52 protein-coding genes and 1 pseudogene (1 of these 53 only partly in view) are annotated in these 57426 nt (G+C 71.4%); 34 read left to right on the top strand and 19 right to left on the bottom strand.

Annotated features, from left to right (window positions below; translation table 11 throughout):
• Positions 1 to 344: the end of a class II fructose-bisphosphate aldolase gene (fbaA, locus tag AB0M46_RS28485; protein ID WP_363340777.1), read on the top strand. 682 nt of this gene lie to the left of the window's left edge; 344 of the gene's 1026 nt are visible here — the last part of the coding sequence; the start codon falls outside the window, past its left edge; it ends in the stop codon at positions 342 to 344.
• A gap of 53 nt (positions 345 to 397) precedes the next feature.
• Here fbaA and AB0M46_RS28480 read toward each other — a convergent pair whose 3' ends face one another.
• Positions 398 to 1618 carry a hypothetical protein gene (locus AB0M46_RS28480; protein WP_363340775.1) on the bottom strand — a complete coding sequence of 407 codons (1221 nt, stop codon included), beginning with the start codon at positions 1616 to 1618 and terminating at the stop codon, positions 398 to 400.
• A 184-nt stretch (positions 1619 to 1802) separates the two neighbouring features.
• Between AB0M46_RS28480 and AB0M46_RS28475 the strand changes: the two genes are divergently transcribed.
• Complete coding sequence (locus AB0M46_RS28475; protein WP_363340773.1) at positions 1803 to 2216, top strand: DUF3151 domain-containing protein; 414 nt, start codon at positions 1803 to 1805, stop codon at positions 2214 to 2216.
• On the opposite strand, the gene AB0M46_RS28470 is transcribed toward AB0M46_RS28475, so the two are convergent.
• Complete coding sequence (locus AB0M46_RS28470) at positions 2213 to 4168, bottom strand: chromosome partitioning protein (protein ID WP_363340805.1); 1956 nt, start codon at positions 4166 to 4168, stop codon at positions 2213 to 2215. The two genes, AB0M46_RS28475 and AB0M46_RS28470, sit on opposite strands and share 4 nt — an antisense overlap.
• A gap of 381 nt (positions 4169 to 4549) precedes the next feature.
• The gene (locus AB0M46_RS28465; protein ID WP_363340771.1) at positions 4550 to 5425 is read right to left on the bottom strand and encodes a diacylglycerol kinase family protein; all 876 of its coding nucleotides are present in this window, start codon (positions 5423 to 5425) and stop codon (positions 4550 to 4552) included.
• An 81-nt stretch (positions 5426 to 5506) separates the two neighbouring features.
• Between AB0M46_RS28465 and AB0M46_RS28460 the strand changes: the two genes are divergently transcribed.
• The 4 genes from AB0M46_RS28460 to AB0M46_RS28445 all read left to right on the top strand — a co-directional run bounded on the left by AB0M46_RS28460 (position 5507) and on the right by AB0M46_RS28445 (position 9504).
• Positions 5507 to 6793, top strand: coding sequence for an adenylosuccinate synthase (locus AB0M46_RS28460; protein ID WP_363340769.1), 1287 nt, complete (start codon positions 5507 to 5509; stop codon positions 6791 to 6793).
• A gap of 120 nt (positions 6794 to 6913) precedes the next feature.
• Positions 6914 to 8161: a phosphoribosylamine--glycine ligase gene (gene purD, locus AB0M46_RS28455; protein WP_363340767.1), complete on the top strand. Its 1248-nt coding sequence runs from the start codon at positions 6914 to 6916 to the stop codon at positions 8159 to 8161.
• A 57-nt stretch (positions 8162 to 8218) separates the two neighbouring features.
• Complete coding sequence (locus tag AB0M46_RS28450; RefSeq protein ID WP_363340765.1) at positions 8219 to 8713, top strand: SigE family RNA polymerase sigma factor; 495 nt, start codon at positions 8219 to 8221, stop codon at positions 8711 to 8713.
• Complete coding sequence (locus AB0M46_RS28445) at positions 8704 to 9504, top strand: hypothetical protein (protein ID WP_363340763.1); 801 nt, start codon at positions 8704 to 8706, stop codon at positions 9502 to 9504. Before AB0M46_RS28450 ends, AB0M46_RS28445 begins: the two co-directional genes overlap by 10 nt.
• Here the strand turns inward: AB0M46_RS28445 and AB0M46_RS28440 are convergent.
• The 3 genes from AB0M46_RS28440 to AB0M46_RS28430 all read right to left on the bottom strand — a co-directional run bounded on the left by AB0M46_RS28440 (position 9407) and on the right by AB0M46_RS28430 (position 12869).
• Positions 9407 to 11113 carry an AMP-binding protein gene (locus tag AB0M46_RS28440; RefSeq protein WP_363340761.1) on the bottom strand — a complete coding sequence of 569 codons (1707 nt, stop codon included), beginning with the start codon at positions 11111 to 11113 and terminating at the stop codon, positions 9407 to 9409. The two genes, AB0M46_RS28445 and AB0M46_RS28440, sit on opposite strands and share 98 nt — an antisense overlap.
• Before the next feature lie 82 nt (positions 11114 to 11195).
• The gene (locus tag AB0M46_RS28435; RefSeq protein ID WP_363340759.1) at positions 11196 to 12410 is read right to left on the bottom strand and encodes an acyl-CoA dehydrogenase family protein; all 1215 of its coding nucleotides are present in this window, start codon (positions 12408 to 12410) and stop codon (positions 11196 to 11198) included.
• 3 nt (positions 12411 to 12413) lie between these two features.
• Positions 12414 to 12869 carry an SCP2 sterol-binding domain-containing protein gene (locus AB0M46_RS28430; protein ID WP_363340757.1) on the bottom strand — a complete coding sequence of 152 codons (456 nt, stop codon included), beginning with the start codon at positions 12867 to 12869 and terminating at the stop codon, positions 12414 to 12416.
• Positions 12870 to 12938: 69 nt separating this feature from the next.
• Between AB0M46_RS28430 and AB0M46_RS28425 the strand changes: the two genes are divergently transcribed.
• Positions 12939 to 13568 carry a TetR/AcrR family transcriptional regulator gene (locus AB0M46_RS28425; protein ID WP_363340755.1) on the top strand — a complete coding sequence of 210 codons (630 nt, stop codon included), beginning with the start codon at positions 12939 to 12941 and terminating at the stop codon, positions 13566 to 13568.
• Here the strand turns inward: AB0M46_RS28425 and AB0M46_RS28420 are convergent.
• Together AB0M46_RS28420 and AB0M46_RS28415 are read right to left on the bottom strand one after the other, a co-directional pair.
• Positions 13556 to 14491, bottom strand: coding sequence for a rhomboid family intramembrane serine protease (locus AB0M46_RS28420; protein WP_363340753.1), 936 nt, complete (start codon positions 14489 to 14491; stop codon positions 13556 to 13558). The genes AB0M46_RS28425 and AB0M46_RS28420 overlap by 13 nt on opposite strands.
• A gap of 55 nt (positions 14492 to 14546) precedes the next feature.
• Positions 14547 to 15086, bottom strand: a complete 540-nt coding sequence (locus AB0M46_RS28415) for a peptidylprolyl isomerase (protein WP_363340751.1) — start codon at positions 15084 to 15086, stop codon at positions 14547 to 14549.
• Between the two features lie 186 nt (positions 15087 to 15272).
• Between AB0M46_RS28415 and AB0M46_RS28410 the strand changes: the two genes are divergently transcribed.
• Positions 15273 to 15905: a hypothetical protein gene (locus AB0M46_RS28410; protein ID WP_363340749.1), complete on the top strand. Its 633-nt coding sequence runs from the start codon at positions 15273 to 15275 to the stop codon at positions 15903 to 15905.
• Positions 15906 to 15964: 59 nt separating this feature from the next.
• Here the strand turns inward: AB0M46_RS28410 and AB0M46_RS28405 are convergent, their stop codons facing one another.
• From AB0M46_RS28405 to AB0M46_RS28395, 3 genes are all read right to left on the bottom strand, one after another.
• On the bottom strand, positions 15965 to 17101 hold the full coding sequence (locus AB0M46_RS28405) for a magnesium and cobalt transport protein CorA (protein WP_363340747.1): 1137 nt from the start codon (positions 17099 to 17101) through the stop codon (positions 15965 to 15967).
• A 226-nt stretch (positions 17102 to 17327) separates the two neighbouring features.
• Entirely contained in the window at positions 17328 to 18425 is a 1098-nt protein-coding gene (locus AB0M46_RS28400; protein WP_363340745.1) for a PLP-dependent aminotransferase family protein, read from the bottom strand.
• Between the two features lie 136 nt (positions 18426 to 18561).
• Positions 18562 to 18948: a CBS domain-containing protein gene (locus AB0M46_RS28395; RefSeq protein ID WP_363340743.1), complete on the bottom strand. Its 387-nt coding sequence runs from the start codon at positions 18946 to 18948 to the stop codon at positions 18562 to 18564.
• Between the two features lie 115 nt (positions 18949 to 19063).
• On the opposite strand from AB0M46_RS28395, the gene AB0M46_RS28390 reads away from it, so the two are divergent.
• On the top strand, positions 19064 to 20500 hold the full coding sequence (locus tag AB0M46_RS28390; protein WP_363340741.1) for a GuaB1 family IMP dehydrogenase-related protein: 1437 nt from the start codon (positions 19064 to 19066) through the stop codon (positions 20498 to 20500).
• 83 nt (positions 20501 to 20583) lie between these two features.
• Entirely contained in the window at positions 20584 to 21945 is a 1362-nt protein-coding gene (locus tag AB0M46_RS28385) for a hypothetical protein (RefSeq protein WP_363340739.1), read from the top strand.
• A 45-nt stretch (positions 21946 to 21990) separates the two neighbouring features.
• On the opposite strand, the gene AB0M46_RS28380 is transcribed toward AB0M46_RS28385, so the two are convergent.
• Positions 21991 to 23151 carry a glycosyltransferase family 4 protein gene (locus AB0M46_RS28380; protein ID WP_363340737.1) on the bottom strand — a complete coding sequence of 387 codons (1161 nt, stop codon included), beginning with the start codon at positions 23149 to 23151 and terminating at the stop codon, positions 21991 to 21993.
• Positions 23152 to 23195: 44 nt separating this feature from the next.
• On the opposite strand from AB0M46_RS28380, the gene AB0M46_RS28375 reads away from it, so the two are divergent.
• The 14 genes and pseudogenes from AB0M46_RS28375 (at position 23196) to AB0M46_RS28310 (ending at position 39226) form a co-directional block, all read left to right on the top strand.
• A complete protein-coding gene (locus tag AB0M46_RS28375) occupies positions 23196 to 24056 on the top strand; it encodes a DNA-formamidopyrimidine glycosylase family protein (RefSeq protein WP_363340735.1) in 861 nt (286 codons plus the stop codon).
• 5 nt (positions 24057 to 24061) lie between these two features.
• Positions 24062 to 25510, top strand: a complete 1449-nt coding sequence (locus AB0M46_RS28370) for a DUF2142 domain-containing protein (protein ID WP_363340733.1) — start codon at positions 24062 to 24064, stop codon at positions 25508 to 25510.
• Positions 25511 to 25744: 234 nt separating this feature from the next.
• Entirely contained in the window at positions 25745 to 27214 is a 1470-nt protein-coding gene (locus AB0M46_RS28365) for a sugar transferase (protein ID WP_363340803.1), read from the top strand.
• A gap of 54 nt (positions 27215 to 27268) precedes the next feature.
• Complete coding sequence (locus tag AB0M46_RS28360; RefSeq protein WP_363340731.1) at positions 27269 to 28456, top strand: histidine kinase; 1188 nt, start codon at positions 27269 to 27271, stop codon at positions 28454 to 28456.
• An 84-nt stretch (positions 28457 to 28540) separates the two neighbouring features.
• Positions 28541 to 29302, top strand: coding sequence for a LytTR family DNA-binding domain-containing protein (locus AB0M46_RS28355; RefSeq protein ID WP_363340729.1), 762 nt, complete (start codon positions 28541 to 28543; stop codon positions 29300 to 29302).
• Positions 29303 to 29393: 91 nt separating this feature from the next.
• Positions 29394 to 30092, top strand: a complete 699-nt coding sequence (locus tag AB0M46_RS28350; RefSeq protein WP_363340727.1) for a response regulator transcription factor — start codon at positions 29394 to 29396, stop codon at positions 30090 to 30092.
• Positions 30089 to 31120 carry a HAMP domain-containing sensor histidine kinase gene (locus tag AB0M46_RS28345; protein ID WP_363340725.1) on the top strand — a complete coding sequence of 344 codons (1032 nt, stop codon included), beginning with the start codon at positions 30089 to 30091 and terminating at the stop codon, positions 31118 to 31120. Before AB0M46_RS28350 ends, AB0M46_RS28345 begins: the two co-directional genes overlap by 4 nt.
• Positions 31121 to 31211: 91 nt before the next feature.
• The gene (locus AB0M46_RS28340; RefSeq protein ID WP_363340723.1) at positions 31212 to 32930 is read left to right on the top strand and encodes a DUF4173 domain-containing protein; all 1719 of its coding nucleotides are present in this window, start codon (positions 31212 to 31214) and stop codon (positions 32928 to 32930) included.
• A gap of 159 nt (positions 32931 to 33089) precedes the next feature.
• Entirely contained in the window at positions 33090 to 33479 is a 390-nt protein-coding gene (locus AB0M46_RS28335) for a hypothetical protein (protein ID WP_363340721.1), read from the top strand.
• On the top strand, positions 33476 to 35173 hold the full coding sequence (locus AB0M46_RS28330; RefSeq protein WP_363340719.1) for a cation acetate symporter: 1698 nt from the start codon (positions 33476 to 33478) through the stop codon (positions 35171 to 35173). The genes AB0M46_RS28335 and AB0M46_RS28330 overlap by 4 nt, the downstream gene beginning before the upstream one ends.
• 56 nt (positions 35174 to 35229) lie before the next feature.
• A pseudogene (locus AB0M46_RS28325) lies at positions 35230 to 36013 on the top strand (ABC transporter ATP-binding protein).
• Positions 36004 to 37809, top strand: a complete 1806-nt coding sequence (locus AB0M46_RS28320) for an ABC transporter permease (protein WP_363340717.1) — start codon at positions 36004 to 36006, stop codon at positions 37807 to 37809. The pseudogene AB0M46_RS28325 and the gene AB0M46_RS28320 overlap by 10 nt, the downstream one beginning before the upstream one ends.
• Before the next feature lie 58 nt (positions 37810 to 37867).
• Entirely contained in the window at positions 37868 to 38380 is a 513-nt protein-coding gene (locus AB0M46_RS28315; protein ID WP_363340715.1) for a flavin reductase family protein, read from the top strand.
• 42 nt (positions 38381 to 38422) lie between these two features.
• Positions 38423 to 39226, top strand: coding sequence for a prepilin peptidase (locus AB0M46_RS28310; protein ID WP_363340712.1), 804 nt, complete (start codon positions 38423 to 38425; stop codon positions 39224 to 39226).
• Here AB0M46_RS28310 and AB0M46_RS28305 read toward each other — a convergent pair.
• From AB0M46_RS28305 to AB0M46_RS28275, 7 genes are all read right to left on the bottom strand, one after another.
• Entirely contained in the window at positions 39213 to 40739 is a 1527-nt protein-coding gene (locus tag AB0M46_RS28305; RefSeq protein WP_363340710.1) for a hypothetical protein, read from the bottom strand. The genes AB0M46_RS28310 and AB0M46_RS28305 overlap by 14 nt on opposite strands.
• Positions 40736 to 41386 (bottom strand): prepilin-type N-terminal cleavage/methylation domain-containing protein, encoded by a 651-nt coding sequence (locus AB0M46_RS28300; protein ID WP_363340708.1) that lies wholly within the window; start codon positions 41384 to 41386, stop codon positions 40736 to 40738. Before AB0M46_RS28300 ends, AB0M46_RS28305 begins: the two co-directional genes overlap by 4 nt.
• Positions 41341 to 41826, bottom strand: coding sequence for a prepilin-type N-terminal cleavage/methylation domain-containing protein (locus tag AB0M46_RS28295; RefSeq protein ID WP_363340706.1), 486 nt, complete (start codon positions 41824 to 41826; stop codon positions 41341 to 41343). Before AB0M46_RS28295 ends, AB0M46_RS28300 begins: the two co-directional genes overlap by 46 nt.
• Positions 41827 to 43023 (bottom strand): type II secretion system F family protein, encoded by a 1197-nt coding sequence (locus AB0M46_RS28290; protein WP_363340704.1) that lies wholly within the window; start codon positions 43021 to 43023, stop codon positions 41827 to 41829.
• 106 nt (positions 43024 to 43129) lie between these two features.
• A complete protein-coding gene (locus AB0M46_RS28285; RefSeq protein WP_363340702.1) occupies positions 43130 to 44917 on the bottom strand; it encodes an ATPase, T2SS/T4P/T4SS family in 1788 nt (595 codons plus the stop codon).
• The gene (locus AB0M46_RS28280; RefSeq protein WP_363340700.1) at positions 44914 to 45999 is read right to left on the bottom strand and encodes a PilT/PilU family type 4a pilus ATPase; all 1086 of its coding nucleotides are present in this window, start codon (positions 45997 to 45999) and stop codon (positions 44914 to 44916) included. The genes AB0M46_RS28285 and AB0M46_RS28280 overlap by 4 nt, the downstream gene beginning before the upstream one ends.
• 82 nt (positions 46000 to 46081) lie before the next feature.
• Complete coding sequence (locus AB0M46_RS28275) at positions 46082 to 46432, bottom strand: prepilin-type N-terminal cleavage/methylation domain-containing protein (RefSeq protein WP_363340698.1); 351 nt, start codon at positions 46430 to 46432, stop codon at positions 46082 to 46084.
• 753 nt (positions 46433 to 47185) lie between these two features.
• On the opposite strand from AB0M46_RS28275, the gene AB0M46_RS28270 reads away from it, so the two are divergent.
• The 10 genes from AB0M46_RS28270 to AB0M46_RS28225 all read left to right on the top strand — a co-directional run bounded on the left by AB0M46_RS28270 (position 47186) and on the right by AB0M46_RS28225 (position 57284).
• Positions 47186 to 47539 carry a DUF485 domain-containing protein gene (locus AB0M46_RS28270; protein ID WP_363340696.1) on the top strand — a complete coding sequence of 118 codons (354 nt, stop codon included), beginning with the start codon at positions 47186 to 47188 and terminating at the stop codon, positions 47537 to 47539.
• Complete coding sequence (locus tag AB0M46_RS28265) at positions 47532 to 49301, top strand: cation acetate symporter (protein ID WP_363340695.1); 1770 nt, start codon at positions 47532 to 47534, stop codon at positions 49299 to 49301. The genes AB0M46_RS28270 and AB0M46_RS28265 overlap by 8 nt, the downstream gene beginning before the upstream one ends.
• Positions 49302 to 49370: 69 nt before the next feature.
• The gene (locus tag AB0M46_RS28260) at positions 49371 to 50339 is read left to right on the top strand and encodes an NAD-dependent epimerase/dehydratase family protein (protein ID WP_363340693.1); all 969 of its coding nucleotides are present in this window, start codon (positions 49371 to 49373) and stop codon (positions 50337 to 50339) included.
• Between the two features lie 70 nt (positions 50340 to 50409).
• Entirely contained in the window at positions 50410 to 51651 is a 1242-nt protein-coding gene (locus AB0M46_RS28255; RefSeq protein ID WP_363340691.1) for an LCP family protein, read from the top strand.
• A 286-nt stretch (positions 51652 to 51937) separates the two neighbouring features.
• The gene (locus AB0M46_RS28250; protein WP_363340689.1) at positions 51938 to 53050 is read left to right on the top strand and encodes an LCP family protein; all 1113 of its coding nucleotides are present in this window, start codon (positions 51938 to 51940) and stop codon (positions 53048 to 53050) included.
• A 9-nt stretch (positions 53051 to 53059) separates the two neighbouring features.
• Positions 53060 to 53398 (top strand): rhodanese-like domain-containing protein, encoded by a 339-nt coding sequence (locus AB0M46_RS28245; RefSeq protein ID WP_363340687.1) that lies wholly within the window; start codon positions 53060 to 53062, stop codon positions 53396 to 53398.
• Complete coding sequence (locus AB0M46_RS28240; protein ID WP_363340685.1) at positions 53379 to 54224, top strand: glycerophosphodiester phosphodiesterase family protein; 846 nt, start codon at positions 53379 to 53381, stop codon at positions 54222 to 54224. The genes AB0M46_RS28245 and AB0M46_RS28240 overlap by 20 nt, the downstream gene beginning before the upstream one ends.
• A gap of 141 nt (positions 54225 to 54365) precedes the next feature.
• Positions 54366 to 55841, top strand: coding sequence for an ATP-binding protein (locus AB0M46_RS28235; protein WP_363340683.1), 1476 nt, complete (start codon positions 54366 to 54368; stop codon positions 55839 to 55841).
• Between the two features lie 4 nt (positions 55842 to 55845).
• Positions 55846 to 56247 carry an ATP-binding protein gene (locus AB0M46_RS28230; protein WP_363340680.1) on the top strand — a complete coding sequence of 134 codons (402 nt, stop codon included), beginning with the start codon at positions 55846 to 55848 and terminating at the stop codon, positions 56245 to 56247.
• A 152-nt stretch (positions 56248 to 56399) separates the two neighbouring features.
• Positions 56400 to 57284 (top strand): DUF5926 family protein, encoded by an 885-nt coding sequence (locus AB0M46_RS28225; RefSeq protein WP_363340678.1) that lies wholly within the window; start codon positions 56400 to 56402, stop codon positions 57282 to 57284.
• Positions 57285 to 57426 lie beyond the last annotated feature (142 nt).

Genomic DNA, 57426 nt, shown 5'->3' with positions numbered 1-57426 from the left:
AGACGATCCAGGACGCGGTCGGCGCCAAGTACGGCAAGGAGAAGCCGCTGTCGCTGGTCTTCCACGGCGGCTCCGGCTCGCTGCTGTCCGAGATCCGCGAGGCGCTCGACTACGGCGTGGTGAAGATGAACATCGACACCGACACGCAGTACGCGTTCACCCGCCCGGTCGCCGCGCACATGTTCAGCAACTACGACGGCGTGCTGAAGGTCGACGGCGAGGTCGGCAACAAGAAGGCCTACGACCCGCGCGCCTGGGGCAAGGCGGGCGAGGCCGGCCTGGCCGCCCGCGTCGTCGAGGCCTGCGAGCACCTGCGCTCGACCGGCACCACGCTCAGCAAGTAGTCACCGCAAACGCGAACGGCCCGGCTGAGCAGCCGGGCCGTTTTTGCTTGCGGTTAGCCGGCCAGGATCTCGGCGGCCTCGGCGACGTCGTCGGTGAGGTGGATGAGGGAGCGCAGGTCGCCTACCGGGGAGCCGGCCAGCAGCGGCTCGAGCAGCGCGCGGACCGGCAGGCGCTCGGTCCAGTGCTTGACGTCGAGGAAGACGAACGGGCCGCTGGCGCCGTCGGTGGCGTAGAAGGTCTTGGTCGCGGCCTGGAAGACCTCCTGGACCGTGCCGGCCATGCCCGGGGCGAAGACGATGCCGCCGCGGGACAGCCGCAGGATCGTGTCCTCGCGGATGGCGTTGGAGAAGTACTTCGCGATCTTGGCCGCGAACAGGTTGGCCGGCTCGTGGCCGTAGAGCCACGTCGGGATGGCCAGGCCGCCGTGCCTGGCCCAGGCGACCGGATCGACGGCGGCCTGGTCGGCGGGCTCGGCGGAGTCCGGCGTGGGCGGGACCGGGCGGGCGAAGCTCTGCCGTACCTCCAGCGCCACCGCCGTGTAGGGATCGTGGTCGTGGAAGTCGGGCACGCCGGCGAGGGTGTCGATCGCCGCGCGCACGGTGTCGAGCGGGTGCTCGGCCAGGAAGGCGCCGAGGTTGGCCGCCTCCATCACGCCGGGGCCGCCGCCGGTCACCACGAGCCGGTCGGCCCGGGCCAGGTGCCAGGCCAGCTCGGCGGCGTTGCGGTACTCGGCCGCGCCGCGCGGCGCGGCGTGCCCGCCCATGATGCCGATCGCGGCGGCCGGCCCGCGCGCGCCGATCCAGCCGGCGGTCACGTTGGCCAGCGCGTTGTCGATGCCGGAGTCGTGCATGCGCTGGGCGACCGCCTCGCGGATCTCCGGGGTGGCGCCCCCGGTGGCGCGGAAGTGGCGGTAGACGACGGTGTCGAACATGCCCTCGAAGCCGCCGGAGGCGAAGCCGGCCGCGAGGTCCTCCGGGTTGTACAGCTGGGAGGGGTGCGTCGGGTAGGGGATCCCGGCGAACTCGGGCACCACGACCGCGCGCCGCAGCAGCAGGTCGACGACGTGCTCGAGGGTGGCGAAGTGACACCCGATGAACAGCGAGTCGGCGACGTCCACTGTGGACAGGTCGACGGCGCTCAGGTCGAGCCCCTGCACGATCTTGCCGGCGAGGGTGGCCTGGCTCAGGTGGAAGCGCAGCTCCTCGGCCGACTCGATCTCGTCGGGCGAGTGGTCGTGGAGGGCTACTACGTCTGGCGGTGGCGGGGTGGGCACTTGGCTATCCTCGCAAACCGCCACAAAGGGCAATGGCCCGATCCGGAGATCGAGCCATTGCTGACCGGGTCCTGGGGAGGCTCCGGACTTTCATTTGTAGTACGCCTCCGTGGGAGCGCACACCATCCGCGCGCGGGACGCGGGCTCAACCGTTCAGTCAGGTCTTCTCTGATGTAATTGCCGCATGCAGAACCTGCTACCGGGGCCCGAGCCCACGCTGCTGCCCGCCGACCCGCCCGCCGCCGACCAGCTGGCCAAGGCCGACACCGAGGAGGCGGTCAAGGCCGTCGCCGCGGCGTATCCGGCCTCCAGCGCCGCCTGGGCCCGCCTCGCCGAGCTGGCGCTGGCCGCCGACGAGCCGGTGACCGCGTACGCCTACGCCCGCACCGGCTACCACCGGGGCCTCGACCAGCTGCGCCGCAACGGCTGGCGCGGCGCCGGGCCGATCCCGTGGGCGCACGAGCCCAACCAGGGCTTCCTGCGGGCGCTGCACGCGCTCAGCACGGCCGCCGGCGCGATCGGCGAGGCCGAGGAGGCCGAGCGCTGCGCCACCTTCCTCAACGACAGCGACCCGTCCGCCACGGCGGCTCTCGCCTAAAGTCCTTCCGATACGGCCGCCGCGACCTTGAGCCAGGCGTCGCGGCTGGCCGCGGACAGGCCCGGGTACTGGATCGGCTCCCCCGAGTCGATGAACCGCTCGTAGGGCACGATCAGCACGGTCCGGGTGCGGGCCGCGAAGTGCCGGGTGATCGCCGGGACGTCGACGTAGCGGCGGCTCGGCGGCATCGACACGACCGTCACCGCCTGGCGCACGAGCCGCTGCCGGCCGTGCTGCTCCAGGTGGTCGAGCATCCGCGAGGCGGTCTCGGCCGAGTCGTTGCGGGCCGACATCGTGACCACGAGCTGGTCGGTCGCGTCGATCGCGGCCTGCCAGTTCTCGGCCCGCACGTTGTTGCCGGTGTCGACCACGATGAGCTTGTAGAAGCGGCTCACCACGTCGCGGATCTCGCCGAACGCGTCGGCGGTCAGCATCTCGCCGGCCGTGGCCGACTCGTCGGAGGCGAGCACGTCGAACATGCCCTCGCCCTGCGCCCGCACGTACTGCGACAGGTCCCCGATGCGCCCCTGGGCGCCCTGGAAGTTCTGCAGGTCGTGGAGCAGGTCGCGCACGGTCCGGGTGTGGAAGTCCTGCTGGGCGCGCATGCCGAGGGTGCCCTGGGTCTCGTTGTTGTCCCAGGCCAGCACGTACCCGCCGCGCTTCTGCCCGAAGGTCATCGCGAGCAGCAGCACGGCCACGGTCTTGCCGGCGCCGCCCTTGGGGTTGACGACGGTCACCTGGCGCAGGCCGCCGAAGTTGCGCCGGACCATCTCGACTTCCTGGCGGTACTCCATCTCCCGCCGCCCCGGCGACAGCGCGACGAGCCCCATCGTCCCCTTGGACAGCGCGCCCCGCATGCCCCGCGAGGCGATCGGGTCGACCGGCTTGGCCTGCCGCCGCCGCGCGAACTCCTCCGCCGTCGGCGTGCTGCCGTCGTGCCAGCTGTCCTGCGGCATGGGCGGCAGCGGCGGCACCAGGGTCGCCGGCCCGTTCGCACCGGCCGGCCCCGGGAACGGCGGCTGACCGGGCGGCGGCTGATATCCGGGTGGCGGTCCCTGATATCCCGGCGGTGGCCCCGCGAACGGCGGCTGCCCGCCCTGTGGCGGCCCGTAGGGCACCGGGCCCGGTGGCGGGGGCGGCGGGCCCGGCATCCCGGCCGGGGGCTGCTGCGGCGGTACGCCAGGAGCCCCGAACGGCGGCCCACCGGCCGGACCGCCCGGAAGCGGCGCGGCGGGCGGTGCCTGCGGGGGAAGCTGCCCGGGCGGCACCGCCGGGGTCCGCGCCCCATCGTCTCCGGGCGGCCCGGAAACAGGCCCCGACACGGGTGGTCCGGAAACCGGCCCGGGAGCAGGCGACGGCCCGAACATGGTCGCGTTCGGCGGCCCGGCATCGGGTCCGGGAGGCATGGGAGGCCCGGCCACGGGGGGCGGCGGCGCCCCGAAGATCGGCCCGGGCGGTGGGCCGGCATTCGGCCCAGGTCCAGGAGGCCCGGGCACCGGCCCGGGAGCAGGCGACGGCTCGGCGGGTGGCGCCCCAAAGATCGGCCCGGCAGTCTGCCCAGGCCCGGGAGGTCCAGGCACCTCGGCGGGTGGCGACCCGAAGATCGGCCCGGGAGAAGGCGGCGGCGGCCCGGCATCGGGTCCGGGAGGCATGGGAGGTCCGGGCGCGAGGGGCGGCGGCGCCCCGAAGATCGGCCCGGCGTTCGGCCCGGGTCCGGGCGGCCCGGGCACCGGCCCGGGAGCAGGTGACGGCCCGGCGGGTGGCGCCCCGAAGATCGGCCCGGGAAGGGGTCCCGGATCAGCGGGAGGCCCGGGCGGTCCGGACACAACGGTTGGGGGCCCGGCAAACGGGTTCGGCGGCCCGGAGATCGGCCCGGGCGCCGCGGCGAACGGGTTGGGCGGCCCGGAAACCGGCCCAGGCGGACCGGAGACCGGCGCGCGCTGCCCGGGCACCTCGTGCGGCGCCCCGAACGGCCCGCCGATCGGAATCCCACCGGAGACCGGAATGCCGCCGCCCCCGGAGATCGGGATCGCGTTCGACCCCGGCGCCGCGGCATCGCCCGCGCCCTGGCCGTGCGGCACCGGCCGCCCGTGCTGCAGGCCGTCCTCGACGGGGTCCTCGCGCACCGGCCAGGCCAGCGGATCCACGCTCCCGGGCGGCTGCGACCACGGCGACCCGGCATGCTCGCCGCCCGCTCCCGGCCGCTCCCGCCGCCCGTCGATGTTCTCGTCCGGCGGCCAGACCATGTCGTTCACGTCTCGCTTCCCTCCCCGCGGTGCGCTACCACGGTATGCGACGAGGTCGCGCTCCGACATACGTGCGAACGTCGGGCCCTATGGCACGTACACGGCCCAGGCGGCGCGTTCCATCCACCACGACCGCTTGCGGCTGAGGGTGCCCTCGACCCCGTCGTCGATGAACGGGACGTCGGCGCGGGGGGAGATCGCCACCGCGCGGCCGTGGGCCCGGCGCACCTGGATCTCCATCCGGGGGCGGCGGAAGAGGCCCCGGGACGCGACCGGCACGGCCACCGCCACGTCGATCACGCCGTCGTCCATCGCCGGGGCGGTGACCAGCGGCAGGCCGTCGACGGTGGCGTACCGGGCGGCGTTGGCCACCACCGACACGAGCACCGGCTCGGTCCCGTCGGCGAGCACCGCGTCGTCGACCTCGATGCGGGCCAGGTAGGTGCCGGTCGTCCCGCTCGCGTCCACCCCGCCCAGCAGGGCGCCGTCGAGCGTGACCGAGCCGCCGTCGTTGCGCAGCAGGTCGAGGCGGCGCACCTTGCCGCCCAGGACCGCGGCGGCCACCTCGGCGGGGTCGCGCGGCAGGCCGAGCCGGGTGGCCAGGTCGGTCGCGTCCGGGCCGAGCGGCAGGATGCCGATCGGCGGCAGGTCGGGAATCGTGCGGTCGGCGGGGAGGTCCTCCTGCCGTTTGCTGGGCGCCGGGGCGTACATCCGCACCAGCCGGCGCATCACGGCCCGCAGCTGGCCGTCGGCGGCCGAGGCGACGACCAGCCGCGCCTCCGGCATCGGCCGCAGGGCCGCGTCGATCTCCTTGTCGTCGTGCGCGACGACCGTGCTCACCTCGGCATCTGCCGCACGCAACGCGTCGCGGCAGGCGAGAATGGGGGTTCGGGTGCCGCAAGCGCCGTTGTCGCAGCCGCACTGCGACTCTTCGCCGAGCGCCAGCAGCACGATGTCGACCACCGTTGTCAGCCTGCCTTTCCGAAGGTTGTTAGCCTGGCATCCGGGCGAACGCGGGTCGCCCACCTTGGAGGGCGAGCAGACATGCCAGCGATCGTGCTCATCGGCGCACAGTGGGGCGACGAGGGCAAGGGCAAGGTTACCGACATGATTGGCGGTAGCGTCGACTACGTCGTGCGCTACTCGGGCGGCAATAACGCGGGTCACACCGTGGTGACGCCAGACGGGCAGAAGTTTGCCCTGCACCTCATGCCGTCGGGCGCGTTGTGGCCCAACGCGGCAATCGTGATCGGCAACGGGGTGGTGATCGACCCCAAGGTGCTGCTGATCGAGATCGACGGGCTGGCCGAGCGCGGCGTCGACGTGTCCCGCCTGATGATCTCGGGTGACGCACATCTCATCATGCCGCACCACCGGGCCCTGGACCGCGTGGTGGAGCGCTACCTCGGCTCGTCGCGCATCGGCACCACCGGCCGCGGCATCGGGCCGGCCTACGGCGACAAGGTCTCCCGGATGGGCATCCGGGTGCAGGACCTGCTCGACCCGGGCATCCTGCGCAAGAAGCTCGAGATCGTGCTGCGCGAGCGCAACCAGGTGCTGTTCAAGGTGTACAACCGCAAGGAGATCGACGTCGACGCGGTGGTGGAGGAGTACCTCACCTACGCGGAGCGGATGCGGCCGTACATCACCGACACCCGCCAGGTGCTGTGGCGGGGCCTGGAGGAGGGCCGCACGGTCCTGCTCGAGGGCGCCCAGGCCACGATGCTCGACATGGACCACGGGACGTATCCCTTCGTGACGTCCTCCAACCCGACCGTGGGCGGCGCCTGCGTCGGCTCGGGCATCCCGCCGACCGCGATCACCCAGGTCATCGGCGTGACCAAGGCCTACACCACGCGCGTGGGCTCCGGCCCGTTCCCGACTGAGCTCTTCGACGACAACGGCGTGCACCTGCGCAAGGTCGGCCGGGAGTACGGCACGACCACCGGCCGCGAGCGGCGCACCGGGTGGTACGACGCGGTCGTGGCCAAGTACGCCACCCGCCTCAACGGCATCACCGACCTGGTGGTGACCAAGCTCGACGTGCTCTCCGGCCTGGAGAAGGTGCCGATCTGCGTGGCCTACGAGGTCGACGGCAAGCGCACCGACGACATGCCGATGACGCAGACCGAGTTCCACCACGCCACGCCGGTCTACGAGGAGCTGCCGGGCTGGTGGGAGGACATCTCCCAGGCCCGCACCTTCGAGGAGCTGCCGGCCAACGCCCGCCGCTACATCGAGCGGATCGAGGAGCTCGCCGGCACCCGCGTGTCCATCGTGGGGGTGGGCCCGGGCCGGGACGAGAACGTGGTCCGGCACGCCCTGATCTAACAGCTGCCGCACCACCCCGGGCGGGCCGGATTCCTGGCCCGCCCGGGGTGGCTGCGCAGCGAAAATCCGGACTCCGCCTCGCTGTGACCCCGGCGATGGGGCAGCCGCTAGGCTTGCGCGGTGCGCGTACTTCTCATCGGAACCGGCGCCCGCGAGCACGCGATCGCCGCCGCCCTGGCCGCCGACCCGGCCGTGACCGCCCTGCTCTGCGCGCCCGGTAACCCGGGCATGGCCGCGCTGGGCGAGCTCGCGCAGGTCGACCCGCTCGACCCCGGCGCCGTCGCGGCGCTGGCCGTCGAGTGGTCCGCCGACCTGGTGGTCGTGGGGCCCGAGGCCCCGCTGGTGGCCGGGGTGGCCGACGCGGTGCGCGCGAAGGGCATCGCCTGCTTCGGCCCGTCGCAGGCGGCGGCCCAGCTGGAGGGCTCGAAGGCGTTCGCCAAGGACGTCATGCGGGCCGCCGGGGTGCCGACCGCGCGCGCGTTCGTGTGCACCACGCCGGACGAGCTGGCCGCGGCGCTGGACGAGTTCGGGCCGCCCTACGTGGTCAAGGACGACGGGCTGGCCGCCGGCAAGGGCGTGGTGGTCACCGGCGACGTGGCCGTGGCGCTGGCCCACGGGGCGGCCTGCGGGCGGGTCGTGGTCGAGGAGTACCTGGCCGGCCCCGAGGTGTCGCTGTTCGTGGTGACCGACGGGACGGCCGCGGTACCCCTCCAGCCGGCCCAGGACTTCAAGCGCATCGGCGACGACGACGAGGGCCCCAACACCGGCGGCATGGGCGCCTACTCGCCGCTGCCCTGGGCCCCGCCGGACCTGGTCGAGCAGGTCATGGCGAGCGTGGTCCAGCCGACCCTGGCCGAGATGCGCAAGCGGGACACGCCGTTCAGCGGCGTGCTGTTCGTCGGCCTCGCCCTCACCACCGAGGGCCCGAAGGTCATCGAGTTCAACTGCCGCTTCGGCGACCCGGAGACCGAGGCCGTGCTGGCCCGGCTGGACACCCCGCTGGCCGGCCTGCTGCACGCCGCCGCGGTCGGCCGGCTGGCCGAGGACCCGCCGCTGGCCTGGCGCTCCGGCGCGGCCGTGTGCGTGGTCATGGCCAGCGCCGGTTACCCGGAGTCGGCCCGCAAGGGCGACGTGATCACCGGCGCCGACGGGGTCCCGGGCGTGCTGCACGCCGGCACCGCCCGGCGCGAGGACGGCGCGCTGGTCACCGCGGGCGGGCGGGTCCTCGCCTGCACCGCGCTCGGCGACACGCTGGTGGAGGCGCGCGAGGCCGCCTACGCGATCGTGCGCGGCGTCGGCTTCGACGGGGCTCAGTACCGTACCGACATCGCCCTCAAGGCGGCCGAAGGAAAAATCTCGGTCCCGTAGGCAACCCTGCCCGGCGCGGCCTCCGTTTCCTCCACGTAGTCACAGGGAGGGGCACGGATGACGCCCGAGCAGCACTATCGCGAGTACGTCGCGGGCAACCTCGAACGCCTGCGCCGCACCGCGTTCCTGTTGTGCGGCGACTGGCACACGGCCGACGATCTCACGTCGACGGTGCTGGTCAAGCTGTTGCGGCACTGGCGGCGGGCGGCGCGCTTCGACAACCTCGACGCGTACGTCCGCCGCATGCTGATGCGCGCCTGGCTCGACGAGCGCCGCCGGCCCTGGCGGCGGGAGACGGCCACCGCCGCGCTTCCCGAGGTGGTCGCCGTCCCGGACGGCGACCCGGTTCGGCGCGTCGCCGTGCTCTCCCTGCTGGCCGCGCTGCCCCCGCGCCGCCGGGCCGTGCTGGTCCTGCGGTACTTCTGCGACCTCTCCGTCGAGGAGACGGCCGAGGCGCTGGGCTGCAGCGAGGGGACCGTGAAGAGCCAGGCGGCCCGGGCGCTGGAGTCGCTGCGGGCCCACGTCAGCGAGGGAGACGCGCTGTGGACCTGAGAGACGAGCTGTACGAGGCGAGCGCCGCCCCGCCGCCCACCACGATCGACGTCGACCGGCTCATCGCCGGCGAACACCGCCGGGCCCGCGGCCTGCGACTGCTCGGCGGCGTCGCCGCGGTGGCGGTCCTGGCGGCCGGCGCCATGACGCTGCCGCGGTACTTCGGCGAGAGCCAGGCCCCGCCGCCCGTGCTCGCCGCGAGCTCGGGCGTGACGACCACGTCACGGGCGCCGCTGCCCTGCCCGACCCCGGTGGCGACCGGCCCGGTCGTGTTGGGCGGCGGGCAGCCGTGGCACCCGGTGACCGAGGACTGCGGCGCGGCGATCGAGCGGCTCACCAACGCCGTCGACGCGCTGATCGCCCGCGAGCTGCCGGGCCTCAAGGGGCACAACGCGGGCGTCGACAAGAGCGCGCCGCCGCGCTTCATCCGCGACCCGCACATGGTGACCGCCTACAACTACGGGGTCGAGTTCGAGCCCGTGAACGGCCGCCGCTCCTTCGTCTCCGTGATCATCCAGGCCGGCGCGGACAGGCCGGGGGTGGCCGCGTCCGCGCTGCCCTGCCGCCAGGGCGAGAAGGGCTGCAGCCGGCAGGTCATCGACGGCGCGATCGTGCAGGTCCACGGGCAGTCCATGAACGGCGCCCGCGGCTACCAGATCAACGTCTACCGGCAGGACGGCACCCAGATCGTCGTCATCGGGCGATGCCCGGATCCCGGGTACGACCCGCCGTACACCGCGGATCAGCTGGTCCGCATCGCGGCGGCGCCGGAGCTGACGCTCTACCCCTGACAGATCGTGACTGCGCTGGGACCGCCACCGGGGCGGCGGTCCCAGCGCGCTGGCTGGCGCTTTCAGAAAGGTGCCGCCGGACGACCTTTCCCGTCGCGTTGCGGGGAAGCGCCGCCACGAAGTACACATCCCTCGGGACCGAGAATCTGGCCAGCCTGTGGCGGACGTACTCGCGGATCGCGTCCGCGTCGACGCGCTCGCCGGGGTGCAGGGCGATCCAGGCCGCCAGGCGCTGGCCGAACTCCTCGTCCGGCACGCCGGCCACCGCCACCTCGCGCACCTGGGGCAGCTCGGCGATGACGTCCTCGACCGCGGCCGGGTAGACGTTCTCACCGCCGGAGATGACCATGTCGTCCTCGCGGCCGTCGACGAAGAGCAGGCCGTTGCGGTCGAGGTGGCCGAGGTCGCCGGTGGCGATGAGGTCGCCGTGGAACTCCCGGCCGGTGCCGTTGGTGTAGCCCTCGAAGAGCATGTCGTTGCCGACGAAGATCCGCCCGACCGTGTCCGGCGGCAGCGCCCGCCCGTCGTCGCCGAGGATCGCCACGCGGGTGCCGTGCGGGGGCCGGCCGGCCGTGCCCTGGGCCGAGCGCAGCTCCTTCGGCACGGCGATCGAGGCCCACGACGCCTCCGTGGAGCCGTACAGGTTGTAGAGCACGTCGCCGTACACGTCCATGAAGCGCGTGGCCAGCGGCCCGGTCAGCGCGGAGCCCGAGACCGCGACCACCCGCAGCGTCGGCGCGGCGACGGCGCCGGGCGCCTCCAGCAGGCGTTGCAGCATCACCGGTACCGCGAACAGCGACGTGCACCCGTGCTCGTGCACGGCGCCGAGGGTGGTGGCCGGGGCGAACCTGCGGGTGAGGACGATCGTGCCGCGCAGCGCCAGGCACAGCTGCAGCGCGGCCAGCCCCCAGGTGTGAAACAGCGGCGCGGCGACGAACATGCGCTCGCCGGCGTTGAGCGGGATGCGCGACACGACCGAGGCGAGCGGCCCGAGGCCGGCCGGGTTGCGCCGCCGGGCCCCCTTCGGCGCCCCCGTCGTGCCGCTGGTGAGGACCACGATCGTGCCCGGCTCGGCCGGCGGCTCGAGGTCGGCCGACGGGGCGCGCAGGATCAGCCCCTCGATCCGGTCGGTGGACAGCCGGGGCAGGTGCGGCGGTACGGCGGCCAGCATGCCCAGAAAGGCCTCGTCGTGCAGCAGCAGCGACAGGCCCTGGTCGTGGGCGACCGTCTCGATCTGGGCGTTGCCGAGGCCGGTGTTGATCAGCACCGCCTGGGCGCCGACGGCCACGACCGCCAGCAGCGACTCGATCATCGCGGCGGAGTTCTCGCAGAGCAGCCCGACCCGGGCGCCGGGGACGACGCCGTGGCCGGCCCTGAGCGCGTTGGCCAGCCGGCGCACCCGGTGGTCGAGGTCGCCGTAGGTGACGGTGCGCCGCTCGTCGATGACGGCGATGCGGCCCGGGTCGCGGGCGGCGGCCGAGCGCATCTCGCCGAAGAGGCCGAAGCCCCACCGGCGCAGGGCGTTGAGCTGGCGGACGACCCGGGCGGGGCCGGCGGGGTTGAGGACCTTGCGGCGGGCGAGGGTGCGCAGTACGAAAACGGCGTCCATGGCGGGGACTCCTTCTCGGCTCTTGGCAACGCGAAGGCCGGCGCCGTTTTCCTGTGGAACAGCGCCGGCCTCGAAAAAATCCTCAGCGGATATAGGTGCCGGAGATCGCACGGGAGATCACCAGGCGCTGGATCTCGCTGGTGCCCTCGAAAATCGTGTAGATCTTGGCGTCGCGGAACCATCGCTCGACGGGGTGTTCGCGCAGGAAGCCCGCGCCGCCGAGGATCTGCACCGCCTTCTCGGTGACCGCCACGGCCACCTCGCCGGCCTTGAGCTTGCTCATCGAGCCCTCGCCGGCCTCGAACGGGCGGTTGTTGCGCCCCATCCAGGCGGCCCGCCAGACCAGCAGGCGGGCGGCGTCGATCTCCATGCGCATGTCGGCCAGGGCGAACGCGATCGCCTGGTTCTCGATGATGGGCCGGCCGAACTGCACACGGCCCTTGGCGTACTCCAGCGCGTACTCGTACGCCGCCCGCGCCACGCCGAGCGCCTGCGCGCCGACGGCCGGGCGGGACAGCTCGAACGTTCGCATCGCCGCCTGACCCTGGGCCTTGCGCCCCTCCCGGGCCCGGGCGAGCCGCTTGTCGAGCGCCTCCTTGCCGCCGAGCAGGCACGCGCCGGGCACCCGCACGTCGTCGAGGAACACGTCGGCGGTGTGCGAGGCGCGCAGGCCCAGCTTCTTGAGCTTCTTGGCCCCGTTGAGCCCGGGGGTGCCGGGCGGCACGATGAACGCGGCCTGGCCGCGGGAGCCGAGCTCCGGCTCGATGCTGGCCGTCACGACGTGCACATTGGCGATCCCGCCGTTGGTGGCGTAGGCCTTCTGCCCGCTGAGCACCCACTCGTCGGCGGCCTCGTCGTAGCGGGCCCGGGTGCGCATCGAGGCCACGTCGGAGCCGGCCTCGGGCTCGGTGGTGCAGAAGGCGGCCACCTTGGGGTCGGCGGCGTCGCCGAAGCACTGCGGGACCCACTCGACCATCTGGTCGGGGGTGCCGCTGCCGTAGATGGCGGCGACGGCCAGGCTGGTGCCGAAGATGGCCATGCCGATGCCGGCGTCGCCCCAGAACAGTTCCTCGTTGGCGAGGCACAGCGCGAGCCCGGTCGGGTCGGCCCAGGCGTTGGCGAGGAACTCGAAGCCGTACAGCCCGATCTTCGCCGCCTCCTGGATGACCGGCCAGGGCGTCTCCTCGCGGTCGTCCCACTCCGCGGCGGCCGGGCGCACGACCTCGGCGGCGAAGCCGTGCACCCAGTCGCGGAGGTCCCGCTGTTCCTCGTTCAGGTCGAGCGAGAACTCGGGCATGGGTCAGGCCTTGGGGATGTCGAAGAGGTTCGCGATGCTGGCGGCCAGGCCCAGGTCGCCCTTGGCCTTGAGCTTGCCGGTCATGAACATCATCATGGGGTTGCCGACGCCGGAGACGACCTTGAGGAAGTCGACCGGGCCGACGGTGATCGAGAGCTTCGGGTCCTGGTCGGGGCTCGGCGACAGCACGCAGGTGCCGTTGGCGATGACCAGTTCGTACGAGTCGACGCCGCCGTCCGGCGCGCCGTTGATGTTCCAGTGGATGACCGCGTTGGTCGCGCCGGCGCGGTCCGGCCGGAACAGCTCGGGGAACCGGGTGAAGATCGTGTCGAGGATCGTCTTGCGCTGCGGGCTGTTCATGATCTCGGCCAGCCGCGAGTCCGGCGCGCTCTTCACGAGCCCCGCGAACTGCTTCGGGTCGATGTTGTTGAAGTCGCCCAGGGCGTCGATGTCGGACATGGCTGTGCCCTCCGTTGGATTCTAAGCTACTCGTGCGTAACCTTACGCACGAGTAGGTAGGGTGGCAAGATGCTGAAACGGCTTCCGCGCGTGGTGCGCGAGCGGCAAATGCTCGACGCCGCGGTGCAGGTCTTCTCCAGGCGCGGCTTCCACGCGGCCTCGATGGACGAGATCGCGGAGGTGGCCGGGATCTCCAAGCCGATGGTGTACGCCTACCTCGGCACGAAGGAGGAGCTCTTCCTGGCCTGCTTGCGGCGGGAGGCGACCCGGCTGATGGAGGCGGTGGCGGCCGGGGTGCGCCCGACCGCCCGCCCGGACGAGCAGCTGTGGAACGGGCTGCGGGCGTTCTTCGCCTTCGTCGGCGCGCACCGCGACGGCTGGCGGGTGCTCTACCGGCAGGCCCGCAGCGAGCCGCACTTCGCCGGGGAGCTCGCCGGCATGCGCGCCCGGATCGTCGAGGTCGTCGCCGCCCTGCTCGAGGGCGCCTGTGCGCAGGCCGAGGCGGCCATGCCGGCGCGCCCGGACGACTTCCTGGCGATGGCCTACGCCTACGTCGGCGCGGCCGAGTCGCTCGCCGACTGGCTGGCCGACCACGAGGAGGAGGACCCCGAGCACACCGCCACCCGGATGATGAACTTCGTGTGGGTCGGCGCCGACGCCCTCCTGCAGGGGCGGGTCTGGCGGGCTCAGGCGGAGTAGCCGACCGCCGGGATCGAGGACAGCCCGGCGACGATCGCGATGCCGAAGAGCACCAGCGTGGCGACGACGGTGGCGATCTGTATGGCGTTGCGCCGCTCGCGCGGTGCGTAGGCGAAGCCGAAGGCCACGATCCCGCCGGTGATCAGCCCGCCGATGTGCCCCTGCCAGGACACGCCGCTGATGCTGAACGAGAAGATCAGGTTGAGGACGAGCACGGGCAGGATGCCGGCGATGCTGGCCTTCATCCGGCGCAGCACCACGATCAGCGCGGCGAAGAGCCCGAAGACGGCCCCGGACGCGCCGGCGGTGGCGCCGTTGGGCGCGCCGAGCAGCAGGACCGCGATGCCCCCGCCGATCCCGGACAGCAGGTAGAGCGCGAGGAACCGCAGCCGGCCCAGGGCGGTCTCGAGGGGCCGGCCGAGCACCCACAGCGCCCACATGTTCAGGCCCAGGTGCAGCAGGCCGTAGTGCAGGAACATCGACGTGAACAGCTGGTACCAGTCGCCGTCGGCGAACGTGTTGCCGGCCACCCGGACGTGGGTGCGGGTGGCCAGGTAGGGCGTCAGGGCGCCCCACTCGGTGAGCGGGTTGGAGCCGCCGAGCAGGCCGCCCAGCCCGCCGCCGGCGACGCTCTCGGCCGCGTGCCGGCCGGCGCTGACGAGCGAGAAGAGGAAGACCATGACGTTGATGACGATCAGCGTGATCGTCACCGTGCCCCGGGTGCCGGATTGGCCGCCGCCGAACGCGGTCCGGGCCTGCCGCTGCGTGCGGGACCCCTCGCGGACGCACTCCGGGCACTGGAAGCCGACCGACGCCTCGTTCATGCAGCTCGGGCAGATCGGTCGGTTACAGCGGGTGCACCGGACATACGTCTCACGGTCGGGGTGCCTGTAACAGACGGGGACCGCGGGCGGCTGAGTCATGCTGACAAGGTTAGCCAGCACTCACCCAGGCGCCGCGGCCCCCACGCGCGCGGTGTTACGCGGTCCGCTCGATGTCGACGCGCTCGATCACGACGTCCTTGGCCGGCCGGTCCATGGCGCCGGTCCGGGTGGTGGCGATCTGGTCGACGACCTGCCTCGAGTCGGCGTCGGCCACCTCGCCGAAGATCGTGTGCTTGCCGTTGAGGTGCGGGGTCGGGCCCACCGTGATGAAGAACTGCGACCCGTTGGTGCCCTGGCCGAAACGGATGCCGGCGTTGGCCATGGCCAGCAGGTACGGCCGGTTGAAGGACAGCTCCGGGTGGATCTCGTCGTTGAAGTTGTAGCCCGGGCCGCCCGTGCCGGTGCCGGTCGGGTCGCCGCCCTGGATCATGAAGCCCGAGATCACGCGGTGGAAGATGACGCCGTCGTAGTACGGGCCCTTGCCCGCCTCGCCGGTGCGCGGGTCGGTGTAGTCCCTGGTGCCCTCGGCGAGCTCCACGAAGTTGCGCACCGTCTTGGGCGCGTGGTTCGGGAACAGCTCGAGCCGGATCGGCCCGAAGTTGGTGTGCAGCGTCGCGAACAGTTGCTCGGCCACCAGTTCTCCCTTTCCTTGGTGACATTCCGTCATCACGGTATCGGACGCGGATTCTGCCGGATCCGGGTGTACGGGCCGCGGGATCAGTGCACGATGACCGAAGCGGACCTGCTCCTGAGGTTCTCCCTGGTCGGATCGGGGTAATCGGGGGATGGACGAGTTTACGCGCCTCGGGAGGTGGAGCAAGTGTTTGGACGTCGTCAGGTGCAGTCGCACGGCCGGCTCATGCGGGACGAGCTCGGAGAGAGCTTCGGTCACCTGCGGATGGCCGCGGCGCACGCCGCCGATGGCGCCTCGGGCGTGCTGGCGCCGCGGGTCGACGCCGCGCGCAGGGCAATGAAGCCCCGGGTGGAGAACGGGATGATCCGCGCCAAGGGCGGCATGGACACGGTGATGATCATCGCCCAGGAGCGCACGCGCCGGGGCGGCCACAAGGCCGAGAAGATGGGACGCAAGGCCAAGGCCAAGGCGATGCGCAAGGAGTCACGCTCGTCGCGGCGCCTGCCCATGGCGCTCGGCGGGCTGCTGGTGGCCGGGGCCGCGGTCGGCATCGCCGGCTCGATGCTGCGCCGCCGCCGCGACCAGCAGGCGTGGGACGAGTACGACTCGACCCACACCACGTCGGACACCGGCTCGAAGCTGGGTGCGGCGAAGTCCACGATGGACTCCAGTATCGACAAGGCCCGGACGATGGGGGAGGCGGCCAAGGATCGTGCCTCCGACCTGATCGGCCACAAGAGCACGAACGACGGCCCGGGCGGCGGGGAGTTCGACAAGAGCCAGATGCCGCACACCGCGTCGAAGAACGGCCGCTCTTAGCGCGGATCGACGTAGGCGGGCCGTCCCCGGCCACGGGGGACGGCCCACCTATGTCCGGGTCAGAGCCAGCCGCTCTTGCGGAAACCCCAGAAGAGTGCGGCCGAGCCGCCCACCATCAGCGTCATCACGCCGGGATAGCCGAAGACCCATTTGGTCTCCGGCATGTACTCGAAGTTCATGCCGTAGATCCCCGCGATCGAGGTCACGAGGGCGGCGATGGCGGCCCACGCGGCGATCTTGCGCATGTCGTTGTTCTGGTCGACGCTCACCTGGGCCAGCCGCGCGGCGAGCACCGAGTTGATGACGTCGTCGAGGTACAGCACCTGCTCCACCGCGCGCGCGAGGTTGTCGCCGATGTCGCGGAAGTACCGCCGGATCTCCTCCGGAACCTCGGCCAGCTGCCCGCTGACCAGCCCCGCCATCGGCCGCTGCAGCGGCAGCACGGCCCGCTTGAACTCCATCAGCTCCCGCTTGAGCTGGTAGATGCGCTGGATCCGGTCGGCGCTGCGCCGCGTGCCGCGCTGCGGCGCGAAGACCTGGTCCTCGACCGCGGCGACGTCCTCCTCGATCCCGGTGGCCACGTCGAGCAGCGCGTCGACCACGCTGTCGGCGACCGCGTAGGCCACCGCCCACGGGCCGCGCGCCAGCACCTCGGGCCGGCGCTCCAGCCCGGAGCGGACCGGGGCCAGCCGGCTCGCGTCGCCGTGGCGGACGGTGATGATGAAGTGCTCGCCGATGAACATCAGCACGTCGCCGGTCTCGACCACCTCGCTGGTGTCGGTCAGCTCGTCGTGCTCGACGTACCGCGCCGTGCGCATGGTCAGGAACGTCATCTCGCCGTAGCGCTCGACCTTGGGCCGCTGCCGGGACTGCACCGCGTCCTCGACCGCCAGCTCGTGCAGCTGGAACGTCTCCGCGATGGCCGACATCTCCGTCGCCCGGGGCTCCTTCAGCCCGATCCACACGAAACCGTTGCGCCGGCGGGCGGCGTGCAGGGCCTCGGCGTAGTGGCGCGGGCCGGGTTGGCGCACCCCGTCGATGTAGAGCGCGCAGTCCACGATCGCGCTCGACTCGTCCGGCTGGATGGTCGACTTGGCCAGCGGCGCGTTGTTGTTGAGCATCCGGGACATGGCCCGGACGGGTCGGGACAGCGCGCGTTGCAGTGGACGGGCATAGGGCTGCTGTTCGTCGGCCATCTCGACCTCCCTGGGGTCCCCGTGACAGGCGCAAAAATTGGCACCGGGTGGACCGACCGCAGATGGGGGGGTGGGGGCGCGGTCGGCCCACCCGGTGCCGTTGGGGGGCGGGGGGTGATGCCTGCGGCGCGATTCGCAAAGCGCGCCGGGCAGGATTTTGATCCATCCGGTACCGCCTGCGGAACCACCCCCACCATCACGGTTTGGTGTCAGCTTGCTCGGAAGGCTAGTGGGACGCCTTCCGGACCGCCTCGATCGCGGTGGCCAGGCGCTGGATGCCCTCGTCCACCTGGTCCGTGAGCACCGCCGAGAAGGCCAGTCGCACCGAGTGCCGGCCGCCGTCGAGCAGGAAGTCGCTGCCCTTGACCACGGCCACGCCGAAGTCCCGGGCGGCCACCTTCTCCAGCTCGGTGGTGTCGACGTCGTCGGGCAGCTCGACCCACAGGAAGTAGCCGCCGTCGGGCTCGACGAACGTGGCGTCCGGGATGTGCTTGCGCAGCCCCTCGGCCAGCAGGCGGGCCCGCTCGCCCAGCGTCGCCGACACCTTCGCGATCGAGCGGCCGATGTCGCCGCTGGCGCAGAACTGGTGGGTGATCGCCTCGGCCACCATGCTCGGGGAGATGTAGAGGTTGGTGGCCCGCTTGGCGATGGCGGCGATCGTCGGCTGCGGGCCGACCAGGTAGCCCACCCGCAGGCCGGGCGCGATGGTCTTGGTGAACGAGCTCGCGTGCACCACGACGCCGGCGGTGTCCTGGGACAGCATCGTGGGCAGCTTCTCGCCCCGCCAGCGGATGTCCGCGTACGGGTCGTCCTCGAAGATCGTGAACCCGTACTCGGTGGCGAGGGCCACCAGGGCCTGGCGCTTCGCGGCGGAGAGCGTGACGCCGGCCGGGTTCTGGAAGTTCGGGATGATGTGCGCGAGCTTCGGCCGCACGCCACTTTCGAGCAGGGCGCGCAGCTCGTCGACGTCGAGCCCGTCGGCCTGCAGCGTGACCGGGTGCACCTCGGCGCCCAGGTTGCGCAGGTTGAGCAGGGTCCGGTCGTAGGTCGGCTTCTCCACCACGACGGCGTCGCCCGGCTTGACCAGGTGCTCGAAGAGCAGCGCGTCGGCCTGCAGCGAGCCGTTGGTGACGATGACCTGCTCGGCGTCCACCCCGTGCTTCGCGGCGATCCACGCGCGCAGCGGGAGGTAACCCACGGACGTGCCGTAGGCGGTGATGCCGGCCGGGTCGGCGTCGAAGGCGCGGGCCGCGGCGGCCTTGAGCCCCTCGACGTCGATGATGTCGAGACTGGGCGCGCCACGGGCAAAAGAAATCAGCTGCATGGTGGCAGCCTACGCAGGCGCCCGGCCGCCGTTGCGCCGAGTTCCCCGCCCTCCACCTGGGGGGATGGGCGCAGTTCCGGGCGTTTTTGCGGCCGGCGCGGCGTTGCGTTGGCGAATTCCCGCCGGGGGCCGGGAATCACGCCAGGATTGTCGTGGAAACCCAGACTCGAATGATATCGCGCACAGAGATGACCCCGAGCACGTCGTCGCCGTCGAGGACGACCAGGTGGCGGAACCCGCCGCGGACCATGGCCGCCGCGGCCTCCTCGATCGTCCACGTCGGGCTGGCGTAGACGACCTCCCACGTGATGTGGTCGGCGGTCCGCTCGTTGTCGGGATCGAGATCGGTGCCGATCGCGTTGAGGATGTCCCGCTCGGTGATGATCCCGACGCCGGCGCCGTCGGGATCGACGACGATCGCCGAGCCGACCTTTCGCCGCGCCATGAGCGCGGCCGCCTGGCGGAGGGTGTGGTCGGGGCCTAACTGAACCACGGCCGTTGACATGGCCTCGTGAACCTGCATGGCACATCAACTCCTTGCTTCCTTGCAAGGCACGGTACGGACAATGATCCCCGCCCGGGGCGGAACTCTCAAGACTTGCTCACCCGCGGGTGCGAGCGAGATACAGTTGCCCAACGTGCGGTTTCTCAACGACCAGGCCCCGGGGCACGAGCTCACCTACGACGATGTCTTCATGGTGCCGAGCCGCTCGGCCGTGGAGTCGCGGATGCAGGTGGACCTGACCACGCGCGACGGCAGCGGCACCACGATCCCGATCGTCGTGTCCAACATGACCGCCGTCGCCGGTCGCCGGATGGCCGAGACCGTGGCCCGGCGCGGCGGCCTCGCGATCATCCCGCAGGACATCCCGATGGATGTGGTGGCCGAGGCGGTCAGCTGGGTCAAGCGGCGGCACCTGGTCTTCGACACCCCGATCACGCTCGGCCCGACCGAGACCGTCTCCCTGACGCTGGACCTGCTGCCGAAGCGGGCGCACGGCGCGGTGATCGTGGTCGAGGACGGCCGCCCGGTCGGCGTGGTGACCGAGGGTGACTGCGTGGACGTGGACCGCTTCAGCCAGCTCGGCAGCGTCATGTCGCGCAACCTGCTCACGCTGCCCGACAACGCCACCCCCGAGGAGGCCTTCGATCGCCTGGCCGCCGGCCACCACCGCCTGGCGCCGGTGATCGACGAGTCCGGGCGGCTGGTCGGCATCCTGACCCGCAACGCCGCCCTGCGGGCCACGCTCTACCAGCCCGCGGTCGACGCCGAGCGCCGCCTGCGGGTCGGCGCCGCGATCGGCATCACCGGCGACGCCGCCGGCCGGGCCGACAAGCTCATCGCGGCCGGCGTCGACGTGCTGGTGGTCGACACCGCGCACGGGCACCAGGAGCGCATGATCGGCACGCTGCGGACGATCCGCGCGCTGGCCCCGTCCATCCCCGTGGTCGCCGGCAACGTGGTCACCCGCGAGGGCACCGCGGACCTGCTGGCCGCCGGGGCCGACATCGTCAAGGTCGGCGTCGGGCCGGGCGCGATGTGCACCACCCGGATGATGACCGGCGTCGGCCGCCCCCAGTTCTCCGCCGTCCTCGAGTGCGCCGCCGAGGCCCGCCGCCACGGCGGGCACGTCTGGGCCGACGGCGGGGTCCGCCACCCGCGCGACGTCGCCCTGGCCCTGGCCGCCGGCGCGTCCAACGTGATGATCGGCTCCTGGCTGGCCGGCACCCACGAGTCGCCCGGCGACCCGCGCCGCGACCCCGACGGCCGGCTCTACAAGGAGAACTTCGGCATGGCCTCGGCCCGCGCGGTGAGCCGCCGCACGGCCGACGACAGCGTCTACGAGCGGGCCCGCAAGGCGCTGTTCGAGGAGGGGATCTCCTCGTCCCGGATGTACCTCGACCCGCGCCGCCCCGGCGTGGAGGACATCCTCGACGCGATCGTGGCCGGCGTGCGCAGCGCCTGCACCTACGCGGGCGCCGCCGACCTCACCGAGTTCGCGCAACGGGCCGTCGTGGGGGTGCAGAGCGCCGCCGGATACGCCGAGGGAAAACCACTCGACGTGAGCTGGTGATTGCCTCGAAGGTCGGATGGTCTCGTCACACGAATGTCACGTAAGGTGCGTGTCGTGAACCTCGCTCGCGACCCTTCCGGCACGTGACCACACGGCCGCTTGCGCGCCGCCTGCAGGGGTTGCGCGGCGCCACCCGGTTCGTCGGCGCCGGCCTGCTCGACCAGGTGGTCATCGCCGCCGCCAACTCGGCCAACACCCTCTTGGGCGGCATCCTGCTGCCCAAGGAGAAGTTCGGCGCACTCGCCCTGGCCCTGGCCGTCGGGTACTTCGCCATGTACCTCAACCGGGCCGTCGTCGGCGACGTGCTGCTCGCGCTGGCCTCGCGCTACGACGGCGAGCCCAGGGTCCGGCTGGCCCGCAACGGCCTGGCCACGGCGCTGTGCTCGGGCGTGATCGCCACCATCGTGTTCGTGGCGCTGTGGGCCCTGTGGCCCAGCCGCGGCGAGATCGACCTGCGTGAGCTGATCTGGGTGGCGCCGTTCATGATCCCGATCATGCTGCACGACACCGCGCGCTGCGACTACCTGGCCGACCGGCGCCCCGACAAGGCGCTCGGCATCGACCTGGTCTGGGCCGGCACGCAGGCGGTCATGGTCGCGGTCATGATCCTCACGCACACCTCCAGCGCCGGCGGGCTGCTCGCGGTCTGGGGGGTGGGGGCGACCGCGGGCATCACAACGTATCTCGCGCGCGAGCGCCGCCTGCCGTGGCAGGGCAATCCGGCCGCCTGGCTGACCGAGACCCGGCACCTGTCCAGCTGGTTCACCATCACCGCGGTGGTGGCCCAGATCCAGGTGCTGGCGATCAGCTTCGTGGTCGCCGGCCGGCTGTCCAAGGTCGACCTGGGCAACCTGCGCTTCGTGCAGACCGTCCAGCTCCAGCCGGTGCAGAACCTGATCACCGCGATCACCAGCCTGCTCGTCCCGCGGGCCTCGCGCAACGCGGCCGAGGCGGCCAAGCCCGGCCCGGAGGGCGAGCAGGCGGCCCTGGCCCTGCGCCGCCAGACCCGGCAGCTGGCCATCGCGTTCGCCGTGCTGGGCGCGCTCATGGTGCTGATCGTCTGGCCGGTCGTCTCCTTCGCCCTCGTGCACACCCACAAGTTCGCCGAGGCCGCCCCGCTGGCCCTGCCGATCGCCCTGCAGGGCGCGGTCTACCTGTTGCAGGTGCCGTTCACGGCGGCGATGCGGGGCATGCACCGGGCGCGGATGCTCTTCGTGCAGTACGTCATCTTCGCCTTCGTATCGCTCAGCGGCCTGACCCTGGGCGCGGACTGGGGCGGCCTGCACGGCGCGGCCTGGGGCCTGCTGACCGGCTCGACCGCCGGCCTGATCTGCATGGTGGTGCTCTACGTCTACGCGGTGCGCTGGGTCGGCCCGCCGCCCTCGCCGGTCCTCGCCGAGGAGGTCAGCCCGAGCCCTTCAGCACCGCTCGGTACACCCCGGTGAGGCGCTAGGTCGGCCCGCCGCCCTCGCCGGTCCTCGCCGAGGAGGTCAGCCCGAGCCCTTCAGCACCGCTCGGTATACCCCGATGAGGCGCTGGGTGAGCACGTCCGGGGCGAACTCGGTCTCGTAGCGGCCCCGGGCCACCGGGGCCAGGGCGGCCGCGCCCGCGTGCGCCTCGCGCAGCCCCTCGGCCAGCGCGGCGGCCTCGGGCTCGACCACCCAGCCGGCCTTGCCGGCGAGGTAGGGCATCCCGCCGCGGTCGGTGACCAGCACCGGCCGGCCGCCCGACAGCGCCTCCAGGATGATCGTCGGCAGCACGTCGTGCCAGGTCGAGGCGGCGATCACGCAGGCGGCGCCGGCGATCTCGGCGCGCACCGCGGCGTTGTCCAGGGGCCCGAGGTAGGTCACGTCGTCGCGCTCGGCCGCGGCCCGCTCGGCGGCGGGGCGCAGCGGGCCATCGCCGATGATGCGCAGCGGGCCGAGCTCGCCGTCCGGGTGCCGCGACCAGGCGTCCAGCACCAGCTCGAGGCCCTTTTCCGGGCTCAGCCGGCCGGCGTAGAGGAAGCCGGTGCCCGGGCCCGGCGCCGCGCCCGCGTCGGGGATGCCGTTGGGCTTCACCGTGATGCGCCCGGCCGGGATGCCGAAGTCGGCCAGGTGCTCGGCGATCCGGTCGGTCAGCGCGATGTAGTGGTCGACCTGCTTCCAGGTGCCGCGGTGGTACGCCAGCGTGGCCGCCATCACCGCCGACTGCGCCTTGGAGCCGCGGTAGCACGCGTGGGTGACGGCCGGCAGCGGGAACGCCCTGCCCCGGCACTCCGTGCAGATGTGGCCGTCGCGGAAGTACAGGCCCGGCGCGCAGACCTGGCGGTAGTTGTGCACGGTGTGCACGACCGGCAGGCCGTGGGCGTGGGCGGTCTTCACGATCGCGGGCGAAATGAGTGGATATGGGTTGTGCAGATGTACCAAATCCGGCTTTTCGGTCCGGATCAGCGCGGTCAGGGCGCGCTGGGACTCGCCGTTGCGGATCGGCGAGAGGGGCAGCAGCACCTTGCGCGCCGCCGAGAATGTGCCGATCTCGTCCGAGCTGCGCAGGAACGGCAGGACATCGACCCCGGCCGCGCCGAGCTGGGCGATCTCGGCATCGACGATCACGTTCTCGCCCGAGGGCTGCCCGGAGGCGTAGCGGTTGTGCGCGACGACGACCTTCATGATGCGCAAAGCCTACGGACCGCTCGTTGGGGCAGACTGTACGGGTGCCCGAGCTTCCCGAGGTCGAGGCGCTCGCCGCGTTCCTGCGAGAGCGCGCCGCCGGCCACACCATCGACCGCATCGAGGTCTCCGCGATCAGCGCGCTGAAGACCTTCGACCCCCCGATCACGGCCGCCGCCGGCCAGGCCCTCACCGGCGCCTCCCGGCACGGCAAGTTTCTCGACATCCACGTCGGCGCCGACCTGCACCTCGTCGTGCACCTGGCCCGGGCGGGCTGGCTGCACTACCGCGACGAGTTCAACGCCAAGACCCCGCTCAAGCCCGGCTCCGGCCCGATCGCGCTGCGGGTGCGCCTCGACGACGAGTCGGGCTTCGACCTGACCGAGGCCGGCACCAAGAAGAGCCTCGCCGCCTACTTCGTCACCGACCCGCGCCTGGTGCCCGGCGTGTCCCGGCTCGGCCCGGACGCGCTGGCGGTGAGCGAGGAGGACTTCGCCGCCGCCATGCGCTCGCGGCGGGGCCAGATCAAGGGCGTGCTCACCGAGCAGACGATCCTGGCCGGGGTCGGCAACGCGTACTCCGACGAGATCCTGCACGCCGCCAAGATGTCCCCGTTCGCGCTGACCAACAAGATCACCGGCGAGGCCATGGCCCGCCTGTACGCGGCCATGCGCACGGTGCTCACCGACGCCGTCGCGCGCTCGGTCGGGCAGAAAGCCGCCACGCTGAAGTCCGAGAAGCGCTCGGGCCTGGCCGTGCACGCCCGCACCGGCCTGCCCTGCCCGGTCTGCGGCGACACCGTGCGCGAGGTCTCGTTCGCGGACACCTCGCTGCAGTACTGCCCGACCTGCCAGACGAACGGCAAACCCTTGGCGGACCGCCGCCTCTCCAAGCTCGTACGCTGAGGCCCGTGCGCCGTGCGTTCCTAGTGGCCTTTGTCGCGTTTTTCCTCCTCGGTACCGCCTGGGCGCTGGCCCTGCCCGCGAATGGCACCTACGACGAGAAGCAACACCTCGTGCGCGCCTACGCGGTGTGGACCGGCCAGTGGCTGCCGCACGCGCGGGCGAAGGACGCCAGTGGCATCGAGACCAACGCGTTCACCGGCCCGCGCAGCCTGTTGCCGGAGAACGCCGACTGCACCTGGATCGACAAGCCCGCCTACCACCCGGCCTCCTGCCTCGAGACCACCGGCGACCGGACCGAGGTGCTGGTGCCCAGCGCCGCCGCCCGCTACAGCCCCGTCTACTACGCGCTGGTCGGCCTGCCGCTGCGGATCAGCCCCGACGGCACTGGCCTGATCTGGGCCCGGCTGCTGTCCGCCGCCCTGTCCGCCGCGCTGCTGGCCTGGGCCGCCGCGCTCGCCCTGGGCTCCGGCCGCCGGCTCTTCGGCGCCGCGATGGTGCTCGTCGCCACCCCGATGCTGGCCGACCTGGCCGGGTCGATCAACCCCAACGGCCTGGAGATCAGCGCGGCGGTACTGCTGTTCGTCGCCGCCCTGCGCCGGCGGTGGCTCGCCGCCGGGGTCGGCGCGCTGCTGCTGTTCACCATCCGTGACCTCGGCCCGTTCTTCGTGCTGGCCGACCTCGCGCTGGCGCTGTTCGTGACCAGAGCTCACCCGCGCGAGCTGCTGCGCCGCCCGTTCCTGGTGCCCGCCGCGCTCGGCGCCGCCTTCGCCGTGCTCTGGGCCGCCGTCGCCTCGCGCGGCAGCGACATCGACCAGGCCCCGCCCGCGCCGGCGACCGGCGCCGGGGCGATCCTGTCCGACATCGCGCACAACCGCGCCGAGTTCTGGGCCCGCCAGATCGTCGGCCAGTTCAACTACGGCGAGACGACGATCTCGATCGCCGTCGTCGGGCTGTGGTACCTCCTCGTCGCCGCCCTGGTCCTGCCCGCCCTGTGGTTCGGCGACCGCCGGCTGCGGCTCGCGCTCGGCGCCGCCTTCGCCGGCAGCGCGGCCCTGCTGGTGGCCCTGGAGCTGTACTTCGCGCCGAAGGTCGGCCACTTCGCCCACGGTCGCTACGTGATGCCGCTCGGCGTCGGTGTGGTGCTGCTTACCCCCTTCGCGGACCGTTACGCAGGGTGGCTGTCGGATCGCGGGTGGCTCGGCCGGCTGGTGCTGCTGTGCGCCGGGCTGGCCGCACCGATGCAGCTCTATGCCCTGGCGAGGGTCATGACGCGGTTCCAGCGCGGCATCGCCGCGGGTCTCAACCCGTTCGGCGGGGCGTGGACGCCGCCACTCGGCGCCATCGTCCCGCTCGCCTGCGCGCTTGTAGGGGCCGGGCTACTCGGGGTGATTGTCACACGGAGTTCTGTCCGCCCTACGCCAGTGCTCTCGACAGCGAACACGTTGAGCAACTAGTGTCGGCCGGTCGTCATCGGTGGCATCGGCCGTCATGGGACACTCTGGAAGTGCTTCCCGGTGTCCGTGTATTCCTGAAAGGGTCGGCCGAGCAGAGCTGTGCCGCGATGCGCGCATCGGGGTACGAGAGGACGCACTCAGGTGACCGCTAGTCTCCAACGTCCGGCCACTTCGCCGAGCCGGAGATCGACCTTGGGTGAACTCGACAGCTTCGAGATCCTTCCTGATCACTACATGATGGATCCCCTCGGTCCGAACGGCGTCCCCCGCTCGACCTGGCAGCGAACCAAGCGGGCCGCGCGCTGGCACCGGCCCTATGCGGCCATCCTGGTGCTGCTCGACGTGGGGGCCGCGGCCCTGGCCTCGCTGACCGCGGCCGCTCAGCTTCCGAAGGCCAACTCCGGTTTCCAGAACCAGCCAGATCTGTTCAACCTCGTCGCCTTCTGGCTCCTGCCGGCCGTGTGGCTGCTGGTGCTGTGGGGGCACGGGGCGTACGACCGACGCTATCTCGGCACGGGCACGGACGAGTTCAAGCGCGTGGTGCGCGCCTCCTGGACCGTCGTGGCGATCGTCGCCTTCGCGGCCTTCGCGTTCAAGGTCGACGTGTCCCGGTTCTCGGTCGGCGCCGCGCTCGTCGGCGGCCTCGTCTACGTGCTGATTCTGCGGTACTTCGCCCGCAAGGGCCTCGCGCTGGCCCGCACGAGATTCAACCTCGCGACCCACCGGATGCTGCTCATCGGCACCCTGCAGGAGGCCCTGGAGGTGCACGCGGCGATCGCCCGCGACCCCGCCGCAGGCCTCGTGCCGGTCGGCATCCACCTGACCGAGGGCTACGCGCCGCACCCGAGCACCGTGACCCCCGTCCCCGTGCACGCCGGCCGCGACATCCTCTCCCTGGTCCGCGAGCTCAACGCCGACACGATCGCGGTCTGCGGCTCGGCCAGCGCCGAGCCGGTCGAGCTGCGCCGCCTGGCCTGGCAGCTCGAGGGCACCGGCATCGACCTCGCGGTCGCGCCCCAGCTCACCGACATCGCCGGCCCGCGCGTGCACATCCGCCCGATCGAGGGCATTCCGCTGCTCTACGTCGAGGAGCCCAAGCTCTCCGGCGTGGGCTGGCTCTTCAAGAACGTCATTGACCGCGTGCTGGCCCTGATCGCCCTGCTGATCTGCCTGCCGATCTTCCCGTTCGTGGCCCTGGCGATCAAGCTCTCCGACCCCGGCCCGATCTTCTTCCGCCAGCCGCGCATCGGCCGCGAGGGCAAGACCTTCCGGGTCTGGAAGCTGCGCACGATGTACGTCGACGCCGAAGAGCGCCTGGCCACGCTCAAGGACGAGAACGAGAGCGACGGCCTGCTCTTCAAGATGAAGAACGACCCACGCATCTTCAAGGTCGGCAAGTGGCTGCGGGCGATGTCGATCGACGAGCTGCCCCAGATGCTCAACGTCCTCATGGGCGAGATGTCCCTGGTCGGGCCCCGCCCGCTGCCGGCCGAGGACGGCGACTTCCTCGGCGACGTGCGGCGGCGGCTGTTGGTCCGCCCGGGCATCACGGGCCTATGGCAGGTGTCCGGCCGCAGCGACCTGAGCTGGGACGACGCCGTCCGCCTGGATCTCTACTACGTCGACAACTGGTCGCTGGTCCTCGACCTGCACACGCTGTGGCGCACGATCGGCGTGGTCGTCTTCCGCAAGGGCGCCTACTAAGGGTTCGACCCCGGGCTCTTCCGCGCCGGCGGGTGCCGGCCGCAGGATGTGCGCGTGGGTGCCAACCTCGCCGCCGGCCTGATCGTGCTCGCGCTGGCCGTCGCGCTCGGCGGCGCCGTGTACGCGGTGATCCGGCTGCGCGGCCGCCGGGCGATCGCGACGGCGGCGCAGCGGGCGACGTACGACGTGCTGCACATCGCCGAGCTCGCCGCCGAGCCGCTGCGCACCGGGCTCACCGAGGCCGCGGCCGGCAAGGCGATCCGGCACCTGCGCTCGCTCACCGGGGCGGCCGGCATCGCGGTCACCGACGCCGTGCGGGTGCTCGCCTTCGACGGGATCGGGGAGCACCACCGCGAGCACGCCGCGGCGGCCGCGGCCAAGGCGGTGGCGGCCGGCCGGCCCACCGTGCTCGGCGGCCGGGAGCTGCCGTGCGACCTCGTCGACTGCCCGATCCGCGGCGCGGTGGTGGTGCCGCTGGCCCAGCGCGAAGGTGCGCTGGTCGCGCTGTCGGACGGGCCGCCGGCGCCCGGGCTGGTGCAGGCCACCGCCGAGACCGCCCGCTGGGTCGGCACCCAGCTGGCGCTGGCCGAGCTCGACACCTCGCGGGCCCGGCTGGCCCGGGCCGAGGTCCGGGCGCTGCGGGCGCAGATCAGCCCGCACTTCATCTACAACGCGCTGACCGCCATCGCGAGCTTCGTGCGCACCGACCCCGAGCGGGCGCGGGAGCTGATCCTGGAGTTCGCCGAGTTCACCCGGTACTCCTTCCGCGCGCACGGCGAGTTCACGACGCTGGCCGAGGAGCTGCGATCCATCGACCGGTACCTCACCATCGAGCGCGCCCGCTTCGGCGAGCGGCTGCAGGTCCGGCTGCAGATCGCGCCCGAGGTGCTGCCGGTGACCCTGCCGTTTCTCTGCCTGCAGCCGTTGGTCGAGAACGCGGTACGGCACGGGCTGTCCCGCAAGCCGGGCATGGGCACGGTCAGCATCGTGGCCCGCGACGCCGGGGCCGAGTGTCACATCACGGTCGAGGACGACGGCGTGGGCATGGAGCCGGCCGCCCTGCTCGACGCGGACGACGGCGTCGACAGCGGGCAGCACGTGGGCTTGCGCAACGTCGACGATCGGCTACGTTCGGTCTTCGGCGACGAGTTCGGCCTCGTGGTGGAGACCGCGCCCGAGGCCGGCACGAAGGTGAGCATGCGCGTGCCGAAGTTCCACCCGGGAGTGAGGAGCGGCTCATGAGCGGTCCGGAGCGGAGCGGAGGGGCCGCGAAACATGAAACAGCGTTGGCTCATGGCGGCACCGGAGCGAAGCGGAGGTGACGGCATGAGCGAGCACGGGTTCCTGCGGGTGCTCGCCGTCGACGACGAGGTGCCGGCGCTGGACGAGCTGGCGTACCTGCTGCGGGCCGATCCGCGGGTCGGCCGCCTGCACACCGCGGGCGATGCCACCGAGGCGCTGCGGGTGCTGCGTGACGCCGACGTCGACGCCGTCTTCCTCGACATCCGCATGCCCGGGCTGGACGGCATGGAGCTGGCCCGGGTGCTCGGCCGGTTCGCCAAGCCGCCGGCGATCGTGTTCGTCACGGCGTACGACGACCGCGCCGCCGAGGCGTTCGACCTCGGCGTCGCCGACTACGTGCGCAAGCCCGTCCGGCCCGATCGGATCGCCGAGTCGCTGCGCCGCGTGCTGGCCGCCCGGCTCGTGCCGACCCACCCGGCGGTGGCCGCCCGTCGCGACCGCCAGGACGACCCGACGATCCCGGTCGAACTGGCCGGCACCACCCGGATGCTGCCCCGCTCGTCGGTGCGCTGGGTCGAGGCCCAGGGCGACTACGCCCGCCTGCACACCGCGGACGCCTCGCACCTGGTCCGGGTCTCGCTGGCCACCCTGGCCGAGCGGTGGGCCGACGCCGGGTTCGCGAGGATCCACCGGTCGTACCTCGTGCAGCTCAGGCTCATCACCGAGCTGCGCATGACGAACAGCGGCTACGTGGTGCTGATCGACGACCACGAGCTGCCCGTCTCGCGCCGCCACACCCGCGAGCTCAAGGACCGCCTGGTGCGCGCGGCCAAGTCGTGGTCCTGACGGCGGACGCACACAACTGCGGCCCGGGTCTCCACAATCCCTCCACATTGCCGACCGAGCGCCTGCACGACGTGCGCATACGCTGCATGGCATGAACGCAGCGGGCGAGCGCCGGCGGGTGCTGGTGGTGGACGACGAGCGGATGATCGCGGAGTCCATCGCGGTTCGGCTCCGGGCCGAGGGGTTCTCGGTCGACACCGCGCACGACGGGCCGTCCGCCGTCGCCGCGGCCCGGCTCATCCGGCCCGACCTCGTGGTGCTCGACGTCATGCTGCCCGGGTTCGACGGGCTCGAGGTGTGCCGGCGGATCCAGGCCGAGCGGCCCGTCGCGGTGCTCATGCTCACCGCCCGGGACGACGAGACCGACCTGCTCGTCGGGCTCGCGGTCGGGGCCGACGACTACCTCACCAAGCCGTTCTCGATGCGGGAGCTGGCGGCCCGGGTGCACGTGCTGCTGCGGCGGCTCGAACGGCTCGCGCAGGTGCGGCCGGACCCCGACCAGACGCCCATCGTGCTCGGGAACCTCGAGATCAACCGGGCGCAGCGGCGGGTCACCCGGGCCGGGGTGGAGGCGCACCTCACGCCGACCGAGTTCGATCTGCTCGTCAACCTGGCCAGCCGGCCGCGGACCGTGCTGCCCCGCGAGCGGCTGCTGGCCGAGGTGTGGGGATGGGCCGACGCGTCGGGGACCCGCACGGTGGACAGCCACATCAAGGCGCTGCGCCGCAAGCTCGGGGCGGACCTGATCCGCACGGTGCACGGGGTCGGGTACGCACTGGAGTCGGCATGAACCAGGGCTGGAAGAAGGTCGCCGACCTGCTGCCGCGGCCGCTCGATCCGCTGCGGTCGATCAAGCTCAAGCTGGCGGTGCTGCTGCTCGCCTCGGCGTGCGCGGGGCTCGGCGTGTTCTGGATCGGGATCGGGTGGATCCCGCCGAACACCACGTACATCGCGCTGACCGCCGGCCTGCTCACCTCGCAGGTGCTGGCCCACGGGGTGACCCGGCCGCTGCGCGAGATGACGGCGGCGGCCCGCGCGATGGCCCGCGGCGACTACTCGACCCGGGTCCGCGCCACCTCGCGCGACGAGGTCGGGCAGCTGGCCGTGGCGTTCAACCAGATGGTGAGCGAGCTGGCCGCGGCCGACCAGCAGCGGCGCGAGCTCATCGCCAACGTCTCGCACGAGCTGCGCACACCGATCTCGGCGCTGCAGGCGGTGCTGGAGAACATCGTCGACGGCGTCGCCGAGCCCGACCCCGCCACGCTGCGCACCGCGCTGGCCCAGACCGAGCGGCTCGGCCGGCTGGTGACGGAGCTGCTCGACATCTCCCGCCTCGACGCCGGCGTCGTGCCGCTGGACCGCGAGCTCTTCCACGTCGAGGACCTGCTCCACGAGGTCGTCGCCGAGGCCGAGGTCAAGGCGTCGGCGGCCGGCCACAAGGTCGAGTACCTCTCCTGCTCCTTCCCCGAGAGCGCCCTGGTCAGAGCCGACCGCGCGCGCCTGCACCACGTCCTGACCAACCTCGTCGACAACGCCACCCGGCACAGCCCGGACGGCGGCACGGTCACCATCCTCGGTCGGCGCGAGGGCGACCGGGTGATGATCGAGGTCGCCGACGAGGGGCTCGGCATCCCGCACGCCGACCGCGAGCGCGTCTTCGAGCGCTTCACCCGGGGCGCCCGGGCCTCCGGCGGCGGCACCGGCCTGGGCCTGGCCATCGCCCAGTGGCTGACCCAGCTGCACGACGGCACGATCGCGGTCGTCGAGCAGCCCGACAGCCTGCCGGGCTGCCGCATCCGCGTGACCCTGCCGGCCTAGCTCCGTCCTTCCTTCCTCCCTCCCGCGACCCGCCCTTCGTCTCCCCCGGCCGGTCGCGCGGATCCGCACGCCCTCATGCAGGAGTTGCGTCATGAACGAGAGCCCCGCCCAGCCGCCCAAACCCTCCGAACGGCCCGCGGTGCGGGCGCCGGCGACGGCCGGGGCCGGCACTCACCCGGCGAAGACCGGCCCGCCCGCCCGGCCCACCCTTGGGCCGGTGCCGGCGCAGGCGGGGCCGATGCCGAACCTGGCGCTGCGCAGCCCGGTCCGGATCGGGCCGCCCGATCCGACCCTGTGGCAGCGGGCCTGGGTCCTGCGGGAGGCCGCGGCGGGGCGGGCCGCCCTGGTCGGGGCCCTCGTCGCGGCGATCGTGGCGGCGGTCGCCGTGCCGGTCGACCGGCCGGGGATCGGGTGGCCGATCGCCGGCATCGGGCTGGTCGCGCCGCTGGCCGTGCTGCAGGCACGGCGGCGCAGGGCCGAGGCGCTGCTGTGGTGCTGCGGGGCGGCCGGGCTGCTGTCGGTTGGCCTCTTCCGCGCCGCCGGATGGCTGTTCGCGCTGTGCGCGCTGACCGCGTTCGGCTGCGTGGCGATGGCGGTGGGGCGGCCGCGGCGCGTGCCCGGGGTGCTGTACACGCCGTTTGCCCTGCTCATGGCCGTGTTCCGGGCGGTGCCGTGGGCGGGCGCCGGACTGAGCGCCATCAAGCCGTCGACCGTCGAGGGGGCGGCCGACGGTTCCCCGGAGCAGGACGAGGACGACGACGAGGACGAGCAGCCGCACGGCGATCGCGGCGTGCGGCTGCTGGTGTCGATCGGCATCGGGGTGCTGCTGCTCGTCGTGTTCGGGGCGCTGTTCGCCAGCGCGGACGCGGCCTTCGGGCGGGTGGTCGGGGCGATCGTGCCGTCGCTGGACGCCGGGACCGTCTCGCGGTGGGTGTTCGTCGGCCTGGCCGCGGCCGGGGTGTCGCTGGGCGCGGCGTTCCTCGTGGCCAACCCCTCCTCGGTCGGCGACGGTGCGCCGCGCTCGGGCCGGCCGGTGCGCCGCATCGAGTGGCTGGTGCCGGTCGGGGCCGTGCTGGCCCTGTTTGTACTGTTCGTCGCCGTCCAGCTCACGGTGCTGTTCGGCGACCGCGGCTACGTCATGCGGACCGTCGGGCTGACGTTCGCGCAGTACGCGCGCAAGGGCTTCTGGCAGCTGCTCGTCATCACGCTGCTCACGCTGCTGGTCATGGGCGTGACCGCGCGCAAGGCGCCGCGGGCGAGCCGGGCCGACCGGTCCCTGCTGCGGCTCGTGCTCGGGCTGCTGGCGCTGTGCTCGCTCGTGGTCGTGGGCTCGGCGCTGTGGCGGATGAACGTCTACGAGCAGGCGTACGGGTTCACCCGGCTGCGGGTCTTCGTCAGCGCCTTCGAGCTGTGGCTGGGCGGGCTGTTCGGGCTCGTCCTGCTGGCCGGCCTGGCCGGGGCGGGCCGGCGGGCCACCTGGCTCGGGCGGGCCGCCGCCGGCCTGTGGGTGGTCACGCTGCTCGGGCTGGCGGTGCTTAACCCGGACCGGTTCATCGCGGCGCACAACGTCGACCGGGCCAACGCCAGCAACTCCGACATCTGGTACCTGCGCTCGCTCTCGGCCGACGCGGCGCCCGAGCTGGACCGGCTGCCGTCCGGCGCCCGCGAGTGCGCGCTGTCCGACATCGACGGCGACCTTCGCCAGCGCCCGGACGACTGGCGGGGCTGGAACCTGAGCCGCTCGCGGGCGCGTCAGCTGCTCTCCGACCCGATCCGCGTCGGAGATTTCCCCTGCTATCGGAGGTACTGAATGTCCTTGGCACCGCGGAGGCCGGGATTCCTGACGGGAGCAACGGTCAGCAGGTGACGCGAACCTGAGTCCAAAAAACATCAAAAGAGCTGGGCCGACGTTTCGACGGGGGACGTCGGCCCTTGCTTTTGTTTTGCGGGCGTTGCGAGACTGCCGTCTATGGAGCCGCCAACTCCGCGCGTCCGGGTCGTGCTCGGGGACGTCTCCCGCGCCCGGATCCGGCCGGCCCGCGCCCGGGTCGAGCTGGAGGAGCAGAGCCCGGTCGGGGCGGCGCTGGCCCGCGGGCTGGTGCGGGCGCAACTGTCGGTGGCGGTGCGGCTCGCCGCCGTGGTCGCGGTCGGGCTGGGCGGGCTCCCGCTGCTCTTCGCGGCGCTGCCCGCGGTCGCGCACGCCCGGCTGTTCGGCGTCTCGCTGCCCTGGGTGCTGCTCGGCGTGCTCGCCTACCCGTTCCTGTACCTCATCGGCGCCGTCTACGTGCACCTGGCCGAGCGCAACGAGCAGGAGTTCCTGGCCCTGGTCGAGGATCGCGGCCAACACCCGGCGGCATGACCTCGTACTCGATCGCCGCGGTCCTGCTGGTCACGCTGGCCACGGTCGCGATCGGGCTCTACGGTCTGCGCCTCGCCCGCACCACCTCCGACTTCCTGGTCGCCTCGCGGATGGTCAGCCCGAGCTGGAACGCGGCGGCGATCAGCGGGGAGTACCTGTCGGCGGCGAGCTTCCTCGGCGTGGCCGGGCTGGTGCTCAAGCACGGGGTCGACCTGCTGTGGTACCCGGTCGGATTCGCCGCCGGATACCTGGCTCTGTTGCTCTTCGTGGCCGCGCCGCTACGGCGCTCGGGGGCGTTCACGCTGCCCGACTTCTGCGAGGTGCGGCTGCGCTCCAAGCGGCTGCGCAAGCTGGCCACCGCGTTCGTGATGTTCATCGGCTGGCTGTACCTGGTGCCGCAGTTACAGGGCGCCGGGCTCACGCTGCAGACCGTGACCGGCGCCCCCTACGCGCTCGGGACGTTGCTCGTCGGGGTCGTGGTGACCCTGAACGTGGCGCTCGGCGGGATGCGCTCGATCACGTTCGTGCAGGCGTTCCAGTACTGGCTCAAGCTCACCGCCCTCGCCGTGCCCTTCGTGTTCCTGCTCATGGCGTGGCAGCACGACGGCCGGCCCGCCCTGACCGCCCCCGACGGGCCCCGCTTCGCCGCCGCGACGACCGTCACCGTCGAGCACCCGACCCGCCTGACGGTGACCGAGCCGACCCGGGTCGTCGCGCACGGTGCGGTCGACGACGTCCCGCTGGCCGGCGCCCTGCTGCTCACTCCCGGTGAGCACGCCGTCGCCGAGGAGACGGTCCTCGATTTCCCGCCGGACTCGGCGGTACCGCGGGTGCCGGCCGTCTCCGGCGACACCCCCGCCGAGTGGCTGCTCCCAGGCGGCACGTCGCAGGACCTGTTCGCGACGTACTCGCTGATCCTGGCCACGTTCCTGGGCACCATGGGCCTGCCGCACGTGCTCGTGCGCTTCTACACCAACCCCGACGGGGCGGCCGCGCGGCGCACCACGCTCGTCGTGCTGGGCCTGGTCGGGGTCTTCTACCTGACCCCGACCCTCTACGGCGTGCTCGGCCGGATCTACACCCCGCAGCTGCTCATGACCGGCAACACCGACGCCGTCGTGCTGCTGCTGCCGTCGGCCGCCCTCGGCGGCGGCCCGGCCGGGAGCCTGCTCAGCGCGCTGGTCGCGGCGGGCGCGTTCGCCGCGTTCCTCTCCGCCTCCTCCGGGCTGCTCACCAGCGTGGCCGGGGTGCTGTCGACCGACGTGCTCGGCCACGGCTCGGTGCGCGACTTCCGCCGCTCGGCCCTGGTCGCCGGGGTGGTGCCGCTGCTGCTCGCGCTCTTCGTGGCGAGCCTCGACGTCTCGCAGGTGGTCGGGCTGGCCTTCGCCGTCGCCGCGTCCAGCTTCTGCCCGCTGCTCGTGCTCGGCATCTGGTGGCGCGGGCTCACCGCGGTCGGCGCGGCGGCCGGGATCGTCGCCGGCGGCGGCGCGGCCGTGTCCGCCGTGCTGCTCACCGTGCTCGGCGGCCCGCTGGACGGCTGGGCCGGGGTGCTGACGACCCAGCCCGCCGCCTGGTCCGTACCCCTGGCCTTTCTGGTGATGATTCTGGTCTCCCTGCTGACAAGGCACCGGTTGCCCGCCGGCGTCGGGGCGATCATGCTTCGGCTGCACGCGCCCGACGCGCTGCGCATGTGAGCTCACCGGGTCACCGGGAGTGGCCAAGGGTGGACAGGGTGACTTACGTTCAGAATGTGACAGATCGCGAGCCGGGTTCCGCTCTCGCGCTGCGGGGGCTCACCAAGCGTTTCGACGACAAGGTTGCGGTGGCCGGCGTCGACCTCGACGTGCCGGTCGGCTCCTTCTTCGGCCTGCTGGGGCCGAACGGGGCCGGCAAGACCACCTCCCTGTCCATGGCCGTCGGGCCTGTCCATGGCCGTCGGGCTGCTGCGCCCGGACGCCGGCCACGCCTACGTGCTCGGCCACGACGTGTGGTCCGACCCGGTCGAGGCCAAGCGCCGCCTCGGCGCCCTGCCCGACTCGGCCCGCATGTTCGACCGGCTCTCCGGCGCCGAGCTGCTGGCCTACACCGGCCTGCTGCGCGGGCTGCCGGCGGACGTGGTCGACGCCCGCGCGGCCGAGCTGCTCGACGTGCTCGGCCTCGCCGACGCCGGGCGGACCCTGGTCGTCGACTACTCCGCCGGCATGAAGAAGAAGATCGGCCTGGCCTGCGCGATGCTGCACGCGCCCCGGCTGCTGGTGCTCGACGAGCCGTTCGAGGCGGTCGACCCGGTCTCCGGCGCCCTGATCAGGGACATTCTGATCCGCTACGTGCGCAACGGCGGGACGGTGATCTTCTCCAGCCACGTCATGGCCGTCGTCGAGCGGCTGTGCACGCACATCGCGATCCTGGCCGACGGGCAGATCAAGGTCGTCGGTACCACCGAGGAGGTCCGCGGTGGCCGGGAGCTCGAGGATGTCTTCGTCGACGTCGTCGGCGGCCGGGTGGCGACTGGCGCGGAGCTGTCGTGGCTGTGACGCCGCCGCACGGACCGGCGCCCGAGGCGTCGACGGACCCGCAGGCGCGGATCCCGCAGCAGCAGCAGCGGCCGGCCGCCGAGCCGTCGCCGCCCGAGCCGCGGGCGCAGCTGGCGGGCCAGCCGCGGGTCGCCTACTTCGTGCGGCTCAAGCTGCGCATCCTGCGCAACACGCTGCGGCCGGGCCGGCGACCGAGCGGCGACCGGTCGCGCTGGTTCGGCCGGCACTCGCGGCTCATCCTGTTCCTGCTCGGCGCGCTGTTCGGGCTGTGGGCGGCGTTCGTCGGCTTCGCCGCCTTCGCGATCAGCAGCGTGGCCGGACCCCACCTCCGCCCGACGGTCGCCGCGTTCGCCGGCGCCGCGATCGTGCTCGCCTGGGTCTTCGTGCCGTTGCTGTTCTTCGGCGTCGACGAGACCCTCGACCCGGCCCGCTTCGCGCTGCTGCCGGTGCCACGGCGCACCCTGGTGCTGGGCATGCTCGCTGCCGCGTTCGTCGGCGTGCCGCCCGTGGTCACGCTGCTGGCCACCCTCGGCTCGGTGATCGGCGCCGCGACCGGGGGCGGGCTCGCCGCCGCGGTCGTCGCGGTGCTCGGCGCGGTGGTCGGCCTCTGCGTCTGCGTCGCCGCGAGCCGCGCGGTGACCAGCGCGTTCGCCCGGATGCTGCGCTCGCGCCGGGTGCGCGACCTCGCCGCGCTGCTCATCGCGCTCATGGGCATCTCGTGCAACCCGGTCATCCAGCTGATCATCGCGCTCGTCGGCCGCGGCGAGTCGCCCCAGGCCACCGCGATCGCCCGCGTGCTGTCCTGGACGCCGCTCGCGGCGCCGTACGTGGCGTACGTCGACGCCATCGACGGCCGCTGGGCGCTCGTCGCCGCCCGCCTGCTGGTCGGTGTGGCGGGCGGCGCGGTGCTGCTGTGGTGGTGGCTGCAGACCATCGAGTCGGCGATGATCGGCAGCGCCGCGGGCCCCGGCGCCGGTCGCCGGTCCGCGACCGGCGAGAGCCCCGTGCGCGCGCTCTTCCCGCGCGTCGTGCGGTTCCTGCGGCCGAACCGGTTCACCGGCCTGATCGCCCGGGAGATGCGGTACTGGCTGCGCGACCCCCGCCGGCGGGCCACCCTGATCTCGCTGCTGGCCATGTCCGTGGTGATCCCGTTCGCGTTCACCCTCGGGGTGGGCGGCAGCCGGGGCGCGGCCCAGGCCCATCCGAGCGGTCACGGTGCGCTCGTGTACTCGCTGACCATCGCGGGCGCGTTCCTGGGCCTGGTGCTGGTCAACCAGTTCGGCAACGACGGCACCGCGTACGCGCTGCACATCCTCGCCGGCGTGCCCGGCCAGGTGGAGCTCGCCGCCCGCGCGCTGGCCGTGGCTACGCTGACGTTTCCGGTGCTCACCGCGGCGACGGTGGCGGTGGCGATCATCGGCGGCGAGGCCGCCCAGTTGCCGGCCGCGCTCGGGGTGGGGCTGTGCACGTACGGCATCTCGGTCGGCGCGGCCGGCATCACCTCGGTCGTCGCCGCGTACCCGGTGCCCGACAGCAACAACCCGTTCGCCACGAACGCCGGGCGGGGCGGTCTGCGAAGCCTCCTCTCGTTCGTGAGCATGCTCGCGACCTGGGTGCTGGCCGCGCCCGTGACGATCGCGTCCGCCCTGCTGCCGGAGGACCTGACCTGGGTACTCCTGCCGGTCGGCCTGGCCTGGGGCCTCGCGCTCGCCTGGGTGGGCACCCGGCTGGCGGGCAACCTGCTGCAGCGCCGTGCGCCGGAGGTCCTGGCGGCCGTCAGCCCGAGGCGGGCCTGACCGGGCGGCTTTCGGGACCGCGCCGCCGCGCCCGGCCCCCGGCGGCGACAATGAGGCGGTGAGCATCCACGCCTCCGACCCGTTCGCCACGCCGGACGAGCTGAAGTCGCCCGTCCGGCGGCTGCGAGGGCGGCTGCCCGCCGCCGTCACGTTGTGGACGGCGGCCGGCGAGCGACAGGGCGACAAGGGCCTGACCGTCTCGTCCATGCTGGTCGTCGACGGCGATCCGGGCCGCGTGCTCGGGCTGGTCGACGAGGAGAGCGACCTGTGGGAGGCCGCCGAGTCGGCCGGCCGGTTCGCGGTCTGCCTGCTCGAGGAGGAGGACCGCCAGCTCGCGGACAAGTTCGGCGGGCTGATGCCGGCGCCCGGCGGCCCGTTCGCCACGGGGAATTGGGAGCGCACCGAGTGGGGGCCGGTGCCGCGCGGGCGCAGCTGGGCGGGCTGCCGCCTGGTGGGCGCTACCGAGAAGGGCTGGTCGCTGCTGGTGGAGGCGATCATCGAGCGGGTCGAACTCGCCGCCGCTCCCGACGCGCCGCTGATCCACGAGCGCGGCCGGTATCGCCGCAGCTGACGCCCGTCGCGGTCGGCCGGCGCCAGCCGTCATGATAGGGCCGTGCCTCTCTCCCAGCTCGCACTGCTGCTTCCGGTGACGCTGTTGCTGGGTCTGGCGGTGGGTTCGTTCCTCAACGTCGTGATCCATCGCGTGCCCCGGGGCGAGTCGCTGGTGACACCCTCGTCGCGCTGCCCCGGTTGCGGTAACGGCATCCGGCACCGGCACAACATCCCGGTGCTCGGGTGGCTCGTCCTTCGTGGCCGGTGCGCCGACTGTGGTGCGCGGATAGCCGTGCGCTACCCGCTCGTCGAGCTGACGACGGCCGTACTCTTCGTCGCGGTTGCGCTGCGCATGCACCAGCTGCACTTGCTCAGCGCATTGCCCGCGTACCTCTACGTCGCCGCGGCGGGCATAGCGCTGGCCGTGATCGACCTTGACCTGCGCCGGCTGCCGAACGCGATCGTCCTGCCGTCATACCCGATCGTGGCGATCCTGCTGACGCTCTCGGCGGCCTGGGAGCACGACTGGTGGGCATTGGCGCGCGCCGCGATCGGTGCGGCGGCGCTGTTCGCCTTCTTCTTCGCGCTGGCGTTCGCCTACCCGGCCGGCATGGGGTTCGGAGACGTCAAGCTGGCCGGAATCCTCGGCGGCGTACTCGGCTATCTGTCCTGGTCCGCGCTGGGCATCGGCACGTTCGCCGGCTTCCTGCTGGGTGCCGTGGTCGGTGTCGGCATCATGGTCGGCGGCAAGGGCGGCCGCAAGACGGCCATCCCGTTCGGCCCGTTCATGATCGCCGGGTTTCTGGTAGCCCTCTTCGCGGCCGCGCCGATCGCACAGTTCTATGTGGACGTCACCGCGATCTGAACTTCCAGTTATAGATCGTGACCTCTCGCTTGCCCGCGGACGGCGCGCCCGATCGATCCACCAGGCCCACGGTCGCCTGAAGATTGGCCTTCTCGGCGGTACTGCACGTGGCGATGCCTGGGCAGATGTACACGTTGAGGTTGACGACGGTACGCAGTCCGTAGCCGGGCGAATCGTCCGGCACCTCGATCACGGGGCCCGTCAGGTCCGCACTGCCCGTGGGCGTCATGAAGAGGCTGCGCGATATCACGCCGTACCGGAAGACCTGCCCCGTCAAGTTGTTGAGCGAGATGTCCAGGGCCGCATTGGGCACGTACGTCGTGCCCTGGATGTACAACCTGCTGTTTGGCGAGTTCTCCGTCTTGATCACCGCGCAGCCCGACGAGTAGGGGACGGAGGTGACGCAACCGCTCTGCGCAAGCACGCCGCCGACCGCCGTCTTCAACCCGTACACCGCGATGGGTGGGCTGGTCTTGGAGTAGGTGCCACAGATCTCGACCTGCGCCGCCTTGACCCGGATCCGGCTCGCGCCGCCGAACACGAACTGCACGCCGGCGTTGGGGCCCGGCTGGGTCCAGCCGCCGGCCGGGAGCGGATTGGGGGGAATCGGGGTCAGGCATGACCCGGGGATGGTCGGCGTCGCGCCGTCGACAGGCTGTGTGGTCGGGGTTCCACCGATCAGGTATCCGGTGTCGATCAACCACTCGCCGCCGAAGTCGAAGTAGTAGGTGCCCGGGTGGAACCAGAAGATGCCGTCCTTGCAACCGGAGTTACTCGTCAGGTTGTTGAGCGACGCGAGGTCGGTGTACCGCCCCGCCTCGAACTCCACGACCTTGCCCTTGCCGCTGCACTTCTTGACCGTCTGAAGCGTCGGGGTCGTCGTCGGTGCTGGATAGTTGGGGTCAGCCGTCGTCTTTCCGGTGTTGCAGACCTTGGCCGGGACGCTGGTGATCGAGCCGGTGCAGCCGGTGCTCGCGGTCACGCTCGCGTTGGTCTCGAGCGTGCCCTGGGAGACGTTGATGTTGGAGTTCGAGACGACACTGCCGTGGACTTTCAGTGTCCCGCCGCCGCTGACCTTGAGGTTGATGCCATCCTCGGTGGTCGACGTTCCCAGCGTCAGGATCGCGCTGCCCGGCTTGTTCGCCGCGCTGATCGGCACCGGGGAGGCGGCACTCTTGGCCGAGTCCAGATCGCAGTTGACGAGGGCCGAGTACGTCGAACCGGATGACGCCTGGTAAAAGCCCTTCAGCGTCAGGCCGGGCTGCGCAGCGCCGAAGCATTTTCCGGCGGTGCCGTCGAATGTCCCCTGTCGCAAGGTGTTGATCGCGATCTGCGCCGCGCCGTCGGCGGTGGCGGCCTCCGCCGCCTGATCGCGGAGGTTCAGCGTGGCGCGGATGCTCGTGCCCGCGAACGACAGCACCGTAGCGATGACCACGGCAACCACCGTGATGAACACGAGCGCGAGCACCAGGGCCGCGCCGCTGTCGTCGGTGTGCTTGATCCTCGATGTCATGTCTGTCTCCGCTGTCCGTCGAGGGTCACGGTGAGCGGCTGCTGCCCGCCGCCGGCCTTGATGGTGACCGTCAGGGTCACTCGCTGCGGCACGGCGGGCGCCGCGGAACAGTCGTCGGCCGGTGCGGGGCAGCCCAGGACGGGATTCCCGTCGACGTTGTGGGCGAGCACGGTGTCCGAGGTCGACGATTTCGTACACATGATGCGGTGCAGCTGACGCTCCGCACCCACGGTCCTGACCACATAGGACACTCGATTGACATAGGTCGTCCCCAGGTCGTCCCAGGCGAAACGGACGACCGCCTTCGGGGTGTCCGAGGCGCCGCACGGATACGGGGAACCGTTGTAGGCGACATCAGGGAAGATCGACTGTTTGAGCGGGAACCCGTCCGCGGTCCAGTCCCGCACCCCGACGCTCTGCACGTCCTGGGCGAAGTAGGCCACCATGATCTGTACGTCGTGCGACTCGTTCAGGCGCCTGGTGGTGTCGTCGGTATTCCGGATGAAACTGATCAGTGCGTTGCCGAGGGGAACGATGATGATGCCCAGGATGACGATCGCGACCAGCACCTCGATGAGGGTCAGACCGCGTTCGTCGCTTCTCACGCGCATGGCGATTCCGATGGGAAGTCGGTCGTCGAACGGCACGGCTTGCGGATGATGACGTCGAGGGTCTCGGCGACCTTGTTGTCGGAGGTGCTGACCTTCAGCGACACCTTCTGTACCCCACTGTCGGTGGTGCACGAGGCCGCGAAGGCATTGCTGGTCGGGTTCCAGTACGTGACGGCCGTGATCGCGGCTGTGTAGGCGGTGCCGCCATCGGGGTGGGCGGGGTATGCGGTCGAATAGGTGGCCGTCCCCGCGCACGCCGTGTACTTGGTGGGGGCACCCGTGCTCACGGAATTCTCGATCGCCTCACCGAAGGCGCGGACATAGGCGCCGGCCTGGGCCTGCTTGCGGTGGATGTCGGACATCCGGACGCTGGTCGCGATGCCGCCGACGAGGGCCACCACCGCGACCCCCACAATGATCACCGTGACCAGCAGCTCAATCAGGGTCTCGCCCCGATCGTTCGGGTCCGCCTTCATCTAGACGGTCACCTGGTTGAAGATGCCGTACATCGCCGACACCAACGCGATGGCCACGAATCCGACGATCAGTCCCATGACGATGATGACGGCCGGCTCGAACAGCGCGGTCACCTTCTTGAGCTTGTAGTCGAGCTCGCCCTCGTAGTAGCGGGCGGTGACCTCCAGCTGAACGTCGAGCGTGCCCGTCTCCTCACCGACGCGGATCATCCGGGCGGCGGTCGCGGGGAAGAGCCCGGTGCCGGCCAGCGGATCGGCGAGGCCATGACCTTCGAGCATCGCCTCGCCGACGTGCGCGAGCGCACGCATGAATACCAGGTTGCGCAGCGACTCCGTGGCCACCCGCAGCGCCTCCGGCAGCGGGACGCCGGCGCCGGCCATGGATGAGAGGATGCGGCAGAAGCGCTCGACGAGCGCGAACCGGACCGCCGCGCCGATCACGGGAATGCCCAGCAGGAGGCGGTCCCGCGCATATCGGCCGCCCTCGGTGCGCAGCGCGAGGAAGATGCTCAGCGCGACGACGGCCACGCCCGCCAGCACGGCCCACCACCAGTGCGTGAAGAAGTCGGTGATCGCCAGGAGGATGCGCGTGGGCAGCGGGAGCTTGGCGTGCAGGCCGGCGAAGAAGACCTTGAACCGGGGCAGCACGAACCAGGCCATCACCACCACGGTGACCAGCGACATGAGCGCGATCATCGATGGGTAGATCGAGGCCGACTTGATTTTGCGTCTCGCCTCGAGGTCCCGCTCCAGGTACTTCGCGAGCTGTTCCAGGACCGTGTCGAGCTGACCGGTGAGCTCGGCCGAGCGCAGGATTCCCCGATAGAACTCCGGGAAGATCTTCGGATGCCGGTCGAAGCAGCCCGACAACGTCTCCCCGGCGCGCAGCCCCTCCTCGACCTCGATCATCATGCGCCGCACGCTGGAGTTCGTCGCCTCCTCGCCGATCGTGCGAACCGCGTCGATGAGCGGCAGTCCGGCGCGGACGAACGCCCCGAGCTGGCGAGACAGGTGCATGACCTCTTCCCGCTTGACGCGGGGCGGGGAGAGCTCCATCTGCAGAAAGCTCTTCTTCTCGCGGGCCTTGCTGTCCCGCGCCTGCCGTGCACGCGGCGCCTGCTCGTGCGGTGTCTGCTCGAACGGCGCCGGCTCGTGCGGCGCCTGCGCGGGAACCCACAGGTGCTGTGTCTGCTCCATGTCGGCGCCGTGCAGTCCGTGGGGATAGACAGCGGTGTAGGGCTGCCCCTCACCAGCGGCGCGCTGTCCGTCTGGACGGATAGCGGTGTAGCCGTACTCGGTCACCTCAGGCCCCCACCACATAGATTGAACGCAAAATTTCGGCCAGGGTGCTCACGCCCGCTTCGACCAGGCGAGCGGCCTCCTCCTGGAGCGTGCGCATCCCCTCGGCCCGGGCGACCTTGCGAATCTCGTCGTGCGTCGCGCGTTCGAGGACCATTTCGCGAATCCGCCCCGACACCGTCAGCATCTCGTAGACGCCGGTCCGCTCGAGGTAACCCGTCTGCGCGCAGAAGTTGCAGCCGTGGCCGCGCACGAAGCCACCGATCGGCGGCCGGCCCTGGATCGCGTGCAGCAGGGCCAGTTCCTCGGCGGAGGGGGTGTACGGCTCGCGGCAATAGTTGCAGATGCGCCGCACGAGGCGCTGCGACAGCACGGCGGTGACCGACGACGCGACCAGGAAGCCCTCGATACCCATGTCGAGCAGCCGGAGCAGGGCCGATGGGGCATCGGTGGCGTGCAGGGACGAGAGCACGAAGTGTCCGGTGAGGGCCGACTGGACGGCGATGCGAGCGGTTTCGACATCGCGGATCTCACCGACCAGGATCACGTCCGGGTCCTGCCGCAGGATCGACCGCAGGCCGCCCGCGAAACTGATGCCCGCCTGCTCGTTGATCTGAATCTGATTGATCGACGGAATGCGATACTCGACCGGATCCTCGATCGTCGTGACGTTACGCTCGGGCGTGTTGATCTCGCCCAGCGAGCCGTACAACGTGGTCGTCTTGCCGCTGCCCGTCGGGCCGGCGCAGATCACCATTCCGTACGGCGAGCGCAGCAGCGCCGAGTATCGAGCGGCCATGTCGCCGGGCATGCCCAACTGCTCCAGCCGGAACAGCGGACGGCTCTTGTCCAGCAGCCGCATGACCACCTTCTCACCGTCGATGACGGCGGTGGTGGACACCCGGATATCGACGCCTCGCCCCTCGATGTCCATGCTGATCTGCCCGTCCTGCGGGCGGCGACGCTCGACGATGTTCATCCCGCCGAGGATCTTGATCCGGCTCGCGACAACGGGTCCCATGGCCGCGGGGAGGTCGAGAACGTCGTGCAACGCACCGTCGATGCGGTAGCGCACGCGGACCCGTTCGGGGTGCGGTTCGATGTGGATGTCGGACGCGCGGTCCCGCAATGCCTGCGTGATGATGAGGTGGACGATCTGCACCACGGGCGCGTCGTCGTTGGCGACGGCGGGGTCGAGCCGGGCCACCTCCTTGCGCAATGACTGTTGCGCCTCGAAGACCCTGACCTGGGAGCTGACCGCGGAAATCGCACGATAGCTGTTCGCGATCACGCGCGTGATGTCCGAACGCGACGCGACCTTGACGATCAGCGGGCGCCCGATGGCCTGTTGCAGCGCCTGCGCGGCGGCGGGGAAGGCCACGGCGATGAGCACGGCCTCTCCGCGCAGCGCCAGCGGGATAGCAACCAGCTCGCGGGCGATCGTCTGGTCCAGCAACTCGGTTGCCGCCGGCTCCGGGATGACCTCGCGGAGGTCGATGGCGTCCAAGGAGTACTGCGCACCGACCGCCCACGCGAGGTCGCGCTCGTTGAGCACGCCGAGCTCGACCAGGCGTTCCCCCAGGAACTTCGCCGGACCCTGCTGCAGCTCCGCCAGGGCCGCGACGACCTGCTGGGGGCTGACCACGTTGGCCCCGACGAGAACTTCGCCGAGGCGGCGGCCGCCCGGTTGCACACTCAGGTCGTCGGGGCGGCCCGGTTCGATCCGCTGTACCCGCGTCGCCGGTGTCGCCTCGGCGGACTCGGCCGGCTGTCCCCAGTTCCTGAGCCTCATACCGTCACGCTCGCCCGTCGAGGATGGATCTCGATGTCCCTGGGATACAGGCTGCGGGCGACGGCGTCGTCGATCGTGATCGTGCCGGCCTGGACGAGCGCCGAGAGCGACTGTTCGAAGGTGACCATGCCTTCCTTGTGGCCGGTCACCAGCGAGTTGCGCAGCTGGTGGGTCTTGCCCTCCTTGATGAGGTTGCGGACCGCGCTCGTCGCGACGAGCACCTCGTGCGCGCCGGCCAGGCCTCCGCCGATCCGGGGGATCAACCTCTGGTAGACGATTCCGGTGAGCGCGGCCGCGAGCTGCGTGCGGACCTGGGCCTGCTGCTCCGCCGGGAAGACGTCGATGATGCGGGCGAGGGCCTGCGCCGTGTCGTTGGTGTGCAACGAGGCAAGGACCAGGTGGCCGGTCTCGGCGATGGTCAGGGCGAACCGGATCGACTCCAGGTCGCGCATCTCGCCCACGAGCAGGACGTCCGGATCGCCGCGCAGCGCGGAGCGCAGCGCGTCCGGGAACGACTCGGTGTCCGAGCCCACCTCGCGCTGGTTCACCATGGCGCGCTTGTGCTCGTGGATGTACTCGATCGGATCCTCGACGGTCAGGATGTGACAGGCCCGGTCGCTGTTGATCTGGTTGATCATCGCGGCGAGGGTGGTCGACTTGCCGGACCCGGTCGGCCCGGTGACCAGCACCAGCCCCTGATGCTGGCGGACGAAATGCCACAGCACGGGGGGAAGGCCGAGCTCGGCCATCGTCGGGACGCGTTGCGAGATCATCCGCAGCGCCACGGCGGTCTGTCCGCGCTGGCTGAAGGCGCTGCCCCGGATCCGGGCAAGGTCGCGCCAGCTGAAGGAGAAGTCGTACTCGCGGGACGCGTGCCAGGCCAACATCTGCTCGTCGGTCAGCATCGCGGTGAGGAGGGCGTCGGTGTCGCGTCTGGTGAGCACCTCGTGCCCGGCCACCGGGCTCAACTCGCCGTGTACGCGGATCTGTGGGGGCATGCCCGCGGTGAGGAGCAGGTCGGTGCCGCGTGCCCGCCACAACGTATCGAGCAGCGCATCGAGATGATCGCGGCGATCGTGCATACCAACCTCCAGTGCCGCACAGATTTCCGAAACACGGGTAGAGAGGGCCACCCAGGGCGGCCCTCTCTACCGGGTCGTCGCCCTATTTGCAGGCGGTGCCGTCGGTCAGCGCGCCGGTCACCGCGCCGGAGCTGGCGACGTAAGTAATCGTGTATCCGTTGCCCTTCGGCTCTTCCCTGAGGTAGTTGGGGACAAGCGTCGCGAGGTCGGCCGGATATTTGTTGTCTGCGCTCTTGGCCTTGTATGCCTCCACCGCGACCTCGACGTTCTTCACGTCGGTCTTGCACGCGGCCATCGTGCCGCGGTCGTTGAAGGCGCCCACGGCGAAGACCACGATGCCGGAGAGGATGCCGAGGATGACGATGACGATGAGGAGCTCGATGAGCGTGAAGCCGCTCTCGTTCTCGCGGACCGAGCGGAGGCGCTGAAGCACGTGTTCTCCTTCAGGGAAAGGCAGCCGAGCGGAGGCGTCAACTGATTGACGGCCCAGCCCGGTGGGGTACGGCAATACTTCTGTCGACGTCGGCCCACCCGCGCCTTGCCGGTGACTCGACTGCATGCGGCGACGCCCTGAGGACGGCTGTCGGTTACGGCCAGAAATGGACCAGTAGTGGCCGTGGAATCTCAACAGATGCTTTTCTACGTCCTCACCAACGACATCCAACCGACTGGGCCAGCCCGGCGGCTAGCTCTGGCAACGTCCGCGACGGGGACGCTACAAGACGGATTTTCGTTCGGGATCAAACGAACAGGTAGTCGAATCGCCTGATTAGCCGCCGACGCCTACTCAACCGGACGGACGCGCCGCCCGCACGTCCCAATGCGGTTGCATAAATAAACCGGCAATCCGTTCAAATCTGCACAACACCCACGGCGTAATCGGTAATGCCACTTGGCGTTCAGCTAGGTGGCTCAAGAATGCCGATCCCTTTGGCATTCTCGATCAATTGCCGCGATCTCCGTAGAAAGCGCATCGAATGGCGCGGTGCGGACACATTGCCCGAACTGGACAGTCCCGAGTCGCGGAGCGCGCCGGTAAGCGGCGTGAACCATGCCACCGGGCGCACCGGCGGTGCCGTTCGGCGCACATGCGGTACCGGTGTCGCGCAAAGATCTTTATTGATGCCTGCCGGGTTCTTAGCGTGCGCGGTTACCCGCACCCCCACACCGCAGGTGGTGATCCTTCATGAGCACCGAGACACCGGCGCCCGCGGACACCGGCGAGAACCGCTACGTCGCCGTTGCCCGCTCGCCGGAGTTCGACGCGCTGCGCCGCACGCTGCGCCGCTTCGTCTTCCCGGTTTCCGCTGCATTCCTCCTCTGGTACGCGCTGTACGTCCTCATGTCCGCGTACGCCCGCGACTTCATGAGCACCAAGGTCGTCGGGCACATCAACGTCGCGCTGATCTTCGGGCTGCTCCAGTTCGCGTCGACGTTCCTGATCGCGTGGCTGTACGCGCGGTACGCCGACCGGCGGGTGGACCCACTCGCCGACGACCTGCGCGCCAAGATCGAAGAAGGGGCGGATCGCGATGCATGACTCCGTGGTGCTCGCGGCCACCTCGGTCGGCACGCAGCGCACGCTCACGCTGACGCTGTTCATCATCCTGGTCGGCGTCACGCTGGCGATCACCGTCTGGGCCAGCCGGCAGACCCGCAGCGCGGCCGACTTCTACGCCGGTGGGCGCTCGTTCACCGGCTTCCAGAACGGCATGGCGATCGGCGGCGACTACATGTCGGCGGCGAGCTTCCTCGGCATCGCCGGCATCATCGCGCTCAACGGCTACGACGGCTTCCTGTACAGCATCGGCTTCCTCGTCGCCTGGCTGGTCGCCCTGCTGCTGGTGGCCGAGCTGATGCGCAACTCCGGGCGGTACACGATGGCCGACGTGCTGGCGTTCCGCATGCGCCAGGCGCCGGTGCGCACCGCCGGCAGCATCTCGACCATCATCGTCTCGATCTTCTATCTGCTGGCCCAGATGGTCGGCGCCGGCGCGCTGGTCGCACTGCTGCTGGGGATCAAGGCCGGCGACACGTTCCTGGGCATGAGCGCCGAGACCGCGAAGATCGTGACGATCGCGCTCATCGGCGTGCTGATGATCGTGTACGTCACGGTCGGCGGCATGAAGGGCACGACCTACGTGCAGATCGTCAAGGCGTTCATGCTGATGATCGGCGCGCTGGTGCTGACCCTGCTCGTCCTGGCGCACTACAAGTTCAACCTGTCGAGCCTGCTCGGCGAGGCGGCGGCGAAGTCGGGCAAGACGCCACCGGAGTCCTTCCTGCAGCCGGGCCTGCGCTACGGCAAGGAGTTCGCCGGCAACGCCACCGCGACGCTGGCCAGCAAGCTGGACCTCATCTCGCTCGGCCTTGCCCTCGTCCTCGGCACCGCGGGGCTGCCCCACATCCTGATCCGGTTCTACACCGTCCCGAACGCCAAGGCCGCCCGCAAGAGCGTGGTGTGGGCGATCGGCCTCATCGGCGTCTTCTACCTGATGACGCTGGCGCTGGGCTTCGGCGCGGCCGCGCTGGTGGGCCGCTCCGCCATCGTCGCCCAGGACGCGGCGGGCAACACCGCGGCGCCCCAGCTGGCCCAGGAGCTCGGCAAGCGGTACCTCGGCGGTGACTTCGGCGGATCACTGCTCCTGGCGATCATCGCCGCCGTCGCCTTCGCCACCATCCTGGCCGTCGTCGCCGGCCTCACGCTGGCCTCGTCCTCCTCGCTCGCGCACGACCTCTACGCCAACGTGATCCGGCGCGGCCAGACGGACGAGCGGCAGGAGGTGGTCGTCGCGCGCTACTCGGCGTTCGTCATCGGCGCCGTGGCAATCGCGCTCGGCATCTTCGCCCGCAACCTCAACGTCGCCTTCCTGGTGGCGCTGGCGTTCGCGATCGCCGCGTCGGCCAACCTGCCGGCGATCCTGTTCTCCCTCTTCTGGAAGCGGTTCAACACCCGCGGCGCGACCTGGGGCATCTACGCCGGCCTCATCTCGGCCGTCGGCGTGGTGCTGCTCAGCCCGATCGCCTGGGGCGGCGTGAGCGACGCGCGCACGCCGGCCACGCTGACCGCGGCCCAGGCCAAGGACTGCGGTGTGGCGCAGACCTCCAAGCAGGTGTCCAACGCCACGGCGCTGTTCAGCTGCACCACGGCGGCGCCGATTCCGCTGGAGAACCCGGGCCTGATCTCGATCCCGATCGGGTTCATCTTCGCCGCGCTCGGGGCGATGACCAGCAAGGAACGCGACCCGGACAAGTACAGCGAGCTCGAGGCGAGGTCGCTCACGGGGGCGGGAGCCCACTGAGAGAGCACCGGGCCCGGGGGGGCCACCGATCCTCCGGGCCCGATGCGGCGACACGCTAGGCTGTGCCCCATGGTCGTTGCGGAGCGTTACGGCGAAGGTCACCGGATCCTGCTCACCGGTGGTGCCGGCTTCGTCGGTTCCCACCTTGCCGATGCTCTGATCGCCCGGGGCGCTCACGTCGTGGTGATCGACAACTTCCTCACCGGGAGTAAGGACAACGTCGCTCACCTGCAGGAGCACCCGCGGTTCACGCTGGTCGAGGCGGACGTCACCGAGCCGCTCCCGGCGCACGAGGCGCTCGCCGCCCGCTTCGACGCGATCATGCACTTCGCCTCGCCGGCCAGCCCGACCGACTTCGCCTCGCTGCCGGTGGAGATCCTGCGGGTCGGGTCGGTGGCCACGCTGCAGCTGCTCGAGCGGGCGGTCGCCGACGGCGCGCGGTTCATCATGGCCTCCACGTCGGAGGCGTACGGCGACCCGCTGGTCCACCCGCAGCCGGAGGCGTACTGGGGCAACGTCAACCCGATCGGCATCCGCAGCGTCTACGACGAGGCCAAGCGGTTCTCCGAGGCGGCGGTCATGGGCTACCACCGCGGCCGCGGGGCCGACGTCGGCATCGTGCGGATCTTCAACACGTACGGTGAGCGCATGCGTCCCGACGACGGGCGCGCGATCCCGACCTTCGTCTCCCAGGCCCTGCGCGGCGAGCCGATCACGGTGCACGGCACGGGCACCCAGACCCGCTCGATCACCTACGTCTCCGACCTGGTGCGCGGGATCCTGTTGCTGCTCGACTCCACCGAGACCGGGCCGGTCAACTGCGGTACCGAACACGAAATGACGATGCTGGAGCTCGCCGAGTCGATCGTGCGGCTTTCCGACAGCACCTCCCGGGTGGCGCTGGTGGCCCGCACCGCGGACGACCCGGAGCGCCGCCGCCCCGACCTGACCAAGGCGCGTGAGCTGCTCGGATACGAGCCGGTCGTCGGGCCGCAGGAGGGCCTGGCCCGCACCATCGCGTACTTCCGGGGGCGCTGACTCTCCCGGGTTCGTGCCGCGCCCGCCTCGGTTACGTGGCGCGACGGCGCGAGCTTCGTATCGTGGTGCTATGTCCACCACGCCTGCATCACGCGGCTCGTCCTCGGGTCGGGCCTCGGTGCCCGGCGCGCTCGCTCCGACGTCGGGCGCCCGGGCCCGCGTCTCCGCAGCCAACACCCCGACCAGCCCCGCCGCGTCCGGCGTGTACGGTCGCCAGTCCCCGCCTCCGCCGAACCGCCCCGGCCGCACGCCGGGCAACGGCGGGCAGTACTCGGGCCGCAAGAAGATCCGCCCGCGCTGGGGCCGCATCGCCCTGGTCGCCGGCGGCGCGATCCTCGTGCTGGCCCTGCTCGCCGGCGTGGGCGGCTTCGTCTACTACAAGTACGTCGACTCCGGCCTCAACCGCGACGACCCGTTCTCGCAGATCACCGAGGGCCGACCGGCGAAGACGGTGGACGGCGCGATCAACATGCTGCTGCTCGGCAGCGACTCCCGCGACCCCGACAACGGGGGCAAGGCGGGCGAGTGGCGCACCGACACGATGATCCTGCTGCACATCCCGGCGGATCACCAGCACGCCTACCTGATCTCCATGCCCCGCGACCTCTACGTGTACATCCCCAAGAGCAAGACGACGCAGTACGGCGACACGAATGCCAAGCTCAACGCGTCCTTCTCGTGGGGCGGCACGCCGCTGACGGTGGAGACGATCGAGAAGTACACCAACGTCCGCATGGACCACGTGCTGCTCATCGACTTCGGCGGGTTCAAGCAGGTGATCGACGCGCTCGGTGGCATCGACATGAACATCGAGAAGGACATCACCTCGATCCACCCGCCGAAGCGGCAGTTCAAGAAGGGCGTGAACCACCTCAACGGCGACGAGGCGCTGGACTACGCGCGGCAGCGGTACCAGTTCGCCGACGGCGACTTCGCCCGCATGCGCCACCAGCAGGAGATGATGAAGGCCATCCTGGACAAGGCGGTCAGCTCCGGCACCGTGTCCAACCCGGGCAAGCTCAACTCGTTCCTCAAGGCGATCACGAAGGCGATGACCGTCGACAAGGACTTCTCGCTGGCCGACATGGCGCTGCAGTTCCGCAACCTGCGCAGCAACGACCTCACCTTCCTGGTCAGCCCGAACGACGGCAGCAAGAAGATCGGCGGCGAGGACGTCGTGGTGGGGGACAAGGAGAAGGCGACCGCCCTCTACGACGCCGTGCGCAACGACAAGATGGCCGACTGGATGGCGGCCAACGGGCCGAAGCCGTCCACGGCTCCGTCGGCGAAGGCCAGTACCAAGTCCAAATAAGCAATTTAGTGAGAAATAGGGCAAGTTCGGGCATGTCGCACCTGTGACAGGGTTGCATGTCCGGGCTGTCGCATAGATCTCATTGCTCTGTGGGCCGGACGGCGAGTACTAATCGCCTGTTCGACGGCTTTCCGAGGGATTGCGCGGTGGTCGCGGGTGAGCAGACTCGGTGCCGCGAACGTAGACTCGGATGAATCCTCGCCGATGTGCGGCGAGCGGCTCGGGGGCAGTGATGCAACAGGAGTTCGACGGGGACGCCGAAGCCTCCACCGTAAGCCAGGTTGGCGTGAAAGGTCCGAAAACGCCGAAAAAACCTAAAAAGCCGAAACTTCCGGGGCATGACCCGATCTGGGCCCGGGCGATCATCGTCTTCGGCCTGGCAATCGTGCTCATCTCCGGCACCGCGGTCGCCGGGGTCAACTTTCTCAGCCACCGCTACACCGCGAACATCAACCAGAGCACGCTGCTCGGGCAGAACTCGCGGGCCGGCAACCCCGACGAGGACCGGCACACCGACATCAAGGGCCCGCTCAACTTCCTGCTGCTGGGCTCCGACCTGCGCGCGCTCGACCCCCAGGACGGCCAGCGCTCCGACTCGATCATCATCCTGCACATCCCCGCCACGATGGACCGGGCCTACCTGCTGTCCGTCCCGCGCGACCTGCGGGTGAGGATCCCCGCCTTCACGCCGACCGGCTTCAGGGGCGTCTCGCACGAGAAGATCAACGGCGCGTTCCAGTATGGCGGCGGTGGTGAGGGCGGCGTCCAGCTGCTCTCGGAGACCCTGCACGACCTGCTCGGCATCCGGTTCGACGGCGCCGCGATCGTCAACTTCGACGGCTTCAAGGCCGCGGTCGACCTGCTCGGCGGGGTCGACATGTGCATCGACCAGAAGGTCACGTCGATCCACGTCGGCTTCGACGACAAGGGCAACTACCTCTCGCCCGACCGCGGCGGCCACCCGCAGGTCTACCAGCCCGGCTGCCACCACCTCGAGCCGTGGCAGGCGCTCGACCTCGTCCGGCAGCGCAAGAGCCTGCCCAACGGCGACTACGACCGCCAGAAGAACCAGCAGAAGTTCATCCGGGCCATGCTCAACCGGGCCAAGGAGAAGGGCCTGACCACCAACCCGATCGCGGCGGACAAGTTCATCCGCGCCATCGGCCAGGCCCTCACCGTCGACCTCAACGGCATGCAGCTGGCCGACCTGATGTTCGCACTGCGCAACATCAGCCCCGACAACCTGATGGGCCTGCAGGTGCCCTCGGAGCCGCAGGACATCGGCGGGATCTCCTACGTCGTCGCGCTGCCCGAGTCCGAGGTCCTTTACAAGGCGGTCCGGGAGGATCTGCTGGACTCCTGGTCGGTCGAGAACCCGCCCTGGGTCAACCACATGTAGCCTGAGGCCGTGTTCAGGCGACCCTCCATCCCAGCCGTAGCGGCCGGCGACGTTGCGGATGACGTATACCTGCTCGACGTGCGCGAGGACGACGAATGGGCCGCGGGCCACGCGCCCGGCGCCGTCCACGTGCCGATGATGCAGATTCCGGCCTTCATCGACGACATCCCCGAGGACCGCGACGTCGTCGTGGTCTGCCGGGCCGGCGGCCGTTCCGCCCAGGTCGTCGCGTTCCTGCAGCAGAACGGGCGGGACCGCACGATCAACCTCGACGGCGGCATGCAGAGCTGGGCGTCCGCCGGCCGCCCGATGGTGAGCGAGGACGGCGGTGTTCCCCGGGTCCTCTGACGACTGGCGCCCGCTGGTCTTCGCACACCGGGGATCGTCGCGCCGGCACGCCGAGCACACCCTCGACGCCTACCTGCTCGCCATCGAGGAGGGCGCCGACGGGCTCGAGTGTGACGTCCGGCTCACCCGCGACGGGCACCTGGTCTGCCTGCACGACTCCCGCATCGACCGCACCAGCGACGGCCGGGGCCGGGTCAGCACCCAGACCCTGGCCGAGCTGGACCGGTACGACTTCGCCTCCTGGCGTTCCGACCTGCTCGACTCGCCCGACAAGCTGATCGTGGACCGCAACCAGGTCGAGGACCGGTGGCGGAGCAAGGTGCTGACGCTGGACCGGCTGCTCGGCGTGGCCACCGACGCCGGCCGCCCGATGCGGCTGCTCATCGAGACCAAGCACCCCGTGCGCTACGGCGGCGCCGTGGAGTCCGCGCTGCTGACGCTGCTGCGGCGGTACGGCCTGGAGACCCCCGACCCCGACCGCGCCCTGCAGGTCACCGTGATGTCGTTCTCGACCACGGCGGTCCGCCGGGTGCGGCAGCGGGCGCCGGACCTGCCCACCGTCATGCTCATCGACGTGTGGTCGGTGCCAAGCCGGATCGGCTGGCTGCCACCCGGCAGCACGATCGGTGGACCCGGCGTGCAGTTACTGCGCGCGTCCCCGGAGATCGTGGAGCGCCTGCACCGGCGGGGGCACCCGGTGTACGTCTGGACCGTGAACGAGCCGGACGAGGTCGACCTCGTGGCCAAGCTGCGCGTCGACGGCATCATCTCCGACCGCCCGGCGTACGTGATCGAGCGCCTCCGCGAGTTGGGCCACCGGCCATAGGCGCTGGCGGCGTCCCGCTCAAGCACCGGCCTTAGCACCGATCGGGTCCGCGGTCACGGACACGCTGTGCGACTGAATCAATGCTCAACAACTTTCGGCGACCACCTTTCAAAGCGCGCCCAGGAGAGGCAAACTCGCACCATGGTCGATGCTGGTCCGCTGGTCTTCAGCGGTCTCGCCGAGGTCGCGGAGGAACTCAATTCCGGCGGCGGCGGCATCACCGGCCTGCAACGCTCCGTGGAGGTCGCCGCGGCGGCCACGGGGGCGACGGGCGCCGCGTTCATCGAGTACGCGCAGGAGAACGGCCGGGTCGTGGCCGTCGCCGGGGACCTCGACTGGTCGCTCGGGCGGCCGATCGACCTCATCCACCCGGCGGTTCGGGGGCTGTTGCGGTACGGCTCCCGGGTCCGCGAGTTCCCGAGCAGCCTCATCGGCACCTCGGGCGGCCAGCAGCTCGACAGCCGGGGCCTGCACCGCATCCTGGCGTCCGAGGTCTCCGCCAACGGCACCGGCGTGGGCGTGCTCATGGTCAACTACACGGACGCGGACGGCGCCGCCAGCGAGGAGCAGCGCGCCGCCCTGAGCTTCCTCGCCTCGTTCGTGGCGCTGCAGTACGGCCTGGGCCGGGGCCTGCCCGTGTACGCCGACGCCCCCGCGGTCGAGCCGGCGTCCGAGCCGTTCGCGCTGCTCGACCCCGAGCGGCGGGTCCGCTCGTGGAACCCGCCGGCCGCCCTGCTGACCTCCCGGCCGGCCGAGGCGGCCATCGGCGAGCCGTGGCCCTTCCCCCTGCCCTCCGGCGACGAGAGCATCGAGCACCAGATGCCCAGCGGCACGTGGATCGTGATCCGCGCCGCCCGGGTGCCCGCCTCCGACGACCTGGCCGTGTCCTTCCGGGCCCGCCCGCAGCAGCCGCCGGACGGCCGCGACCTGTTCATCGCGCTCACCGGCCACGAGCTGCGCACGCCGATCACGGTGATCCGGGGGTACGCCGACACGCTCGTCGACCACTGGGAGAACCTCGCCGAGGACGCCCGCCGCGAGGCGATCAACGTCGTGGGCCAGCGCGCCCGCGAGCTCAGCCGGCGGGTCGACCGCCTGCTCAACGCCGTCGGCGACGACGGCCCCACGGCGGAGTCCACCACTTTCCTCCCGTTCGACCTGGTCGAGTCGCTGGGCGCGGCCGTCGACGAGCTCAACGCCGAGCAGCGCCGCTCCCTCACCGTGACGCTGCCGCCCACCCTCCCGAAGACCCGCGGGGACCGGGCGAGCCTGGCCACGGTCCTGGCGGAATTGGTCACCAATGCTGGTAAGTATTCCCCGAAGTGGGTACAGATCGAGCTGACGGCCGGCGCGGATGCGCAGACCGTGTGGTTCCGGGTCGCCGATCGGGGCATAGGCATCCGGCCGGAGCACGTAGAGCGCGCCTTCGACCGGTTCTGGCAGCTGGAGACCGGCGACCAGCGTACGAGCGGCGGCGTCGGCCTCGGTCTTTACCTGGTGCGCAGGATCGTCGAGCGTCAACATGGATGGGTATCATTACGACCACGTCGAGGGGGAGGGACCGTCGCCGAGGTGCGGCTGCCCCGAGCTGACGCCGACGGCCCCGGGGAGGCTTGAGAGCGTGTCCACAACCGTCGCGGATCCGCGCGCCTGGTGCGTCGTCGTCCCGCACCACGCGCGGGGCGCCCACGTCGCCCGCCACCGTCTTGCGGACGAGCTCGACTCCCTTCTCTCGGCCGACCGCCTCGACGATGCGATCGCCATTGCCGCGGAACTCGTCGGGAATGCGGTGCGGCACGCCGCGCCCCTTCCGGGTGGCGTGATCCGGGTGGCCTGGCGTCTCCTGCCCGACGACACGCTGGAGATCCGCGTGACGGACGGCGGCTCGGCGGTCGGTCCTCAGCTGCGGGTCGCGGCGCCGGACGCGCTGGGCGGGCGGGGACTGACGATCGTTGCGGCGTTGTCCACGGGGTGGGGCGTGGAGCGCGACGGCCTGGGCCAGTGCGTCTGGGCCACCCTCTGACCGCGCCGCGCCTTGACCGCGCCGCGCTCGTGGGTGGCTCCTGGGCGATATTTCGGAAATGTCCGAAGTGGGCGACCGTGGCGGGTGAGTGACGCGCCGGGCAGTGGTGGTGTGCGCCCGTGGCGGTGCGTGAGCGCCTAGGCTGGATCGCCGTGAGCAAGCGTGCTAAGACCCCCCGTGGCCGCGCCAGCGGCGAGAAGCGCGAGAAGATCCGGGACGTATACGTCGGCCGGCCGTTCGAGGGCCTGGCCGACGAGCCGGAGTGGATCGCCCTCCGCGAACTGGTGCCGGCCGCCTCGGCGCCGTTGAAGCTGGCGCCCGCGTTCGCCGAGAAGTACGGTGACCGGCCCGTGACTCTCGCGACCGTGCTGCCGATGGCCTGGCCCGCCATGACCAAGCCCGACGGCCGCGTGCTGATCGGCCTGCAGCGCCACGTGCAGTCCGGCGACGTGTCGCGGGACCTGGCCGTCGCGCTGCAGTGTGCGCTGGAGACCCCGCCCGGCCAGACCGTCGACATCCCCGCCCTGCCCGGGCTGGGCGACCGCCTCCAGGATGTCATCGAGAACGCCCCGCTCGACATCACGGTGCACTCCGGCTTCGAGTTCTGGCTCGACGAGAACGCCACCGACGACCCCAACGTGCGGGCGTCGCTGGAGCGGGCCAACGCGAGCATCTTCCCGACGGTGAAGCTGGCCGCGGCGCCGGCGACGTACTGGTGCCGGGTCACCGACCGCTCCCACGTGCGACTGGTGCTCGGCGACGACGAGGACCGCGCGCTGGACGCCTTGTCCCGGCTCGCGGCCGGCGGTGGCCTGCTGCTCGGGGACAACACCAAGTTCGCCGGCATGTTCCGGGCCCACGGCCTGCTGGCCCCGGTCTGGGACCTGCCGCTGGAGATCGAGGCCGAGCACTGGGAGGCCCCGGTGGCGGAGTTCGCCGAGCGGTACGCCGAGGCCTTGGCCGTCACCGACCCGCTGACCGCCACCGAGCGCCGCAGCAAGCAGGGCCTGATCGGCCGCCAGCAGCCGCTGCGTTAAGCCCGAAACACCCCGGCAAGCGGCGGTAAATCGGGCATTACGCCTGTCCCCGGTTTCAAGGGGTCGTTGCAACACCTGACTTGATCAGGGGTTGCCGTGTTCGAGATCCGGGTTGATCGTCGCCCGCAGGGGTGTAAACCGT

It is taken from the genome of Dactylosporangium sp. NPDC051485, from assembly GCF_040682015.1.
Lineage (GTDB): Bacteria > Actinomycetota > Actinomycetes > Mycobacteriales > Micromonosporaceae > Dactylosporangium.
The sequence above is the reverse complement of the archived record's forward strand: the minus strand, read 5'-3'. Positions and strand labels throughout refer to the sequence as shown.

Excerpts from the sequence above, each read along its gene's own strand:
- AB0M46_RS28475 (WP_363340773.1), top strand. The coding sequence starts at position 1,803 with ATGCAGAACCTGCTACCGGGGCCCGAGCCCACGCTGCTGCCCGCCGAC.
- AB0M46_RS28460 (WP_363340769.1), top strand. The coding sequence starts at position 5,507 with ATGCCAGCGATCGTGCTCATCGGCGCACAGTGGGGCGACGAGGGCAAG.
- AB0M46_RS28450 (WP_363340765.1), top strand. The coding sequence starts at position 8,219 with ATGACGCCCGAGCAGCACTATCGCGAGTACGTCGCGGGCAACCTCGAA.
- AB0M46_RS28440 (WP_363340761.1), bottom strand. The coding sequence starts at position 11,113 with ATGGACGCCGTTTTCGTACTGCGCACCCTCGCCCGCCGCAAGGTCCTC.
- AB0M46_RS28435 (WP_363340759.1), bottom strand. The coding sequence starts at position 12,410 with ATGCCCGAGTTCTCGCTCGACCTGAACGAGGAACAGCGGGACCTCCGC.
- AB0M46_RS28430 (WP_363340757.1), bottom strand. The coding sequence starts at position 12,869 with ATGTCCGACATCGACGCCCTGGGCGACTTCAACAACATCGACCCGAAG.
- AB0M46_RS28425 (WP_363340755.1), top strand. The coding sequence starts at position 12,939 with ATGCTGAAACGGCTTCCGCGCGTGGTGCGCGAGCGGCAAATGCTCGAC.
- AB0M46_RS28420 (WP_363340753.1), bottom strand. The coding sequence starts at position 14,491 with ATGACTCAGCCGCCCGCGGTCCCCGTCTGTTACAGGCACCCCGACCGT.
- AB0M46_RS28405 (WP_363340747.1), bottom strand. The coding sequence starts at position 17,101 with ATGGCCGACGAACAGCAGCCCTATGCCCGTCCACTGCAACGCGCGCTG.
- AB0M46_RS28400 (WP_363340745.1), bottom strand. The coding sequence starts at position 18,425 with ATGCAGCTGATTTCTTTTGCCCGTGGCGCGCCCAGTCTCGACATCATC.
- AB0M46_RS28395 (WP_363340743.1), bottom strand. The coding sequence starts at position 18,948 with ATGCAGGTTCACGAGGCCATGTCAACGGCCGTGGTTCAGTTAGGCCCC.
- AB0M46_RS28380 (WP_363340737.1), bottom strand. The coding sequence starts at position 23,151 with ATGAAGGTCGTCGTCGCGCACAACCGCTACGCCTCCGGGCAGCCCTCG.
- AB0M46_RS28365 (WP_363340803.1), top strand. The coding sequence starts at position 25,745 with ATGATGGATCCCCTCGGTCCGAACGGCGTCCCCCGCTCGACCTGGCAG.
- AB0M46_RS28355 (WP_363340729.1), top strand. The coding sequence starts at position 28,541 with ATGAGCGAGCACGGGTTCCTGCGGGTGCTCGCCGTCGACGACGAGGTG.
- AB0M46_RS28350 (WP_363340727.1), top strand. The coding sequence starts at position 29,394 with ATGAACGCAGCGGGCGAGCGCCGGCGGGTGCTGGTGGTGGACGACGAG.
- AB0M46_RS28345 (WP_363340725.1), top strand. The coding sequence starts at position 30,089 with ATGAACCAGGGCTGGAAGAAGGTCGCCGACCTGCTGCCGCGGCCGCTC.
- AB0M46_RS28340 (WP_363340723.1), top strand. The coding sequence starts at position 31,212 with ATGAACGAGAGCCCCGCCCAGCCGCCCAAACCCTCCGAACGGCCCGCG.
- AB0M46_RS28335 (WP_363340721.1), top strand. The coding sequence starts at position 33,090 with ATGGAGCCGCCAACTCCGCGCGTCCGGGTCGTGCTCGGGGACGTCTCC.
- AB0M46_RS28330 (WP_363340719.1), top strand. The coding sequence starts at position 33,476 with ATGACCTCGTACTCGATCGCCGCGGTCCTGCTGGTCACGCTGGCCACG.
- AB0M46_RS28305 (WP_363340710.1), bottom strand. The coding sequence starts at position 40,739 with ATGACATCGAGGATCAAGCACACCGACGACAGCGGCGCGGCCCTGGTG.
- AB0M46_RS28295 (WP_363340706.1), bottom strand. The coding sequence starts at position 41,826 with ATGAAGGCGGACCCGAACGATCGGGGCGAGACCCTGATTGAGCTGCTG.
- AB0M46_RS28290 (WP_363340704.1), bottom strand. The coding sequence starts at position 43,023 with ATGGAGCAGACACAGCACCTGTGGGTTCCCGCGCAGGCGCCGCACGAG.
- AB0M46_RS28285 (WP_363340702.1), bottom strand. The coding sequence starts at position 44,917 with ATGAGGCTCAGGAACTGGGGACAGCCGGCCGAGTCCGCCGAGGCGACA.
- AB0M46_RS28280 (WP_363340700.1), bottom strand. The coding sequence starts at position 45,999 with ATGCACGATCGCCGCGATCATCTCGATGCGCTGCTCGATACGTTGTGG.
- AB0M46_RS28270 (WP_363340696.1), top strand. The coding sequence starts at position 47,186 with ATGAGCACCGAGACACCGGCGCCCGCGGACACCGGCGAGAACCGCTAC.
- AB0M46_RS28265 (WP_363340695.1), top strand. The coding sequence starts at position 47,532 with ATGCATGACTCCGTGGTGCTCGCGGCCACCTCGGTCGGCACGCAGCGC.
- AB0M46_RS28260 (WP_363340693.1), top strand. The coding sequence starts at position 49,371 with ATGGTCGTTGCGGAGCGTTACGGCGAAGGTCACCGGATCCTGCTCACC.
- AB0M46_RS28255 (WP_363340691.1), top strand. The coding sequence starts at position 50,410 with ATGTCCACCACGCCTGCATCACGCGGCTCGTCCTCGGGTCGGGCCTCG.
- AB0M46_RS28235 (WP_363340683.1), top strand. The coding sequence starts at position 54,366 with ATGGTCGATGCTGGTCCGCTGGTCTTCAGCGGTCTCGCCGAGGTCGCG.